The organism is Aminobacter sp. LjRoot7, from assembly GCF_964252895.1.
Classification (GTDB): domain Bacteria; phylum Pseudomonadota; class Alphaproteobacteria; order Rhizobiales; family Rhizobiaceae; genus Aminobacter; species Aminobacter aminovorans_B.
The window spans coordinates 165,304-217,661 of the sequence record NZ_CAXUPX020000005.1 but is presented as its reverse complement, the minus strand read 5'-3'; the positions used below and the strand labels follow the sequence as shown (position 1 = coordinate 217,661).

Here is a 52,358-nt window from a genome sequence, read left to right as displayed (position 1 = left end):
CCTCGCAGGCGAGCCGGGCATAGGTGGCGATCAGGTCGTCGGCCTCAAAACCCTCCATCTCGATGCAGGGCAGCTCGAACGCTTTGGTCGCCTGGCGGATCAGGCCGAATTGCGGGATCAGGTCTTCCGGCGGCGCCGAGCGGTTGGCCTTGTATTCTGGGTAGAGCTCGTTGCGGAAGGTCTTCGAGGAATAGTCGAAGATGACGGCGAAATGGGTCGGCACGACACCGGCGTCGGTGTTGCGCGCGTCGAGCATCAGCTTCCACAACATATTGCAGAAACCGGAGACCGCGCCGACCGGCAGGCCGTCCGACTTGCGCGTCAGCGGCGGCAGCGCGTGATAGGCGCGGAAGATGTAGCCGGAGCCGTCGACTAGGAAGAGATGATCGCCTTTTTTCATGGCGATACGGGTAACTTGGCACGGCGCGGCTGTCCATGGTCAAGCTGGCCTTGCCGCCGTCTACTGACAAGTCGTTTGACGCGTACCCGGCAGTCGCGGCGGCACCTGCCCTGTTCCGCAACGTATGGGCGGCCTAGTCGCCTGTCAGAGCGGCGCAAAACGTTTTGAAATGGTCTCGGCGCCTTCGTGATAGTCGGTAAAGCCGATGCCCCCGTAATACGCCTGGCCGCCGGTGTTTTCCTTGCGGATGGTTGCGTCAATGAAGCTGACGCCCGCCTTTTTTGCAGCTTCCACCGTGTTGGCGAACAAGGCCCGCCCGGCGCCTCGCTTGTGCGCATTAGGATCGACGAAGGTTGCGATGACGCCCCAGTCGGCGGGCAGCCGGTCGCCCGGCCAGTCCGGGTCGGACCAGTCGAGCGACTGGAACCCCAGCACCTGCTCGCCTTCGAGCGCCACAAAGCAGCTGATTCCGAGTTTCGGCGAGATGAAATAGTTGATGATGCGCTGCTCATCGAACTTTTCGCGGTGCGCAGTCGTCCCGCCGATGTCAATGATTTCATTGAGGATTCGGGCCATGGTACTAGCGTCTTGCGGCAGGGCGGCTCGGACATGCACGGGCATGGATTGGTCATTCCAGAATTGATTGGCTGATTTGCCCGAGACTATGCGGGCGGCATCATTGTGCAAAGGGGCTGGACCGCCTCAGCTGACATTGGCCGCCAACCGCGCTGCGCCGATGTCAGGCGGCCGGCATCGCCATGTCGCCGGTCTGGCCGTGGGCGGCCTGGCGCTGCTTGATCTTGTGACCGATCTCGACGATGGCCGCGATCGCCGGCTGGAACTCGGTGCCGAGGTCGGTCAGGCCGTACTCCACCGAGGGCGGCGACGTCGGCATTACCCGCCGCCATAAAACGCCCTTGGCCTCGAGGTCGCGCAGCCGCCCGGTCAGCACCTTTGCCGAAATCGCGGGGATGTCGTGGCGCAGCTCGCCGAAGCGGCGCGGGCCGGCGCTGAGATACCAGATGATGTTGGGCGTCCAGGCGCCGCCGAGCAGCGACATGCATTCGCTGAGCGGACAGGCCTCGGGCGGCTCGGGAGCGCGGTTTCTGCGGAGTTTCAGCGCCATGGCTCGAGCACCTCAGGCAATCTCGTTGGGTTACTGCGGCGAAACCGCCGTTACCGCCTGGATACCCGAAAGTGGAGATCACCTCAAGTTACCTGGTATCCAGAGGTAACGATGATCTGCTAGCCCTTCGCCTGCAAACATGACCTGCATATTTCAGGCGCAAGGAGACCTCACTTGAAGCTCTATTACACACCCGGCTTCTGCTCGCTTTCACCGCACATCGTGCTGCACGAGCTGGGCGGGCAGTTCGATGTCGAACGCGTCGACGTCGCGACCAAGACGACCGAAACCGGAGCGGATTTCCGCGCCATCAATCCCAAGGGCTACGTGCCGGCGCTTCGGCTCGGCGACGGCGAGGTGCTGACCGAGGGTGCGGCGATCGTGCAGTATCTCGCCGACAGCAACGGTGCGCGCCGCCTGGCGCCGGAACCGGGAACGCTTGCCCGTGCGCGACTGCAGGAGCAGCTCAACTTCATTGCCTCGGAACTGCACAAAGCGTTTGGACCGCTGTTTCACGGCGCCACCGGCGAGGCGAAAGATGCGGCTGTGGCGAATGTCGGCAATCGCCTCGACCATATGGAAACACAGTTTGCCGATGGCCGCGCCTACCTGCTCGGCGAAAACTTCTCGGTCGCCGATGCCTATCTCTTTGTCGTCGCGAGCTGGACCGGTGCTACGGGGATCGGCCTGGCAAAATGGCCGCGCCTGTCCGCCTTCGTCGAGCGCGTGCGCCAGCGCCCGTCGGTCGTTGCCGCGATGGCAGCCGAGGGCCTGGCATGAGCGCCGTCGCAGCCGACCACGCCATGGCCTATGCCGAGGTCGCCCATGCGCTCACGGACTATTTCGACGGGCTCTATTTCAGCGACACCAAGCGGCTGTCGAGAATCTTCCACCCGCAGGCGATCTACGCCTGCGCGACGGAAGGCGAGCTGCTACGGCTGACCATGGAGGAGTACTTCCCCATCGTCGACAAGCGGCCCTCGCCCGCCAGCCGGTCGGAGGCGCGCACCGATCGCATCGTTTCGATCGAGTTCGCCGGTCCGGTGACGGCCTTCGCCAAACTCAACTGCACCATCGGACCGAAGCATTTCACCGACTTCCTGACGTTGGTGAAGCTCGATGGCCGCTGGCAGATCATGGCGAAGGTTTTTCACTTCGACCTGCAGTCGAACTGAGCAGCCGGGAGCGGGAGCCGAAGAATGCCTTACGTCAATATCAAGATCACCCGCGAAGGCGTGACGCCGGAGCAGAAAGCCGCCCTGATCAAGGGCACCACCGATCTTCTCGTCGACGTCCTGGACAAGGATCCAGCAACGACATTCGTGGTTATAAATGAAGTCGATTTGGAGGATTGGGGCGTCGGTGGAATGCCGGTCGAACAGTACCGTCGCGCGCGTGGCAAGGGCTGAACAAGGCGGCGGGGCGATCACGCGCATGTTACAAAAGTGTAATCTTCGTGCCCTTGAATCGCCACGTTCAAAGGAACAAATGTAGGGCATCGGCAGTTTTTGCCGAAGTCCGGTCTCAGGCCCGTCCCCCGCCTATCCGGACCCTGCGGCAGCCTCATCCCCCTCTCCGGGCTGCCGCACCGTTTAAGAATGTGCCGCCGTGGCTCCCCCCTCCACCACGGCGGCACTTTTTTGTCCGCTTTCCTAAGAGCTTTCGCAGCGTCGGCCGCTGGCCCAATCCTGCCGCCTTTTCGTTTTCACATCGGCCCACTAGGTTGCGCGCCAGAAGAATCGAAAGGCACCCCAATGTCCGCTGTCGCACCCGTTCTCGATCGCCTCGACAAGAATCTCGACCAGTCCCTTGATCGCCTGTTCGAGTTGCTCCGCCTCAAGTCGATATCCACCGACCCGGCCTTTGCCGGCGACTGCCGCAAGGCCGCCGAATGGCTGGTCGCCGACCTCAAGACCATCGGCTTCGATGCCAGCGTGCGCGATACGCCCGGCCACCCGATGGTCGTCGCCCATCATGACGGCCCGGAAGGCTCGCCGCATGTGCTCTTCTACGGCCACTACGACGTGCAGCCGGTCGACCCGCTGAACCTCTGGGAAGACGATCCCTTCGATCCCAAGATCAAGGAGATCGCGGGCGGCATCAAGGTCATCACCGGCCGCGGCTCGTCCGATGACAAGGGCCAGCTGATGCTGTTCGTCGAGGCCTGCCGCGCCTGGAAGGAAGTGCATGGCGGCCTGCCATGCAAGATCACGCTGTTGTTCGAGGGCGAGGAGGAGTCTGGCTCGCCGTCGCTGAAGCCGTTCCTCGAGGCCAATGCCGAAGAACTGAAGGCCGATTTCGCCATGGTCTGCGACACCGGCATGTGGGACCGCCAGACGCCCGCCATCTGCGTCGGTCTGCGTGGCCTCGTCGGCGAGGAGGTGATCGTCAAGGCCGCCGACCGCGACCTGCATTCGGGCGAATATGGCGGTGCGGCCGCCAACCCGGTGCGCATCCTCGCCAAGGTGCTTGCCGCCATCCATGACGACAATGGCAGCGTCACCATCCCCGGCTTCTATGACGGCGTCGAAGAAACGCCCTCGCAGGTGCTGAAATCCTGGGAAACGCTCGGCGAGACCGCCGAAAACTTCCTCGGTGAGATCGGCCTGTCGATCCCCTCGGGCGAAAAGGGCCGCTCGATCCTCGAGCTGGTCTGGGCCCGCCCCACCGCCGAGTTCAACGGCATCACCGGCGGCTACACCGGCAAGGGTTTCAAGACGGTCATCGCGGCGGAAGCTTCGGCCAAGGTGTCGTTCCGTCTGGTGCACAAGCAGAACCCCGACAAGATCCGCGCCGCCTTCCGCGAATTCGTGCGTGCGCGCATCCCGGCCGACTGCAGCGTCGAGTTCCACGAGCATGGTGCCGGACCGGCGATTCAGCTGTCCTACGACTCGCCGTTCCTGGCCAAGGCCAAGGACGCGCTGTCGGACGAGTGGCCGAAGCCGGCCGTGATGCTCGCCATGGGAGGCTCGATCCCGATCGTCGGCGACTTTCAGAGCTTCCTCGGCATGGAGTCGCTGCTTGTCGGCTTTGCCTTGCCAGATGACCGCATCCACTCGCCGAACGAGAAATACGACCTGGCCTCGTTCCACAAGGGCCAGCGCTCCTGGGCGCGCATTCTCGAGGCGCTGACGCGCAAGTGAGCTAGAAACCGAGGTTTCTATTGATTTTTGCTCCGATCGCGGCAACTGAGTTTCCAAGCCGCGATCGGAGACACGCATGACCATCCGCTTTCACAAGCACGACCTTCCCGACCTCCAGCATTACGACGTCGATGCCGTCGCCATCGACACCGAGACGCTGGGCCTGAACCCGCATCGCGACCGGCTCTGTGTCGTCCAGATCTCGCCGGGCGACGGCACCGCCGACGTCATCCAGATCGCGCCCGGCCAGAAGAAGGCGCCGAACCTCACCGCGCTTCTGAAGAACCGCAAGGTGACGAAGCTGTTCCATTTCGGCCGCTTCGACATCGCCGTGCTCTACAACGCCTTCGGCGTGATGACCGAGCCGGTGTTCTGCACCAAGATCGCTTCGCGCCTGACCCGCACCTACACCGACCGCCACGGCCTCAAGGACATCTGCAACGAGCTTCTCGGCGTGTCGCTGTCGAAGCAGCAGCAGTCGTCCGACTGGGCCGCCGAGACGCTGTCGCCGGAGCAGCTCGAATACGCCGCCTCCGACGTGCTCCACCTGCACCGCCTGCGCGACGTGCTCGCCGCCAGGCTGGAGCGCGATGGCCGCACCAAGGAGGCCGAAGCCTGCTTCCGCTTTCTGCCGACCCGCGCCAAGCTCGACCTGATGGGCTGGGACGAAGAAGACATCTTCGCTCACAGCTGAGTTCTTAAACTCTTGATATCGTGAATGATCCAGCCCGGTGGCCGCTGCAGGCGGTCGGGCTGGAGCGCCAGCTGTGATGCTTGTCGAGGGAACAACAAGCCTGCCTGAACCGTTTGGGTGCGTACCAGATGAAAGGACGCATACGAATGGCTTCCACCCGTGAAGAAATCCAGGCCGACCTCGAAGAACAGGTTTCCCAGTTGACCAAGCAGGTCGCTTCGCTGACCAAGGCGATGTCCAAGCGCGGCTCCGCAGCCCTTGCCGACAGCCGCGAAAGCGCGTCCGAGCTTTACGAAGGTTTGTACGACCGCTTCACCGATGCCCTGCCGGCGATGCGCAAGCAGGCGCGCGTTGCGCAGAAAACCGCCCAGGACAATCCGATGACGACGGCGCTCGTCGGCGTCGCCATATTCGGTCTTCTCGCCGCCCTGCTCAGCCGCCGATGACTTTTGCCGCCGCGTGGCTTTACCGGGCCGCGCGGTCGTCTATCGTTGGCCAGCAGCATTTCGAGGGACCCACATGAGCGCCAAACTGCCGATCGCTTCCGCAGCCACCGATGGCTCGAAGGTCACGGTCTACTGGACCGACCGCGACGGCCAGGAAAATGAATCGGTCGCGCAGTACCGTTCGCTGGATCGCCTCAAGGCTGCGGGCGGGCAGTGGGACGACAGCGACGCCGGCTGGTGGGCCTATGTCGACAGCGACACCCAGAAACGCATCAGCCCGCACTCCTGGGCCAAATCTGGCGGCAGCGACGAAGACGACGAATAGGCGTATGATCGGGTCTGCCAGCCAGGGAGCTTAGCCATGGCCGAAAAATCCGATCAAAACGAACATCAGTTCATGGTGGCGGCCGTCGAGGCCGCCAAGGACGATACGCTCGACGGCGTCGCCGTGACGCTCGTCGATGCCCGCGGCGGCCGCGTTCGCCTGCATATGGCCACCGACATCGCCGAAATCCTACGCGAGCGGGTCTCTGCTGCGCTCAACAAAACCACCGGGCCGTAAAGCGGCAAGCTCACTCTCTTGCTGGTTCCAAGGCGTGGCAGACGGTTCCGCGCCGCGCGTCTTGAGCCGCTATTTAGGCGCTTGCCGCCTGGATTGCTGGCAGAATCCAGGGCAGCGCAAAAAATCTGAAATTTCCTTTGAACCATTTCTCCCCCTGCGACGACCCAGTCTCGTGAGGTGGGAAAATTCAATTCAAAGGAGAGAACCATGAGTGCATTCCGCAACATCATTCTGGCCGTCGTCGCCGCTTCGGCGGTGACCGCGTGTCAGTCGACCGAGATCCGCCGCTGTGAATGGAAGCCGAAGGATCCGCGCTATCTGCAGAGCAGCAACTGCTGCAACAAGAACGATCCGGCGAGCCCCTGCTACAAGAGCAGCGACAAGCCGGATCGCCCCGACAAGCCGAACGATCCGCGTCCCGATCCGATCCCGCAATAAGTTGACGAGGCTGCCACAAGCCGCCGCCCGCAAGGACGGCGGCTTTTGCCGTGTCGGTCGCAAAATCTGCCCGGCCGATCGTCGTGCTTTGCCCACAGGCCCACCGGACCGGATGTTTAACGCCCCCTTAAATCGCCGCATTTACTGTCCAACCGGAACGCCATTGGCATGGGGGCCGGACAAACAGGTATGGCGAACCGGAACGACAGACGCATCGAGCCTAGCTTCGATGGACCGCGCAATGATGCGGAGGACGACGTCTTTTCGGTGCGCGAGGAGGACCGCGTCGTGCCCAGCCGCCGCAAGGCCCCGGCCAAGCGTAAATCGTCCAAGGCGCGCGCGCCCGAACGCAGCCGCGGCCGTTCGCGCAAGCCCAAGCGCGGCCTGTTCGGCATCTTCGGCCGCCTGGTCTACTGGTGCTTCGTGCTTGCCATCTGGGGCGGCATCGCCGCAGCCGGCATCGTCGTCTATTACGGCGCCAAGATGCCCAGCGCCACGACCTGGGCCATTCCCGATCGCTCGCCCAACATCAAGATCGTCGGCGTCGACGGCCAGCTCGTTGCCAATCGCGGCATGACCGGTGGCGAGGCCGTCGGCCTGCACCAGATGTCGCCCTACATTCCGCAAGCCGTGATTGCGATCGAGGACAAGCGCTTCTATTCGCATTTCGGCTTCGACCCGATCGGCCTGGCGCGCGCCGTTTCGACGCGTTTCCTCAACGGCCGCTTCACCCAGGGCGGCTCGACGCTGACCCAGCAGCTGGCCAAGAACCTGTTCCTGAAGCCAGACCGTACGCTGGAGCGCAAGGTCCAGGAAGTGCTCTTGGCGATGTGGCTGGAGCAGAAGCACACCAAGGACCAAATCCTTGAAATGTATCTCAACCGGGTGTTTTTCGGCTCGGGCTCCTATGGCGTGGAAGCCGCCTCGCGGCGCTATTTCGGCAAGTCGTCGCGTGACGTGACGCTGGCCGAGGCCGCACTTTTGGCCGGCCTGCTCAAGGCGCCGTCGCGCCTGTCGCCGGCACGCGACCCCAAGGCCGCGGGCGACCGCGCCCAACTGGTACTGAGTGCGATGCGCGACCAGGGTATGATCGGCGACAAGGAACTGGCCAACGCCATGAATGCGCCGGCGACCCGTGTCGCCTCGTTCTGGACCGGCTCCGAAAACTATGTCGCCGACCGCGTCATGCAGGAGCTTCCCGAGCTCATCGGCGAGGTGCAGTCCGACATCGTGGTCGACACCACCGTCGACATGACACTGCAGGAGATTGCCGAAAAATCGATCCGGCGGCTTGTCGACGAGAACGGCCAGAAGCTCAACGTCAGCCAGGGCGCGCTGGTGTCGATCGACAATACGGGCGCCGTGCGCGCCATGGTCGGCGGCTACGACTACGCCACCAGCCAGTTCGACCGAGCCTCCGAGGCAAGGCGCCAGCCGGGCTCGGCGTTCAAGCCCTTTGTCTACATGGCGGCACTCGAGCAGGGCCGCACGCCCGACAGCATGCGCAACGATGCGCCGATCAAGATCGGCAAATGGACGCCGGAAAACTATAACGGCAAATATTATGGCCGGGTGACGCTGAAGACCGCGCTGGCGAAGTCGCTGAACTCGGTGGCGGCGCAGCTTGCCATGGAAGTGGGGCCCAACGCGGTCGTCGAGGCCGCCCACCGCATGGGCATCGAATCCGAGCTGCAGCCCAACGTCTCGATCTCGCTCGGCACATCGGAGGTGACGCCGCTCGAGCTGACCGCTGCCTACGTGCCTTTCGCCAATGGCGGTTACCGGCCCGAGGTGCACATCATCCGCCGCGTCACCACCACCGAGGGCAAGGTGCTCTACGAGAATACGGCTGGAGGCGGTCCGCGTGTCATCAGCCCCGAGGTCGTCGGCATGATGAACGCGATGATGACCGGCGCGGTTGAGGAGGGCACGGCCAAGAAGGCCGCCTTCGCCTGGCCGGCGGCCGGCAAGACCGGCACCAGCCAGAACTCGCGCGACGCCTGGTTTGTCGGCTTCACCGCGAACCTGACCACCGGCGTGTGGTTCGGCAATGACGACGGCAAGCCGATGAAGAAGGTCACCGGCGGCGCGCTGCCGGCGCTCGCCTGGCACGAATTCATGGTCGCTGCCCATGAAGGCGTGCCGATGGCGGCCTTGCCGGGCTCGTGGACGCCAGGAAGCGAGGCACCCGACGTCGCCGTCGACGACCAGCCGGCGCAGCAGGTGGACGAGAACACCTTCCCGCCAGCGCCGCAGCCGGTGCGGCAGCAAGTCGGTGCCGTAAACGCTAGGCAAGACCAGCCAACCGCGTCAATCGGCCGGCCCGTGCCCCCTGCGGATGTCGGCGGCGGTCGCCCGGTTCCGCCCGGCGAAGTCGGCGGTCCGACCCAGCGCCGCGAGACCTCCATCCTCGACGTGCTGCTGGGGAACTAGGCTAGCTCGTGTTACGGGCCGGGCTTGCTTGTACCCCATGCGCCTGCGACGGCAGCCATCTGAGCTGCCCGAAGTTCTTGCGTTAGCGATATGCAGCAGTCGCGTTCGAGACGTTAACGCAGATAACAGGTCCAATTTTGAAGTAGTGGATAGTCGTGATACTGACGAAGTCTTGCTTAAGACTGGCGGGGCTTTGGACGGTATGAGGCTATGTAAATTAGCTTGCTATAATGTTCGTGCAACGCTCGTGTGGCTGGCAATCTTGTTGCTGGCCGGCCTGTCCCAGGCCAACGCCGATGCCTGCAGTGCCCTTCGAGCCCAGCTTGGCGGCGGTAATGCGGCTCCCGCGCATCTGACCAGGCAACTCGCAGCGATCAAGGCGCTGGAGCGCCAGCGGCAGTGCAGCGGCCGCAGCAGCGGCGGGTTCTTCGATCCATGCCGCGACCTTGCCGGACGCCGTGCAGGCGTCGAGCGCGAAATTCAGGCTGCATCGGGCCGAGGCAACAGTGTTGCGATCAGGGCCCGCTTGTCGGCGTTGGGCTGCACCCAGATGGTGCGTGCCGACCGCCGTAAGTCGGACCGGCCCTTGTCTTACTCCGGGCAGGCGATGCTCTACTGCGTGCGGCTCAAGGACGGATATTATTTCCCGGCACCCAACGCCCAGTTCGTCAATGCCGGCTATTACGACAACACGCTCGATCGCTGCCGTTTCATCTGCAACGACAAGGCGATGGACGTCTATGAGCTCGACGACATCGGCCGGGAAACCGAGGAGATGGCTTCGGTGAAGACACGCCAGTCCTACAAGGACCTGCCCGCAGCTTTCGCCTACCGCGACAAGGCCGATTTCCAGGGCTGCGACCTGCCACGCTATTATCGCCGCGCCGACGAGATGCGGGCGCGGACGGTGACGCCGAAGAACATGGAAGCCGCAGTGATACCGCTGCCGCAGGCCAAACCCGAATTGCTCGATGGCACAGTCACTGCCTTCGTGCCGGAGGCGCCGAAAGGCCCTGTGGCGGCCTCTCGCAAGGTCCGCGTTGTCGGCGCACCGTTCCTGCCGGACTAATCCATCCCTCTCTCGATTGGCGCTGGTGCACAGCGCCTGCATCGCGACGCCGGTGTTGCGAGAATGTGTCAGTCCCGCCGAAACCAGCCAGGGTTGTGCCCGATTGCGAACCGAGACCTTTCCGTTAGGTAATTTAGCGATATGAGATGTTGCATCGCATTCTTGCTGAGGGGCTATCCATGAAGAAACTGCTCGCTGCCGCCGGGCTTGCCGTGCTCGCGACACCGGCCTTTGCCGCCGATCCGACGCAACCGGTCGAGGAAACTGTTCGCCAGGTCTCCGGCTACGGCCAGATCTATGGCGGCGGGCTGTGGATCAGCGAATTCTCCGACGACACGCTGTGGGCGGCCGGTGGCGCGGCGCGCATCAACGTGCCGTTTGCCGAGCGCTGGAACGCCCAGGGCGACTTCACCGTCGATGCCGTCGGCCGGGACGGCAACAGCCTGCACGGCGTTGGCGGCGCGGCGCACCTGTTCTGGCGCGACCCGGCTTCCTACGCCTTCGGCGGCTTCGTCCAGGCCAGCACCTACGGATTTTCAGGTGGATCGGATGTGGATCTCTGGAGCTGGAAGGTGGGCCCCGAGGCCCAAGCCTACTTCGGCAACGTGACGGTCTACGCGCAGGCCTACTATGGCGGCCTGGAAGCCGACTTCCTGCCTTATGACGTCGATCTCATGGGTATCCGCGGCGTGGTGCGCTACTTCGCCCAGGACAATCTGCGCTTCGACGGCGAGCTTGGCTTCCATCGCGCCAACCTGAGCGTCGGCAACCTGGAGGCTGATTTCGATACGATTGCGGCAGCCCTGCAGGCGACCTACCGTTTCGATGGCACGCCCTGGTCGGTGTTCGGCCGCTACCAGTACGAGAACATCTCGATCTCGCAAGGTTTCGGCGATGCCAGCTTCGATTCGCACAAGGTGATGGTTGGCCTGCGCGCCAGCTTCGGCAGCAGCACGCTGATCGACGAAGATCGCAACGGCGCGACGATGGACACCTATCAGCCCAATTTCGTGATGCCGTTCCCCTTCCTCTGAGGAAGGTTGCGGGCTGTGCCCGCTCGCCAATGAAAAAGGCCGCGCGATTGCGCGACCTTTTGCTTTAGTGGGCCTAGCTTCCGCCGGCTCAGGCAGCGGCCGGTGGCGCGTCGGGCTCCGGATCGTCGGCCGGCGGTTTGCCCGAACCTTCCAGGACCTGTTCGACGATGCCGCGGGCAATCTCGCGCTCGCCCATGATCACCTTGTCGGCGCCGAGCCCGGTCAGGTGCTCGACCTCGGCGTCGGAATGGGCGCGAGCGATGATCAGCATGCCGGGATTGGCGGCCTTGGCCTTGAGCACGATCTGGCCAGCCTCGAAGGCATTGGGGATGGCCAGGATCAGGCGCTTGGCGCCGGCGGCATTGGCCGCGCCGAACACCTCGCCCTTGACCGCGTTACCGGCGACAGTCTCGACGCCTTCGGCCAGCAGCCTGGCAATGGTCTTGTCAGAGTCCTCGATGACCAGGAAGGGCAGGCCGGCGTCCTTGAGCGACTGGCCGACCAGCGAACCGACGCGGCCATAGCCGATCAGGATGGTGTGGTCGGTGAGCTTGGTCGGCGGCGGAGTGTCGTCGTCGAGCTTGGCTGCCGCCACCGGGGTGGTGGTCGCGACCTCGCCGGGCTCGGTGGCCGGGCCGATCGGCACGGCTTCGACTGTTTCCGGCACCTTGCCCGAGCGCTTTTCCAGCCACGGCTTCAGCCGCGCGACGCCGGCGAAGACCACCGGATTGAGCACGATCGACAGGATGGCGCCGGCAAGGATCAGGTCGCGGCCCTTTTCGGGTAACAAGCCGAGCCCGACGCCGAGTTCGGCCAGGATGAACGAGAATTCGCCGATCTGCGCCAGGCTGGCTGAGATGATCAATGCGGTTGCCACCGGATAGCCGAAGGCGACGACGATCAGGAAGGCGGCGACCGACTTGCCGATGATGATGATGAACAGCGTGGCGAGGATCGGCCAGGTGTTGCTGAGCAGGCTGGTCGGGTCGAACAGCATGCCGACCGAGACGAAGAACAGCACCGAAAACGCGTCGCGCAGTGGCAAGGTTTCTTCCGCCGCCTGATGGCTGAGCTCGGACTCGCTCATGATCATGCCGGCGAAGAAGGCGCCCAGCGCCAGCGACACGCCGAACAGCTTGGCGGCACCGAAGGCAACGCCGAGCGCGATCGCCAGCACCGACAGGCGGAACAGTTCGCGCGAGCCGGTGTGGGCGACGTAGTGTAGCACCCAGGGAATGACCCGGCGGCCGACGACCATCATGACGACGACGAAGGCAGCGACCTTTGCCAGGGTGAGGCCGATGACGCCCCAGACGCCGAAATCGAAGCGCAAAGCGAGGATGTTGGGAGCTTCGGTCGTCTGCGCCTCGCCGCCGAGCACACCGGCAAGGGCGGGCAGCAGCACCAGCGCCAGCACCATCGCCAGGTCCTCGACGATCAGCCAGCCGACGGCGATGCGGCCGCGCTCTGTCTCGATCATGCGCCGCTCCTGCAGCGCGCGCAAAAGTACGACGGTGGAGGCGACCGAAAGCGCCAGGCCAAAGACGAGACCGGCGCCGAGCGACCAGCCGAGCATCCATGCGAGACCAGCGCCGAGGGCTGTGGCAAAGGCGATCTGGACGATCGCGCCCGGCACGGCGATGGCGCGGACGGAGAGAAGATCCTTGAGCGAGAAATGCAGGCCGACGCCGAACATCAGCAGGATGACGCCGATCTCGGCGAGTTCCAGCGCCAGCTCCTGGTCGGCGACGAAGCCGGGCGTGTTCGGCCCGACCAGCACGCCGGCGACCAGATAGCCTACGAGCGGCGGAACCTTGAAGCGATTGGCGAGCGCGCCGAAGATGAATGCCAGCCCCAGACCGGCGACGATGGTAGCGATGAGGGGCGTGTCATGCGGCATTGTCCCGGCGGCACCTTTCGAAAATGAGCATTGTGTTGGGGTGCGGCGGAGAAATCCGCTGCATTTCCAATATGGTGGACGCAGGCGCGCATGCGCAACCCTAAGCGGCCAAGAAACTTGGCAGATGTCGAAAAAAGTGCCGGCGATCACTGCCGGCACTCTGGGAATGGGGTCTCTGGAACAGCGGGCTGGATCAGGCCGCCATCAGGATCGTCTCGATGTCGCTAACGCTGTGATTGGTCAGGGTCTTGGCCATTTCGGCCGAAACGCGCTCGTCGACCTCCTTGTGCAGTTTCTTGCGCAACTCGCCGAGCACCAGTGGCGGCGCCACCAGGATGATCTCGCGGAAATCGCCGGCATGGGCGAACTTGTACAGCCGCGCCGCGATCTCGTCGGCGAAGCGCTCCTTGGCGACGCGGTGCCAGTCGGTGTCGTCGACAGCACTGCGGTGGATCGAGGGGCCGTCGCTGTAGCGACCGGGACGATCGCTGCCCTGTTCACGCGTCGGCGGGTTGTCCTGCTCCATCTCGCGCACGACTTCGAGGTTCGGATATTTGGTGTCGCCCTTGTTCTTTAGGAACAGCGCTTTCTCGCCATCTGCTACCAGCACCCAGATTCCGTGCTTCAGATTGATGTGCGTCATATCGTGCTCCTTATGCTGATGCCCCTTTGGGGAACGTCGGGCATCTCAAGATGTTCCGGCGAGCGGCAAACAAGGCTCCCAGCGCTTTCAGGCTTAATTCTACTAACTTAGTAGAAATTAGGATAAATGCGCCCGGGCAGCTTTGAGCTCCATTGTGGTTCGGCAGTGCAGCCGATGCATCGCAACTGTGGCAAACACCGATGATTTCAAGGGCTGCGGGTGGCAAGCCAGCACCTCATCGTCCTGGCTGCAGGCACAGCCCCGAAACGTGCTCGCCGGCCAGTCGTGGAATAATTTTCTCTTGGGGCATCGGGCCGGGCAAAAGCGATTGCCTCCCTTATCGGCGCGCGCGAGTGCATTTCTTCTGCAGCGCAGCAAGGGCGGCTAGAAATGGCTGGTATCCGGAACCCATCGCGTCATGACCCTAGCCGCCGCCAAGCTCAACGCATTCCCGATCTTCCTCAAGGTCGAAGGCGAAGCCGTAGTCATCGTCGGCGGTGGCGACGAGGCGCTGGCCAAGGCCCGCCTGCTGGCCCAGTCGAGCGCCGAAATCCGCATCATCGCCGATCATGTCGAGCCGCATCTGCGCGACTGGATCGCCGCCAACGGCGCTACCCGCATTCACGCTGCCTATGACGCGTCGCTGATCGAGCGCGCCGTGATGGTGTTCGCCGCGACCGGCGACGAGGCGCTCGACCGCCTGATATCGCAGGACGCGCGGGAGCTGGGCATCCCGGTCAATGCCGTCGACCGCCCCGAGCTCTGCGATTTCTTCACCCCCGCTTTGGTCAACCGTGCGCCGGTCGCCGTTGCCATCGGCACCGAAGGGGCAGGGCCTGTTCTGGCGCAGATGATCCGCGCCCGCGTCGACCGTATGCTGTCGCCGCAGCTTGGCGCACTCGCCACGCTGGGTGCCGGCTTCCGCGACGCCGTCGAACGCCTGCTGCCCAGGGGCAATGTCCGCCGCGGCTTCTGGCGCGAATTCTTCGAAGGCGCGCCGGCGCGTGCGCTCGACAACGGCCAGCTTGCCGAGGCGCATGACGCGGCGACCGAGCTTTTGCTGCAGAAAGGCTCGATCAAGGGCCACGTCGCGCTCGTCGGCGCCGGCCCCGGCGCCGAGGATTTGCTCACCCTGCGCGCCCATCGCCTTCTGATGGAAGCCGATGTCATCGTCCATGACGCGCTGGTCCCCGAGGCGGTGATTTCGATGGGCCGCCGCGATGCCGAGCGCCTGCCGGTCGGCAAGCGCAAGGGCTGCCATTCCAAGACCCAATCCGAAATCAACGACCTGCTCGTCGAACTGGCGCAGGCCGGCAAGCGCGTGGTGCGCCTCAAGTCGGGCGACCCACTGGTGTTCGGCCGCGCCGGCGAAGAAATGCAGGCGATGCGCGATGCCGGCGTGTCCTACGAGGTCGTGCCGGGCGTGACCTCCGCCTTCGCTGCCGCCGCCGATTTCGAGCTGCCGCTGACGCTGCGCGGCGTCACCTCCTCGATGGTGTTCACCACTGGCCACGATCTCAAAGGCGGCTCGCTGCCCGACTGGGCCAAGCTTGCCATCTCGGGTGCGACGGTCGCCGTCTACATGGGCCGCTCGGTCGCCGCCGATGTCGCCGGCCGCCTGATCGACGCCGGGCTGTCGCCCGACACGGCGGTGGCCGTGGTCGAGAACGCCAGCCTGAAGAACCGCCGCCGTTTCCACGGCACGCTCGCCGACCTGCCTTCGCTCGAAGCGCGCAGCGATCTCGACGGACCGGTCATGACCATCATCGGCGACGCGGTCGCCGGCGCCAATTTTGAACTTTCCGAGCCGCTCGCGGCACACAGGCACGAACAGGCCGCCCGCGCGGCGCTCGAAGGAAGCAGGGCATGAAGATCCTTACCGCCAACAGGCTGACCGACGGCGAGGCCGTGTGGTTCGCGGCCGACGGCAGCTGGGCCGAGACCATCGATGTCGCCGAGACCGTCGGCGACAAGGCCGGCGAAGCCCGCCTCGAGGCGATCGGAAAGGCTGCCTACGACAACAACGAAGTCGTTGACGTCAACCTCATCGACGTCAGCGTCGTCAACGGCGCGATCCAGCCGCTCAGGCTGCGCGAGGTCATCCGCGCCGCTGGTCCCAGCAATCGCCTCGACCTTGGCAAGCAAGCCCGGCCCGCCGCCGGCGCCGCCTGAACACAGACCGGAAGACGACCATGTACCGTTACGACGAGTTCGACCATGATTTCGTGAAGGCCCGCGTCGCCGATTTCAGCGACCAGGTCGAGCGTCGTCTTGCCGGCGAGATCACCGAGGACCAGTTCCGGCCGCTGCGCCTGATGAACGGCGTCTATCTCCAGCTGCACGCCTACATGCTGCGCATCGCGGTGCCCTACGGCACGCTCAGCTCGAAGCAGATGCGCATGCTCGGCCACATTGCCCGCAAATACGACAAGGGCTACGGCCACTTCACCACGCGCCAGAACATCCAGTTCAACTGGCCAGCACTGTCCGATATTCCGGCGATCCTCGCCGACCTCGCCTCTGTCGAGATGCACGCCATCCAGACCTCGGGCAACTGTATCCGCAACGTCACCGCCGATCACTTCGCCGGTGCCGCCGCCGACGAAGCCGCCGACCCGCGCCCCTATGCCGAGATCCTACGCCAGTGGTCGTCGGTGCATCCGGAGTTTTCGTATCTGCCGCGCAAGTTCAAGATCGCGGTGACGGGTGCCGAGCGCGACCGCGCCGCCATCCAGACCCACGACATCGGCCTGCACCTGAAGAAGAACGACAAGGGCGAGCTCGGCTTTGCCGTCTATATCGGCGGCGGCCAGGGCCGTACGCCGATGGTCGCCAAGAAGATCCGTGACTTCCTGCCCGAGCAGCACCTGCTGTCCTACGCCACCGCGATCCTGCGCGTGTACAACCTGCACGGCCGCCGCGACAACAAGTACAAGGCGCGCATCAAGATCCTGGTTCACGAGACCGGCGTCGACGAGATCATCCGCCAGGTCGAGCATGAGTGGCAGGCATTGAAGGACGGCGAGCTCAGGCTGCCCGAGGCCGACGTCGCCGCGATCCAGTCCTACTTCGCGCCGCCGGCGCTGACCGCGCGGCCCGAGGGCGACGAAACCGTCAAGCTTGCACGGCTCGATTCCAGGAGCTTTGGCGACTGGGTCGACCAGAACGTCTTCACCCATCGCAATCCCGACTATGCCGCGGTGACGATCTCGCTCAAGGGTATCGGCGAAGTGCCGGGCGACGCGACCGACAGCCAGATGGAAGCGGTGGCAGACATCGCCGAGAAGTACGGCTTTGACGAGATCCGCGTCAGCCACGAGCAGAACCTGATCCTGCCGCATGTCGCACGCGCCGACCTCAAGACGGTCTACGACGCGCTGGTGGCGATCGATCTCGCGACGGCGAACTCCAACCTGATCAGCGACATCATCGCCTGCCCGGGCCTCGATTATTGCGCGCTGGCCAACGCCCGCTCGATCCCGGTGGCGCAGGAAATCTCAAGGCGCTTTGCCTCGCTGGAGCGCCAGCGCGACATTGGCGAGCTGAAGCTCAAGATCTCCGGCTGCATCAATGCCTGCGGCCACCACCATGTCGGCCATATCGGGATCCTCGGTGTCGAGAAGAAGGGCGCGGAACTGTATCAGGTCACGCTTGGCGGCTCGGCCGACGAGCACACCTCGGTCGGCGAGATCATCGGCCGCGGCTTCGGCCCGGAAGAGATCACCGACGCCATCGAAACGATCGTCGAGACCTATCTCGGCATCCGGCTCGACCGTTCGGAGAAGTTTCTCGACGCCTATCGCCGCGTCGGCCCAGCGCCGTTCAAGGAGGCGCTCTATGCTAGCGAAGCCAAGGCAGCCTGAGGCCGGGATCGAAGCGCAGGTTCTTGCCGAGGCTGCGGCGCTCGACGCGCTCTACGGAAACCTGACGCCTGTCGAGATCATCGCGCGCGCAGCAACCGAACGCTTTGCTGGCGAGATCGCGGCCGTGTCGTCCTTCGGCGCGGACTCGGCCGTGCTGCTGCACATGATCGCCGAAGTCGACCGCAAGCTGCCGGTGATATTCCTAGACACCGGCAAGCATTTCGGCGAGACGCTCGACTACCGTGACGCGCTCGCCGCCGATTTCGGCCTGACCGACATTCGCGTCATCACGCCTGATGAGGCGGCACTCGCCCGCATCGACCCGACCGGCAATCTGCACCAGACAAGCACCGACGCCTGCTGCGACGTGCGCAAGGTCGAGCCGATGGCGCGCGGCGTCGAGCCGTTCCGGGCCTGGTTCACCGGCCGCAAGCGTTTCCAGGCCGCGACCCGCGCTGCACTGCCGGTGTTTGAGCAGGTCGGCCCGCGCTTCCGCATCAATCCGCTGGCGCGCTGGACCACCTCCGACCTTGCCGACTACATGCGCAAGCATGCGTTGCGCGAGAACCCGCTGGTCGCTTATGGTTACCTGTCGATCGGCTGCTTTCCCTGCACGCAGATCGTCAAGCCGGGCGAGGACGCGCGCAGCGGACGCTGGGCCGGACAGGCAAAGACCGAGTGCGGCATCCATCTTTCGGGTCTCGAACAGTCGCTGACCGACGCATCACTTTAGGAATTCTTCTTCATGACCGAAGCGACACCGGCGCCGCGCCTCTGGACACCAGAAGGCTTCAGGGACGATGGCTGGACCCATGCCGAGGATGCCAGCGCGCTGGCCGGCAACAGCCGGGTCATCCTGCCGCTTCAGGCTTTTCTCGAACTCTCGCCCGAACAGCGCGAAGCGGCCAAGGAGCGCCTCGGCGTGCTGCTCCAGCCCGGCGACCAGCTCGAGGAGATCGTCGACCATCTCGCCCAGCTTTCGCTTGTGGCGTTGGCCTTCCCCGCTTTCAACGATGGCCGCTCCTTCTCGAAGGCCGAACTGTTGCGCAGCCGCCACGGCTTCGAAGGTGCCGTGCGCGCGACTGGCCAGGTGCTGATCGACCAGCTGCCGCACATGCTGCGCGTCGGCTTCAACGAGTTCGAGGTATCGCATCCGGTGCTGTTGAAGCGGCTCGAAGCCGGCCAGGTCGGCGGCCTGTCGCTCTACTACCAGCCAACCGCCAAGCCGTCGGCAACACCGTCGGAAGGTGCGAAGTACTCCTGGCGCCGCAGCGCGACCTGAAAACAGCTGAAACCCTGGGCGGGAACGCCCGGCGCGCTAGCTTGTGCCAAGCATCTTGCGAAGCGGCTTGTCTTGCTCGGCTGCTTCAAGCTTGTCGAGCAGGCGGCACAGCTTCTTGGGCAGCTGTTTGTCGGCCTGGAAGGCCGGCAGCGCTTCCAGCACGCGCAGGTTGCTTTCGGAGGCAAGCTCTCGCCTGATGTTCGTCGCCACCTTGGCTGCTGTCTTGTTGATGCGTGTGCTGGACATGACTGAAACCTGTGTTCGCTGGCAAAACTCCCGCCAGATGCAAATGGTTCCCACATTGCTTGCCCGCCTCAGACATGGTCGGCCCGTATGGTAAAACTTGAATTAACATTGAATGGCTGGCGGCAGACGAGGGCGTCCAAAGGCGCGGCATCCCGTCCCGGCGGCCCTTGCCCCTTGATTTTTGGTACCCAAACCTCGATATCGGGCGCAACTTAGAACGTGTCCAAACAACGGGAAATGGCGATGAGCGACCAGGCAAAAGACGAACGCGCGCTTGACGAAGCCGCGACTGCCGAGGCCCAGGCCGACAAGATCGAAGGCAGCGTCGAAGGCGACTATGAAGCCCTCGTGCGGCTGCTGAAGGAAAACGAGGAGCTGAAGGACCGCGCCCTGCGCGCCGCAGCCGAGATGGAAAACCTGCGCCGCCGCACGGCGCGCGACGTCCAGGATGCCCGTACCTATTCGGCGGCGAATTTCGCCCGCGACATGCTCTCGGTCTCGGACAACCTGCGCCGGGCGATCGAGGCGGTCACCGACGAGGCCAAGACGGCAGGCGGTGCCGGCCTCGCCAGCCTGATCGAGGGTGTCGAGGTGACCGAGCGGTCGATGCTGTCGGCGCTCGAGCGCCACGGCGTGCGCAAGCTGGACCCGCTCGGCGAGAAGTTCGACCCGAACTTCCACCAGGCGATGTTCGAAGTGCCGAACCCCGACGTTGCCGCCAACACGGTCGTGCATGTCGCCCAGTCCGGCTACACCATTGGCGACCGCGTGCTGCGTCCGGCCATGGTCGGCATCGCCAAGGGCGGCCCCAAGCAGGTCGCCGATGCCCCGGCCGAGCCCGGCCCGGTCAACGAACAGGCCGAAAAAGACGCCTGAAAAGCGAATAGCGACGAAAAGTGAGTGGTGAATAGGGAGTAGTGAGTAGGGAATTCGCGAGTAATGTGTGCTCACTTGAGCATCAGGTCGCCTTTCTCCCTACTGACTATTCGCTACTCACTATTCGCTGGTCGTCCATGAACCCACTGCTCTACCTCGATTATGCCGGCGTGGCGGTGTTTGCTGCCACTGGTGCGCTTGCCGCCTCGCGCAAGGAGCTCGACGTCATCGGGTTCCTGTTCCTGGCGAGCTTCACCGGCATTGGCGGCGGCACCGTCCGTGACGTCATCCTTGGCCTGCCGGTGTTCTGGGTGGTCAATCCGGCCTATGTGCTGGTCTGCGCCGCGGTGGCCGTGGGGGTGTTCTTCACCGCCCACCTTGTCGAATCCCGCTACAAGCTGCTGCTCTGGCTCGATGCGCTCGGCATGGCCGCCTATGCCGCCATCGGTGCGGCCAAGGGCCTGGAGGCCACGGGATCGCCCACCGTCGCCATCATCATGGGCATGCTGACCGCCACCTTCGGCGGCATCCTGCGTGATCTGCTTGCCGGCGAGCCCTCGGTGCTGCTCAAGCCTGAGATCTATGTCTCGGCGGCGATGGTGGGGGCAGCCATCTACACGCTCGCCGAACTGGCGGAACTGCCGCCTCAGGTGTCGGCTTTCGTCGCCTTCGTCACCGCCTTCATGGTGCGTGGCGGCGCGCTGAAGTTCGGCTGGACCTTTCCAGCCTATCGCAGCCGTCCGGGCCGCCGTCCCGAAGATATTCCCTGAGATATCAGGCTCTATACCTGTCCACAAAGCTGGTTCTACTATGCGCTGAGGAAGCAGAGGACAGATTCGATGCAGCATCGCGTGGTGGTCGTAGGCGCCGGCTTTGGCGGGCTGGAAGTCGTCAAGGGACTGGCGGGTGCTGCGGTCAGCATCACCTTCATCGACAGGCGCAACCATCATTTGTTCCAGCCGCTGCTCTACCAGGTGGCGACGGCTTCGCTGGCCACCTCCGAGATCGCCTGGCCGATCCGCTCTCTTGTCTCGAACAGGCCGGAAGTGACGACCATCCTGGCCAGCGTCACCGGCGTCGATGCCGAACGGCGCCAGGTCCTGCTCGAAGGCGGCGAGACGGTGCCTTATGACAGCCTGGTGCTGGCGACCGGTGCGCGGCACGCCTATTTTGGCCATGACGAGTGGGAGCAGTTCGCGCTTGGCCTGAAGACGCTCGAGGACGCAACGACGATCCGCCGCCGCATCCTAGTGGCGTTCGAGTGCGCCGAGCGCGAGACCGACCCGGAAAAGCAGGCGGCACTTCTGACCTTCGTCATCGTCGGCGCCGGCCCTACGGGCGTGGAAATGGCCGGAACGATCGCCGAACTGGCGCGGGATACGTTGCCGCGCGATTTCCGCAACATCGACACCGGCAGGGCGCGGGTGGTGTTGATCGAGGCCGGGCCGCGCGTCCTTGGCGGTTTCCCCGACGACCTGTCCGAATATGCGCTGCGCTCGCTGCGCAAGCTCGGCATCGAGGTCGAGCTCGGCCGCGCGGTCTCCGACTGTAACGCCGGTAGCGTCACCTATGGCGACGTTCGCCTCGCGACGAAGACGATCATCTGGGCCGCCGGCGTGCGCGCATCGCCCGCCGCCGAGTGGCTTGGTGCCCCGGCAGACAGGGCAGGCCGGCTCCAGGTCATGCCCGACCTGACGGTGCCCGGTCACGCCGATATTTTCGCCATTGGCGACACGGTGACGGTGAACGGGCCGGACGGCAAACCTGCCCCCGGTATCGCGCCTGCCGCCAAGCAGCAGGGCCAGCACGTCGCCGCCACCATCAAGGCGCGGTTGCGTGGCGATGCCGGACCGCGGCCGTTCCGCTATCGCCATCAGGGCAGCCTGGCGCAGATCGGCAAGCGCCGCGCCGTCATCGATTTCGGCTGGATCAAGCTGAAAGGCGCACTTGCCTGGTGGTTGTGGGGCATCGCCCACATCTATTTCCTCATCGGCTCGCGGGCGCGGCTCAGCGTGGCCATCAACTGGCTGTGGATTCACGCCCGCAACCAGCGCGGCGCCCGGCTGATCACCCAGGGCGAGGCGCAGATCGACGCGGGCGGGGTTGCTGCCGACGACGAGGCAGCAACTGCCGATGCCGTGCGTACGCCGCCTGCGGCAGGCGCCATGCAAGCGTCGTCCGCGCCTCAATGACGAACGCGTTCGCCGGGGCATGACCGAGTTGAAACAGCGGCGCAGCCTTGCAGCCATCCTTGGCTATGCCGCGCTTGTTGTCGCACTGCCCGTCGTCTTTCTCGGGCTGATGCCGGCGAATGAGTACAAGGCCTGGGGCGGGTCCGGCATCGATTGCGACGGTCCGGGCCCTGTGCTGTTCTTCGGTATTCTCGGACTTGCCATCTATGGTGCGGGAGCGGTGCTGAACGGCAGGCATTTCAGGAAGCCGTTTCGGCTGCTGGCGGCCGGCACCTGCGTGCTGATCTGCCTGGCACTGATACCCAACGTCGCCGACGCCGTCAGGGAACAGCGGCTGAACGAGCTCGCCTCCGAAACCTGCGGCTGATCCAGGCGCCGGACCCTGCAGGACCGGTGCTCAGGTTTCGACGAAGGCGGCGAGGTTTTCGAGTGACGAGGCGATGCCCTTCTGATGGTCGTCCTCGCTGATGCCAGCAGGCACGTCTTCGCAGCTGACGGTGACCCTTGTGCCGCCGTCGACCGGCTCCAGCGTTGTCACGATCCGCATTGACCCGGCAAAGGCAGGATCGTCCGATTCGAACTCGACAAGCTCGGCGACGCGCTTGCCAGGCACCAGTTCGGCGAACCGGCCCTCGAAGACATCGGCATTGTCGGTGGTCTTGCCGTGCCCGCCATCGTCTTCATAGATGAAGGCCATGCGGAAGGTGCCGCCCTCGCGCGAGTCGAAGGCCAGGACCTCACCGCGCATGCCCTGCGGCGGACGCCAGCTTGCCACGGCTTCGGGCTCGATCAGTGCCTGGTAGATGACGTCGGGCGCGGCCTTGATGAGCCGCGATCCGGCGTCTGTCCGTCTCGTTTCACCGCCGCCTGCCATGTGTCTCCTCGCGCCGGGCCGCCCGTCCCATCAGCCGGCTGCTTGCCGCGCCTTGATCAGGGTCTTCGGCGCCTGCATCAGCCAGGCGCGTTCGAGCCGTGTCCGCAACTGATCGATGGGGATGTCGTGGATGCGCACCAGGATCACTGGCCAGTCCTTGTAGTGGGCGGTCTCGAAATAGAGATGCGGATCGGCTTCCATCAGCATCTCCTTTTCCTCAAGTGGACACATCACCGCCACCGTGTCGGCATCCTTGACGCGACAGAGGAATTTCTTGCGGACATGAAGCGATGGCGTACCGTAGGAGGTGCCTTCAACCACCTCCGCCAGTCCTTCGGCCGCAGCCAGCAGCTTGTCGAAAGCAGGCTGGAGGTCGTCGCTCACGGCACTAGGCGGCAAAGCGCTGGGTTTCACCGCCGTAATAGTTGATGTAGCGGGCGCCGATTTCCTTCACCGGCATGACGATGAAGACGTCGGTCGTGCCGAAGTCGTGGTCGATGACGCAGCCGTCGCCGATCTTGGCGCCGACGCGCAGGTAACCCTTGATCAGCGGCGGCATCGCGGCGATCGCCGACTTGGCGTTGACCGCTTCGATCGGCATCAGGTCCATGGCGCAATAGCGCCCGGCCACCGCCCGCACGTCCCAATCCGCGCTGGTGCGGCAGTTATGGGCGAGATAGGTCAGAGCCTCGGCATGCGCTGCCGGCACCGTGCCATGGAACGACGCGCAGCCGGTCATGACGTCGATGTCGTAGCGGTTCAGATAGGCCCAGATGCCTTGCCACAGCGCCTCGATGGTGCGCTTGGAGCGGTATTCGGGCAGCACGCAGGAGCGGCCGAGCTCGAGGAAGCGCTGGCCGGGATGGCGGGCGATGAGCTTGTTCAGCTCGAATTCGTCGTCGGAGTAGAAGCCGCCGGCCTCCGTCGCGCGCTCCTGGCGCAGCAGGCGGTAGGTGCCGACGATGCGGCGATGCTCGGGACCATTGATCGAGGTGTCGAAGACCAGCAGGTGGTCGCAGATGTTGTCGAACCGGTCGGCGTCGCGACGTTCGATCGAGTGCAGCGCCTGCTTTCTGGCACCGAGTTCGTCGAAGAACACGCGGTAGCGCACTTCCTGGGCGGCGGCGATTTCCGCCTCGTCCCGGGCGAGGCGAACCTCGAGTGTCCCGATCCGTCCGAGCGGTGTCCCTGGCAGTAAAGGTTTGGAAGGCACTGTCACCTTGGCGCCGTTGGCTTTCTGAGTGTCACTGTCCGGCAAGGCTGTATGCACGGGTGATTCTCCTTCGAGCCATCCCTCCTGGCGCGGGGATACGGTGTCGGTGCTACAGGATTGTGACAGTATCGTGATCAACCTGTCGCGGCAAGTCTGGGCCAGCAAGCAACGTCGGGTAGCCGGCTAGGAAAATCGCACCGATTTAGTTCAGGCGGCGGCGCGCTGTTCGACGAGATTGATCAGCACATCGGGGTCAAGCGGCTTGGTGACGAAGCCGCTGGCACCATGGGCGAGCACCGCGTGGCGGGTCTTTTCCTGGCTGTCGGCGGACAGCACCATGATCGGCACGGCAGCCATGCCATGCTGCTCTTCGTGCCGGCGGATGGCCGAAATGGCGTCCAATCCGTCCATTACGGGCATGTGCATGTCCATCAACACGACATCGTAGCCCCGCTTGCGGCTGGCTCCGGTGACCGCCTCGACGGCGGCCTTGCCGTTGTTGACGACGTCGACCCGGTGCCCTGCCTTCACCAGAACGGCGCGGGCGAGCATGGCGTTGATGTCGTTGTCCTCGGCGATCAGCACCGACAGTCCGCGCAGCTGCGAATGATTCGCGGGCTTGGCAGCAGTGCGCCGGCTCGTGAGCTGCGGCTTGCCCGGTACGACGCCCTGATTCGCCAGCAGAATTCGCAGCAGGGTCTCGCCGCGCACTGGCCGGGCGAGGAAGGTCGCATAGCCGCTGGCACGCAGTTCGCCGAGCAGCCCGCGGTCGGTGGGCGCAATCAGCGTGACCGCCTCGCTGGCGGCAAAGCCGTTTTCGCGCAGCTGCTTGAGCATGCGGCCGTCATTGTCCTCGAGTGCGGCGTCGACCAGCAGCGCATTGCAGCCTTCGGCGAAGGCGGCGGCCTGTTCGGGGGTGACCGCAATGTCGGCGCGGCCGCCATGCGCGCGAATGGTCTCGGCCAGCGCTTCCGCTTCGGTGGCGTTTTTCGACAGGATGACGGCGCGTCGGCCGGCCAGCGCATCGGCGTTGGTCTGGGGCGTGTCGGTGGCGCCAAAGGCCGGCAGCTCGAAGGCGAATTCCGAGCCTTCGCCGAGCTGGCTGGTGACGGTGATCGTGCCGCCCATGGCGGTGACCAGGCGTTTGGAGATGGCGAGCCCCAGTCCGGCGCCGCCATGCGATCGCGTCGACGTGCCGTCGGCCTGCTCGAATTCCTCGAAGATACGTTCCACGTCCTCGGCGCGCAGGCCGGGGCCGGTATCGGTCACGGTGAAGCGGATCTTGCCGGGATGATCGTCGCCGGTCCGCTCGACATTGAGCCTTACGCCGCCGGCGTCCGTGAACTTGATGGCATTGCCGATCAGGTTGAGCAGCACCTGGCGTACGCGGCCGGGGTCGGCGGTGATCATCTGCGGCACGTTGGGCGCGACATGGCAGCCGAGCCCGATGCCCTTGCCAAACGCGCGCGACGCCAAAAGCTCGACGACATTGTCGGCGATTTCGCGCGGTGACATCGGTTGTGGCTCGGGATCGAAGCGACCAGCCTCGATCTTGGAATAGTCGAGCAGGTCCTCGATGAGCGCCAAGAGCGCGCTGGCCGAGGTCGAGACGGCGCCGACATAGGTGCGCTGCTCCGGCGACAGCTCGGTGTCGTGCAGGAGCTTGGCCATGCCCATGATGCCGTTCATCGGCGTGCGTATTTCGTGGCTTACGGTTGCCAGGAAGCGCGACTTTGCCTGGCTGGCATATTCGGCGCGCTCGCGGGCGCCGATCAAGGCGGCTTCGGCACGTTTGCGGGCGGTGATGTCGCGGGCGATCGCCCGGTGGGACACCGCATTGCTGGCCTTGTCGCGTACCGAAAGCTCGATCCAGGAGAACCAGCGCACGACGCCATTGGAGCGGATGCCGACATCGGTGGAGCTCAGGCATTCGCCGTCGGAGAAGGCGGCATCCGGCACCACGCCGACATCGACGCCGAGCTCGGCCAGCGTGCGGCCGGCGAGGTCGCGCGCATCCTGGCCGATGAGTTCGGCGAACACCTTGTTGGCGTAGACGATGCGGCCGTCGCGGTCGCGGTGGACGACGAGGTCGCCAAGTGCGTCGATGAGGCCGCGGAAGCGCTCTTCGCTTTCCTGCAGCTCCCACATCCGGTCGGCGAGGGTCTCAATCTCGGCGCGGTTGCGCGAGGCGTTCTCGGTGATCGCCTCGGCGGCGCGCGCGCGCTCGCCCAGGCTGCGCGACAAAAGCACCATGCCGGCGAGGCCGATGGCAAACAGGCTTGCGCTGATGAAGATCGGCGCGCCGGTCAGATGCGCAAGACCCGACAGCACCAGGACCGAGACGAGGATCGTGAAGTAGAGGCCGCGCGGCGGCTCCTTCGGCAAAGCCGGTGCAAGCGAAGGCGGGGTGATGATGCGGCGATGCGACTGCGTGTCGGTGTCGGCAATGGCCGCACCTTGCGTCGTCTTTTCTCCCGTTGTGCCGGATTCCGTCATCATGGCGGAAGCCTAACACCGAGAGCTTAGGGAAGATTTCGGCAGATAGTTCGAATTTTAGCGGTCGTGCGTTTTAGCCGTGCGACGGCCGAGAAAATACTACGATTACTGGATGTAGCTCTTGTAAACGTAGCCGCGCTTGCCGTTGAAAACGATTTCGCACCATTGGGTGCAGGAAACCAGTTCGACTGACGTCTTGGCCGGAATGACACCAAGCACCTCGCCGCCTTTTTGCGGTTTGGCGCGCATGTTGACCGAGCGCTTGATGACGGCAGCCTTGCCACCCTCGCTGGCCTCGGCGGGCTTGGCTTCGGCTTCGATCGCCTTGACCGCGGCGGTTTCAGCCGGGTCGGTCTTGGCATTGGTGTCGGTAAGCGCCAGTGCCGCCGTTTCGGTCGGGTCCTTGGCGATGACCTTTTCGGCACCGGGAATGGCTGGCATCGCTTCGAGAGGCTGCGTTGCGCCAGCCTTCACCACCTGCGCCCAGCGCGGGTCGGCGGCCAGCGGCATGTCGGACGCTTCTTCGGCAACGGCGTCAGAAACGATGATCGAGCTGGCAGCAGAAGCGACGCGGCTCTTGCGGCCGGTCGGTTCGGCAATGATGGTAGTGATCTTTTCCTTGGACGGCTCGGCCTCGGCCTGCCTGGCTTCCTGCACGGTGTCGGCGGAGCTCTGGCCCATATGCGGTACGATGAAGAGGGCGGACACGGCGGTGACGCTCATCAGGGCGGTCATTGCCAATACGCCGCAGACCAGGCCGCGGTTCGGCGCGTTCTCGCGCCAGGAAGCCGGCTCGGCTTTCATGAACATCATCGCGGAGCGCGGCTGATTCGCTGCGCCCAACCCGAAGGGCATTTTCACTAGCAACTCTCCACTCAGGCCCCAAAGCGCTCGGAATAGCGAGCTCCCCCACCTGTCGTTTCGACCCGCAAATCTACGCCGCGTCGCCGCAAAACAGGTTCAGTCGGTACCTTTCGGCCCGTCCACCGAACGCACCATGATGAGCGATTGTGGCAGACCTTGGACCCGATTGCGACCTTAGTGAAAAAAATCTTAACCGCTTAGTCAAGTCTGTGGGTAAGCTGAGGATGACCTCACGGCTTTGTCACATATTGTATTGTGACTTGATCGATGCTGCCGGGCCTATTCGTCGGCGGCCTTGGGCTCGCTGCGGCCGCGCCGCCAGGCCAGGAATTCGTCCAGCACGACCAGGGCGGCACCCACGGAAATGAAGGCGTCGGCGAGGTTGAAGATGGCAAACGACCACACTGGCGTGTGGAACAGGATGTAGTCGATGACGTGACCGTAGACGGTGCGGTCGATGAGGTTGCCCAGCGCACCGCCGACGATCAGCGCGAAGCCGAAGCGCGAGATGACCTGCGCCGGCGTCGTCTTGATGGCGAGAAAGGTGACGAAGGCGACGACCACCGTCGTCAGCACGATCAGCCCGGTATCACCGACATTGGAAAACATCGAAAAGGCGATGCCGGTGTTGTAGGTGCGGTAGAGTGCCAGGAACGGCAGCAGGTCGACCTTCTCGTGCATGACGAGATTGGCCTCGACCAGCACCTTGATCCATTGGTCGAGCGCCACGGCGAGAGCTGCGACGATCCCGTAGACTGCGACTGGCTTCAACAGCGGCTCCTAAAGCTTCAGCGCGCCGCGCCGGATTTCAAACAGCATGACGCCGGTGGCGACCGCGAGGTTGAGCGAATCGGCTCGGCCCGCCTGCGGGATGCGCAGGAGCTTGTCGCAGGCATCAGCGAGATTGTCGGGCAGGCCCTGCTGCTCGTTGCCCATCATCAACAGCACCGGGCGGTTGCCGAAATCGACTGAGCGGTAGTCGACAGCGCCCTTGAGATGCGTGCCGGCGACAGTGCCGGCAAAATCCTTGCGCCAGGCAAGGAATGCTTCCGGGTTTGTCTTGGCGACCGGCACGGCAAAGATCGAGCCCATCGTTGCCCGCACGGTTTCGAGCGAGAACGGATCGGTGGTCTCGCCGACGAGGATCACGCCCTTGGCGCCGACCGCATCGACGGTGCGGATGACGGTGCCGAGATTGCCGGGGTCACGCACCCGGTCGAGCGCCACCCAGACGTCATTGCCCTTTGGGCGAATGTCCTTGAGCGGCACGAAACGCTGGCTGAACACGCCGACGACCGCCTGCGGATTGTCGCGGCGGGTGATCGCCGTCAGCACCTTTTCGGAGACTTCGAGCACGTCGCCGCCGGCAGCGACAGTGCGTGCCGCGACCTTCTCGACCGCCTGGTTGCCGAGCGCCGACTTGGCGAAGATCAGGGTCTTGATCGTCCAGCCGAGATCGAGCGCGTCGATGACGAGCTTCAGCCCTTCGGCCATGAAGGCGTTCTGCTGGTCGCGGAATTTCTTCAGCGCCAGCGCCTTGATGTCCTTGACCAGCGGGTTGGCGAGGCTGGTCACTTCCTTGACGCGGCCAGGGGCTCCGGTGCGGTGTTCGCTCATTTGGCCACCCAGCGTGAGAAAAGCGATGTCGAAAGCGCGCGTCCTGCCGACTTCTCGCGGATGACGAGCTCGCCCGACTCGATGGTGCCGCCCATGCCGGCGAAGGTATCGCGCATCAGGGCGTGGATGGCGAAGAACGAGGCGCGGATCGAATAGGCGGTGAGCACCACGGCCAGCGGCTTCGGCGTCAGGATCGAGCGGCAGATGTCGGTCATGGCGGGCAGGCTCTCGAACAGCTGCCACACCTCGCCCTTGGGGCCTCGGCCATAGGCCGGCGGATCGAACAGGATGATGTCGTAGCGGCTGCCGCGGCGCTCCTCGCGCTCGACGAACTTCATCGCGTCCTCGCAGATCCAGCGGATCGGCTTGTTGGCGAGGCCGGCCATCTCCTGGTTTTCGCGAGCCCAGCCGATCGCCTTCTTCGAGGCATCGACATGGGTCACCTCGGCGCCGGCGCGGGCGGCGACCAGCGAGGCAAGGCCGGTGTAACCGAACAAATTGAGCACCTTGACCGGGCGCTTGGCGTCCACGATCAGCCGGGCCATGTGATCCCAGTGCGTCGCCTGTTCGGGAAACACGCCGACATGGCGGAACGAGGTGAAGCGGCCCTGATAATGCAGGCCGTCATGGCGCATCGGCCAGGTTTCGCCGAGCGGTTCCTTGGGGAAACGCCAGCGGCCCATGCCTTCTTCGTCGGTGTCGCCGGTAAAGACGGCGTCGGCGCGCTCCCATTCCCTGGCCGGCAGCGCGCGCTGCCAGATCGCCTGGCCCTCGGGTCGGACGATGCGGTAGGGGCCGTATTGTTCGAGCTTCTGGCCGTCGCCGCTGTCAATCAGGGCGTAGTCGTCATTTGGCGCGACCTCGAGGATCAGCGGCAGGCGCTCGGCAGGAAATGCACCTTCGCGACGCGTCAGCTTGCGCGGCTCCGACTTCGACTCTGCCTGATGCTTCGGTTCTGGCTGACGGTCCTGGCGCGGGGCAGGGCGCTGCTCCGGCTTGCGCTCCGGCTGCCGCTCGGTGCGGTCGTGCATCTGCGCAGGGGCGGCACCGCCCTTGCGGGGCGGTTGCGGACGGCTGTCGCGGCGTTTGTCGCGCGGATGCTTCAAGGAACGGCGTCTCCGGATGGTTGGCCGCTTTTGACACAGGCCACGATACACCGCAACCGGACGGGCGGTCGCGGGGGAGGCCGTGGCTCCTCCAACACCCTATGGTGAGCCTGTCGAACCATGAGGGTGTTGGAGCCATGCGCATATCGCGCCCGGCGCCCTCGTGGTTCGACAGGCTCACCACAAGGGCTACTGAAGGGCTTTCGCCACTCCACGCCTTCCGGCGATGCACACCCCGGCCTATCGTAGCCGCCAAACCCGTCCGAGAATCATGTCGCGCTCAGAACGCCTGCTCGACCTTATCCAGATCCTGCGTCGCCACCGCCGTCCGGTGAGCGGCTTGACGCTTGCCGGCGAGCTGGATGTGTCGATCCGCACGCTCTATCGCGACATCGCCACCTTGCAGGGGCAGGGCGCACCGATCGAAGGCGAGCCGGGGCTGGGTTATGTGCTGAAACCCGGCTTCATGCTGCCGCCGCTGATGTTCACCGACGAGGAGATCGAGGCGATCGTGCTCGGCTCGCGATGGGTGGCGAAGCAGCCCGACACCAGGCTGTCGGCCGCGGCCACCGATGCCCTCGCCAAGATCGCCGCCGTGCTGCCCGACGACCTCCGCGAGGAACTCGACGCCACGGCCCTCCTGGTCGGCCCGAGTGCCGAGGCGACACGCGAGGGCGCCGACCTTGGCATCATCCGCAAGGCGATCCGCGCCGAGCGTAAGCTGGAGATGACCTATCAGGACGCTTCGGGAGCGGGCTCGCGGCGTATCGTCTGGCCATTCGCGCTCGGCTTCTTCGACAAGGTCCGCGTCATGGTGGCGTGGTGCGAGATGCGTGAGGACTTCAGGCACTTCCGCGCCGACCGCATTTCCGATCTCGCCGCCACCGACACGCGTTATCCCCGCCGCCGCGCGGCCATGCTGAAGGAGTGGCGGGCGACGCTCGAAACGTCCAGGAAGCGTTGATCACCACTGCCAGAATCTGACAGTGGCGCCAGCTATGGTTCTCCTCGTCCCAACAAGGAGAACAGAGATGCGCACGCCCAACTTCATAATCCTCTACGTCGACCGCCCTGAAGCCAGCGGTGCCTTCTATACCAAGCTGCTCGGCCGCCAGCCGGTGGAGACGTCACCGACCTTCGTCATGTTCGTGCTCGACAACGGCTTCAAGCTCGGACTGTGGTCGCGGCATTCCGCCAAGCCGGCGGCAACTTCATCAGGCGGCGGCGCGGAACTGGTTCTGGCCGTGGAAACGCCTGGCGCGGTCGATGCCACCCATGCCGAATGGGCCGGACGCGGGCTCAACATCCTGCAGGCGCCGGCAGACATGGATTTCGGCCGCACCTTCGTTGCGCTCGATCCCGACAACCATCGCCTGCGCGTCTATTGCCTCGACGAAGCAGCGGCGACGCAGTCATGAACCCGGGCTCGGGCCATTGGCTCGCCGTCGCTTCGGCCGAGCATGTCCGGCGCGGCCGGGCCAGCGGCTTCATGCAGGTCTGCCACGGCAAGGCAGGCCCGCTGCGCCGGATCGGTGCGGGTGACGGCGTCGTCTATTATTCGCCGGCGACCGTCATGGGCGGTAAGGACGGGCTCAAATCCTTCACCGCAATTGGCAAGGTGCGCGCGGGCGAGCCCTATCGTTTCGACGGAGGCGGCGGCTTCCAGCCGTTCCGGCGCGATGTCGATTGGGCAACGTCTCGCGAGACTCCGGTCGCGATGCTGCTCGGCCAGCTCGACTTCACTGCCGGCCGCAACTGGGGCTACCAGCTGCGTCTTGGCCTTTGTCCGCTAAGCGAGCACGACTTCCGCTTGATCGCGGAAGCCATGGAGGCGGACTTCATGGAAGAGGGGCTCAGGCTTTCGGCTTGAGCGTCTTGTAGACAGCGATGCCGGCGGCGAGGTCCTCGAGTGCCGCGCCCACCGACTTGAACAGCGTGATCTCGTCCGCCGACTGGCGGGCGGGCTTCTGGTCGCGGGCGAGCTCGTGCAGGTCGGCGACGATGTCGTCGGCCTTGAGCACGCCTGCCGCGATCGGCTGGACGATGTCGCCGGCTTCCTTGGTGGCGCCGGCGCGGGTGTCGACATAGACGCGCGCCTTGCGGATCGCGTCGTCGTCGGCCTCACGCATGCCGGGCGTGAAGCCGCCGACGAGGTCGACGTGACAGCCGGGCTTCAGCCTGGCGCCCTTGACCAGCGGGGTGGTCGAGATGGTGCCGGCGGTGATGATGTCGGCCCAGCTCAGCTCGGCATCGAGATCGGAGACGGCGGTTGCCTCGAAGCCCTCGCTACGCAACGAGGCAGCGAGCGTTTCGGCGTTGGCGAGCGTCCGGTTCCAGACGCGGATCTCTTTGATCGGTCGCACCGCAGCATGCGCCCGAGCGAGGAACTTGCACTGCGCGCCGGCGCCGATCACCAGCAGTTTCGAGGCATCCTCGCGTGCCAGGTAGGAGGCGGCGAGTGCCGAGGCGCAAGCCGTGCGCCATTGCGTCAGGCGCGGACCGTCCATCAGCGCCTGCGGTTCGCCGGTGACGCCGTCGAGCAACAGGTAGAGCCCGACGACCGCCGGCTTGGCGATGTCGTTGTTGTCGGGTGAGACGGTGACGATCTTGACACCGATATGCCCGTCGGCGCCGGCGCCTGCGGCCTTGAAGTCGGTCCAGGCCGGCATCAGGAGCAGGGTCGAATCGGTGCCCTTGGCGCGCTCGACGGTATGGTGATGGCGCACCGGCTGCACCGCGCCCTCGCGGAAGGCCGTGCGCAACGTCTCGACCAATCCCGGAAAGGTCAACGCGCGGTCGATGTCATCGGCCGAAAAGTGCAGCATGAAGTTCTCCCTGAAAGTATGTCGCGCCGGAGCGGATCAGTTGGGGCGCGGCAGGGCCGGGCCCTGGGCGACCGGCGGCCGCTGGGCCGCTGCCTGGCGCAGGCTGTCGGCCTCGAGGCCGCGCTGGCGGGCGATCTTGCGAAAGCGGCCCTGCTTGAACCAGGTCACGGCGCCACCGAGAATCACCCCCAGCGCCAGCGCCACGAACAGCAGCACGAACAGCGGCGCCTGGATGGTCAGAGCTGGATTGCCGGGATTGAACGGGTCGAGCGTGAATGCGGTGGGCGCGCGGTTGGCGACGGCGAGTGCGATCAGCACGATCGCCACCGGTACGAACACAACGATGAGCATGAAGCGGTTGAACATGGATATTCCCGTTTAAAGCCCCGCCGCCGCAGCCGCCTGGCGGCCTATTTCGCCGAGTTCAGCCGCTCGCGCAGCTCCTTGCCGGTCTTGAAGAACGGCACCCACTTTTCCTCGACCTCGACGGATTCGCCGGTGCGCGGGTTGCGGCCGGTGCGGGCAGGGCGGTTCTTGACCGAAAACGCGCCGAAGCCGCGCAGCTCGACGCGATTGCCATCGGCAAGGGCATCGGTGATTTCGTCGAAAATGGCGCTGACGATGTTCTCGACATCCCGCAGGAACAGATGCGGATTGCGTGTGGCAATGATTTGCACCAGTTCAGACTTGATCATGTGCTCGGTCCCCGTCGAGATGGTGATGATTTTATTTGTTTTTCAGCCGCCTGACACAGCTTTTTCAGCCTGCCAGAGCGACAGCATACCGTCAAGGAACAAGCGGTCGGCGCCCATTTCCTTGATCAGTTCCGACGAGAAGTCGCCGACGCCGAGCGCCCGGCCGACGGCCTGGGCGACGGAGCTGGGCAGGAAGAAGCTGCCTGTGCGGGCCGGCTTCCACTCAATCACTTCGAGCTTGGCATCGACGCCCTTGGTGCCGAGCCAGGCGATGGCCTGGTCTTCGCCGCCGACCTCGTCGATCAGCTTGTTGGCAAGCGCCTGGCGCCCGGTCCACACCGAACCGTCGGCAAGGGCGGTGGCTTCGGCCTTCGACATCGAGCGGCGTTCGGCAACGATGCCGACGAACCAGTCGTAGCTGTCGAGTATCATGTTGCGCATCATGGCGCGTTCTTCGTCGGTCGTCGGATTGAACGGATTGGGCTCGGCCTTCAGCGGCGACGACTTGATCTCCTCGAGCTTGACGCCGAGCTTGTCCATCAGTCCGGTCAGGTCGGGAAACTGCACCAGCACGCCGATCGAGCCGACGATCGACGACTTGCGTGCCACGATGTGGTCGGACGCCGAGGCGATCATGTAGCCTGCGGATGCCGCCAGCGTACCGACCTGGGCGACGACGGGCTTCTCAGCCGCGAGCTTGCGCACCGCGTCGTAGATCGCCTCGCCGCCAGCGGTGGTACCGCCGGGCGAATCGATCGACAGGATCACGCCCTTGACCGAGGCCGACTTGCGGACCTCGTCGATGCGGCGCAGCAGGTCCTCGTCTTCGGTGATCGTGCCTTCGATCCTGAGCTTGGCGATGTGGCTGGCGGTCACACCGGGAATGCGTTCGCCTGCAAGCCATGTCGACATTCCGACGACGGCCAAGGCGGCGATGAGAAAGGCTACGATGCGCCAGAAGGTCAGCTTGCGCCGCAAGCGGCGTCGGTCGATCAGATCGTCGGCTTTCATGGACATTGCGTGCCTCGCATGCTGTGCAGGCTAGCGCTTTTAAAGCAACGCTTTGGCGAGAGCCACAGCTTTCCTGCCGCAGCTGACGTTGCGGGACTTGGGATTTGTAAGCTAAATAGCCATATCGGGGTTTGCATTAGGCAGCCGGACGCGGGGCAGCAGTGCGTTCGGTCGCAACTCTTTGACCTTATGGTCATATTTTCGTGGCTTTCATCCGCTTCACCGTGCCGGCCTGAACGGCGGCTTGGACAGTTCGAAGAAGGACATTTCAGTTGGCGCGACCAATCGAGACGAGTGGCGGCGGTGGCGGCGTTGCGGTTGACACCGCGATTGCGCTCGCGACTTCGCGCGCCGATGCGTTCGACCTCGCCGCGCGCCATTCGCGGCGCGTCCGCTTCCTCAAGCGCGCCTTGCCGCTGGCGGCGCTCGCGCTGGCCGCGCTGTTCGGCGGCTATACCTATCTTGCCGCGCCGCCGTCGCTGAAGGTCAAGGCGGAAGGTGCCGCCTTCTCCGAAGGCAAGCTGGTGATGGCCAAACCCCAGCTCAGCGGCTTTACCCGCGACAACCTGCCTTATTCGATGACGGCTGACCGTGCCGTGCAGGATCCGGCCAACCAGGGCGTCGTCGAATTGCTCGGCATTGACGCCAACCTGCCGATCTCCGCCGACAACATTGCCAAGGTCGATGCTGTCCGCGGCGTCTACGACCGCGAAGGCAATACCCTCAATCTGACCGAGCAAGTAATCGTAAAGACGAGCGACGGTATGGTCGCCAAGCTCAAATCGGCGTATCTCGACATGGGCAGTGGCGCGATGAAGTCTGACGAACCGGTCGAAATAAGCCTTGACGGTTCGAAGATCACGTCCGATTCGATGTCCATGCTCGAAAACGGCAAGGTTGTCGTGTTCGAGAAAAAGGTACGCGTGGACATCGATCCCGCGCGGATGAAGGCGGCGCAGAATGGCAGCGGAGGCGGGAGTGCGGCAAATTAGGTCTTGGCGGTCATTGGCCGCGTTAACATGCGCGGGCGTGATGCTGTGCACCGCCGGCGCTCTTGCGCAGGACAGCCAGAGCCGGCTTTCCGGCCTCAAGCTCTCCGGCGACCAGCCGATCCAGATCGAGAGCGACAAGCTCGAGGTCCGCGAATCGGAGAATCTCGCGATCTTCACCGGCAATGTCAGCGTCACCCAGGGCCCGACCGTCATGAAGTCGGGCAAGATGACTGTCTATTACGCCAAGGATGGCGGTTCGGCCGCAACCGGCTCGGCCAACATCGACAGGCTCGAAGTCGATGACAAGGTCTATGTGAAGTCCGACAAGCAGGTGGCCACCGGCGACCGCGGCACCTTTGACATGAAGACCGAGGTGCTGGTGATGTCCGGCAAGGAAGTCGTGCTTTCCGAAGGCGACAACGTCCTGGTCGGCTGCAAGCTCACCGTGCAGATGAAGACCGGCCTTGCCCAGGTCGACGGCTGCAACAAGGGGACCAAGGGCAATGGTCGCGTCATGATGTCGATCACACCGGGTTCGCAGAAGAAATAAATGACTGAGGCATCCTCGCTGTTGTCGCGTCTGAAGCCTGGCTCGGCGCAAAAACTTGCCGCGCCCGCGACAACAGGCAGCGCCAAGAACGGTAAGTTCAAGGGCACGCTGATCGCCAAGGGACTGACCAAGAGCTACAAGGGCCGGCAGGTGGTCTCGGGCGTGACGCTCGGTGTCCGCGCCGGCGAGGCCGTCGGCCTGCTCGGCCCCAACGGCGCGGGCAAGACGACCTGTTTCTACATGGTGACGGGGCTCGTCCCCGTCGACCAGGGCACCATCGAGATCGACGGCTTCGACGTTACGGCGATGCCGATGTACCGCCGCGCCCGTCTCGGCATCGGCTACCTGCCGCAGGAAGCCTCGATCTTCCGGGGCCTGTCGGTCGAAAACAACATCCGCGCCATTCTCGAAGTGGTCGAAAAGAGCCGCAAGGAGCGCGAGAAGTCGCTTGATGCGCTGCTCGAGGAATTCCACATCAGCCATCTCCGTAAGTCGCCGGCGATCGCCCTTTCGGGTGGCGAGCGCCGTCGCCTTGAGATTGCGCGTGCGCTTGCCAGCCGTCCCAACTACATGCTGCTCGACGAGCCCTTCGCTGGTATCGACCCAATCGCCGTCGCCGACATCCAGCAGCTCGTCCGGCACCTGACCAAGCGCGGCATCGGCGTTCTGATCACCGACCACAATGTCCGCGAGACGCTGGGCCTGATCGACCGCGCCTACATCATCCATGCCGGCGAGGTGCTGACGCATGGCCGCGCCGACGAGGTTGTCGCCAATCCCGACGTTCGCCGCCTCTATCTCGGCGAGGGCTTCACGCTCTAGGCTGCCGCCGGCACGCAACGTGCCGGCGAAATGCGCAGTCTTCATTCGCGATTGCCGGGCAATGCGTCGCCAATCGCAATGCCAAACCCCCAATCTGCTTGACATGCAAAAGCCGGGCCAGTTTTATCGCGGCTGGCGAGCGCGCCGATTTTCGGCCGCGCCTGATCGGGATTGGACCTCTTTAAGCAATGGCGCTGTCGGCGAAACTACAGCTACGGCAGTCGCAATCGTTGGTGATGACGCCACAGCTGATGCAGTCGATCAGGCTGCTGCAGTTCACCCACACCGAGCTTGAACGTTTCATCGACGACGAGATCGAGCGCAATCCGCTGCTCGAACGGGCGGAAGTGCCTGATGACGCGCCCGCCGACCAATTCCCCAAGATCGAGACCCAGGGCGAGGCGAACGCTTCTGCCGGCGAGGACTGGTTCGAAGGCGAGGCCGGCTGGAGCTCCGAAGCCATCTCCGAGAAGCTCGATACTTCGCTCGAAAACCTGTTTCCCGACGATCCCGGTGCTGTCGAGCGCATGGGCCCCGACCTTGCCATGCAATGGAAGTCGTCCTCCCCGGGCTCAAGCTCAGGCGGTGCGTCCGAAGGCTTCGACATGGAGGACATGGCGGCGGCCGCAATCACCCTGCGTGACCATGTCGGTGAGCAGATATCCTTCGCCTTCATCGAACCTGCGGAGCGGCTGGTTGCCTCCGAATTGACCGACTGGCTCGACGAAGCTGGCTATTTCCGTGGCGAAGCCGACGAGATCGCGGCGCGCTTCGGCGTTGACGAGGCTTTCGTGCTGAGGGTGCTCGGCGGCTGCCAGGGTTTCGACCCGGCCGGCCTGTTTGCCCGCGACCTCGCCGAATGCCTGCGCATCCAGCTCATTCGTCGTGACAGGCTCGACCCGGCGATGGCGGCGCTGATCGACAACCTCGACCTTCTGGCAAAGCGCGATTTCCAGAGCCTCAAGCGCATCTGTGGCGTCGACGAGGAGGATCTGCTCGCCATGCTGGCCGAGATCCGCGCGCTCGACCCCAGGCCCGGCGGGGCCTTTGCCGGCGGTTCCGCCGATACCATCGTGCCTGACGTCGAAGTGCGCCAAGCGGCCGACGGCAGCTGGGCGGTGGAGCTCAATCCCGAGACGCTGCCACGCGTGCTGGTCGACCAGGTCTATTTTGCCCAGGTCACCGGCCGCACCAAGGATCCGGCCGAGCGCAACTTCCTCAGTGAGTGCCTGCAGAACGCCAACTGGCTGACCCGCAGCCTCGACCAGCGCGCCAAGACCATCCTCAAGGTCGCCTCCGAGATCGTGCGCCAGCAGGATGCGTTCCTGGTTCACGGTGTGCGCCACCTCAGGCCGCTCAACCTGCGCACCGTGGCTGATGCCATCGGCATGCACGAATCGACTGTCAGCCGCGTCACCGCCAACAAATACATGCTGACGACGCGCGGCGTGTTCGAACTGCGCTACTTCTTCACCGCCTCGATCGCCTCGGCCGAGGGTGGCGACGCGCATTCGTCCGAGGCCGTGCGCGATCGAATCCGCCAGATGATCGAGGAAGAGCAGGCTTCCGACGTGCTGTCCGACGATGCCATTGTGGATATCCTGAAGAAAAGTGGCGTCGACATCGCCCGGCGCACTGTCGCCAAGTACCGGGAAGGCATGAACATCGCCTCGTCGGTCCAGCGCCGGCGCGAAAAACGCGCTATAGCGGGCACCGCCGGCTAGCCCAAAAGGCGCGGATTTCCGGTCATTTCAGCGCTTGATTGACAATCCTTAATGAAGTGTCTAGAAGCCCGCCCGCATGAAGAGGGCTAAGCCCACCGAGGAAAGATGCGGCACAGGATGGCTTGCGACACGAGCCAGCGGCTGCCGGTGGGTGGCCCAAGATCAGCCGACAAGTTCGGACTTAAAATTGGTGCGACAAGCGAGCCAACGCTTGTTTGCATCTGCCACGGGTATAAACTCGGACCGGTTTGAAGTCTGAACAGAAAAGGTCAGTTTTCAGATGAGCCTGCGTATTTCGGGAAAACACATGGACGTCGGCGATGCGTTTCGTACGCGCATTGAGGGACGTATCGGCGAAGCGATCGGCAAATACTTCGATCGCGGCTTCTCCGGGCACGTCAACGTCGTGAAGTCTGGCTCGCGCTACACCGCCGATTGCGTGGTACGGCTCGATTCGGGCATGTCGTTGCAAGCGACCGGTGACGCCCAAGAACCGACTGCCGCATTCGACGCGGCGGCCGACAAGCTCGAAACTCGCCTGAGGCGCTACAAGCGTCGGCTGAAGTCGCACAATCTGGGCGCCGGCAACGGTGAATTGACCGATGTCGCTTATTCGGTGGTCGCAGCACTCGTCGACGACGACGAGGATGTGCCGGAAGATTTCGCGCCCGCCATCGTTGCCGAGTCGACGATGGTTCTGAAGACGATGTCGGTAGCATCAGCCGTCATCGAACTCGACACCAAGGATAGCCCTGTTGTGGTCTTCCGCAATGCTGGCAACGAGCACCTCAACATCGTCTACCGCCGGTCTGATGGAAACATCGGCTGGATAGATCCCTCGACCGCAAAGGTCGCCCAGGGATAGTAGCCGCCACCGCATGTGGGGTTTTGGGGCAATGCGGCGGTGAGCACAGCAAGGGAATTTCAGCATGGATCTGAGTGATCTGATCGAGGCTCCGGCAATCATGCCGGCCTTGAAGGCGAATTCGAAGAAGCAGCTTCTGCAACTTCTCGCCGAAAGGGCCGCATCGATTTCCGGTATCCCCGAGCGGGAGGTGTTCGACACCATCCTTCAGCGCGAGCGTCTTGGCTCGACGGGTGTCGGCAATGGCATCGCCATCCCGCATGGAAAGCTCGCAGGCGTTAAGCGTATCACCGGCGTCTTTGCGCGCCTGGAAACGCCCGTCGACTTCGAAGCACTTGACGACCAGCCGGTCGATCTCGTCTTCCTGCTCCTGGCCCCCGAAGGGGCCGGGGCCGACCATCTCAAGGCACTGTCGCGCATCGCACGCGTGCTGCGCGACGCCGACACGGTAGCCAAGATTCGCGGCACGCGCGATGCGTCGGCGATCCACGCCCTGCTGTCGGAAACGCCGGCGTCGCACGCCGCCTGATTTCGATTTTGGGAAAAGTTTGGGAAGGGCCGCATCTTGCGGCCCTTTGCCGTTTAGCCATCCTGTCGCCGGCAGGGGGGCCGGCGCTGAAGGTCAGTGGATGGCTACGGTCGTCAGATCGTTTTCCATCGCACCCGCAAGGGCGCGGTCACGGGCATCGGACAACAGGATCGGTTCGCCGGTCGCGGCAAACAGCGCCCAAAGCTCGAGGCCGGGATCGATCTCGGTCAGGCCGGGGAAACGGCCGCGCAGATCGTCGCTGGATACCTTCCTGAGATAGGCGACGGAGCCTTCACCGAGATGGGCGAGTTCGCCCGTGGTCATCGTGTGTCTCTGGGCAGTATTGGGCATTGTAGCCTCCTTCTAGCCAGGATGCCGTCACGGCCATCCCGCATGAGAGCCATCGGCAGTGCTTAGTCTGCTACCGATATGTTTATTTTCCGTACCAGTCGTTCGGCTTCCGGCCGGTCGAGATCGACCGAGAGCAGACCATTCTTCAGATCGGCCGCGATCACCCGCATGCCGTCGGCCAGCACGAAGCAGCGTTGGAACTGCCGTGAGGCGATGCCGCGATGCAGGAACTCTCGCTCCTTGTCGTCGCTCTGTCGGCCACGCACGATGAGCTGGTTCTCCTCGACGGTGACTTCGAGATCGTTTTCGGCGAAACCGGCCACCGCAAGCGTGATCCGCAGCCTTTCGCCCCGTTCGTCGGCATCCCTGATGCGTTCGATGTTGTAGGGCGGGTAGCTGTCGCCCGACTTGGCAAGGCGCTCCAGCGTCTTTTCCATCGTGTCGAAGCCCAGGAGAAGCGGGCTCGAGAAGGGCGTCATACGGCTCATGTTACAGCTTGTCCTCCGAGAGCGACATAATGCGGAAAAACCCGGATGGCATTTTCCCGTCTGTTGTTGATATGGTCCGCGCCGTCGGCAACTTCAAGACTGCAAAAAACTGCCCAACAAGGAAAGAAAATGCCCGTACCGCGCAAGATAATCATCGACACTGACCCCGGTCAGGACGATGCCGTCGCCATTCTGCTGGCGCTGGGGAGCTCCGAGCTCGACATTCTGGGAATTACCGCTGTCGCCGGCAACGTGCCGCTCAAGCTGACTGAAAACAATGCCCGCAAGATCTGCGAGCTGGCAGGCCGTCCCGACATCAAGGTCTATTCCGGCGCCATCCGCCCGCTGATCCGCGAACTGGTCACTGCCGAGGAAGTGCACGGCAAGACCGGCCTGAACGGCCCCGATTTGCCCGAACCCACCATGAAGCTGCAGGAGCAGCACGCCGTCGACTATCTCGTCGAGACGCTGATGCGCGAGGAAGCCGGCACCATCACGCTGTGCCCGCTCGGCCCGCTGACCAACGTCGCGCTCGCCCTCATCCGCGAACCCAGGATCGCCCCGCGCATCAAGGAAATCGTCCTGATGGGCGGCGGCTTCTTCGAAGGCGGCAACATCACGCCGGCGGCCGAGTTCAACATCTATGTCGACCCACATGCGGCCGACGTGGTGTTCCGCTCGGGCGTGCCGATCGTCATGATGCCGCTCGACGTGACCCACAAGGCGCTGACCACCACCAAGCGCATCGATGCTTTCCGCAAGCTCGGCACCAAGGTCGGCCTGGCCACGGCCCAGATGCTGGAATTCTTCGAGCGCTATGACGAAGGCAAGTACGGCACCGACGGTGGCCCACTGCACGATCCGTGCGTCATCGCTTACCTTCTCAAGCCGGAGCTGTTCCAGGGCCGCCACTGCAACGTGACCGTGGAAACCTCCTCGGAGCTGACCATGGGCATGACCGTCATCGACTGGTGGGGCGTCACCAAGCGTCCGAAGAACGCCATTGTCATGCGCGACATCGACCATGACGGCTTCTTCGTGCTGCTGGTCGAGCGTTTGGGCCGACTCTAAAGGCTTTCTCCGACTCCCCGTTCGCGGGGAGGCGGTCGCCGTCGGCGTGCGTCAGTTCAGTTGGTAGTCAGCCTTCCCATTCTCATAGTTTATACGCCGAAGCACGATGGCCGAGCCTCGCATACGAATTCGCCAGTCCTGCAGGAAAACGAGCCTGTCTCCGACTCTCACACCGTAGCGGTAGCTGATCCCATGGACGCCTCGACCGGAGCTTGTTGAGACAACTTCGATCGCTCCGACTACGGAATCTATAGACACAACCGGACTCGGCTTCCAAAGCTGCAAGATGGGTTGGAAGGCAAAAGCCACGCACATCAAGGCCAAAACAGCCGCCGCGATGTACTTCGCAGCAGCCACCAAATATGCCTTCAGCATCGCGCGTAACCCCACATGGAGTTACATGGGAACAGGCGCGCGATACTTCAACGATCAGACAGTGCGGTACAGTGGCTTACTTCGCCCTTGAGAACGCCAGCCAGACGCCGCCGCCAACGAGGAACGTGCCCGATATGCGGGTCATCAGCTTGAGGCGCTTTGCCGACAGGAACTTGCCGGCGCGGCCGGCGGCAATCGCGTAAGCCGAGTCCGACATGGCGGCGAACACCATTGCGGTGACGCCCATGATGACGATCTGCTGGGCGTAGTTGGCCGTCGGATCGATGAACTGCGGGATGAAGGCGCCGAAGAAGATCAGCGTCTTGGGGTTGCTGATCGCAACAAGGAAGCCCTGCAGGAAAAAGCCGCCGCGCGGCCGCCTGGGCGTGCCGTCGGCTGCAAGCTCGCCGCCCGAGCGGAACATCTGGATGCCGAGCCAGATCAGATAGGCGGCGCCTAGCAGCCGGACCCATTCGAACCAGTGGCCCATCGCCTCGATCATCTGGTTGAGGCCGATGCCGACGATGGCGATCATCATGGCAACGCCGATCTGCGTGCCGGCGGCATTGGCGAGGCCAGCGCGCGTGCCGTGCCTGATGCTGGAGGCGATGATCAGCGTGACGGTCGGCCCCGGGATCAGCACGATGACGATACAGGCGACGACATAGGCGGCGTAGAGCTCGAGCGACATTTTCCGTTCCTCCGGCGGTCGCCCAACACTAAGCACGCGGAGTTTCCGGCTGTCCAGATGAAGCGGGGGCAACCGTGGGATGCGCATCGCTGTGCCGTCAGGGTTGCTTGCTGGAGTTATAGCCTCGCCTAAAAGCGACGGCGAAATCCCTGCGGCCTCATTGCGCGGCGGCGGCAATCATGAAAAACATGACTTACCGAGACAAGATTATCGCCGGGGAAAAGACGTGAGCGCAGTTCTGAAATCAATCGCCCTTGCTCTGGTGCTCTTGGCCAGTGGCTGCGCCGTAAGAACCGCCCATGTCAGTATTACCACCGACAATAGTGGTAAGATGAGCTCGGTCACTATCAGCAAGACATCAGGTGATCCTGCTTTTGACACAAAGGCGATCGGGCTTGCGAAGCGTAAGTTCCAGAAGTTCCCTAATCCTCTCAAGAACCACAAATATCTGCAGCCGGTAGAACTGATGAACTAGCCGTTGCCCGCTCGACAGGCTGCAGCTGCAGGATCAGAGTGTCGCGTCCACCTCGCTAGCCAGCGGGATCGCCGGCTGGGCGCCCGGCTTCAGGCAGGCGAGCGATCCGGCGGCGGCGGCGCGGCGGAGCGCGTCCTCGAGGTCGAGGCCTGCCGACAGGCTGGCGGCGAGATAACCGCAGAAGGTGTCGCCGGCGCCGACAGTGTCGACCGGGACGATCTTGAGCGCATCGACATGGACGAGCTCGTCGCCCCTGGCGGCCAGCACGCCGTCGCCGCCAAGCGTGACGATGACGGTGGCGCCGGTGCTGCGGGCGAACTCGCCCATCCGCACAGGCCGTTCGCCGGCGGGCAGCGAAAGCGCCTCGGCGTAGAGGTCGAATTCGGTTTCGTTGGCGACGACATAGTCGGCCTTGCCGACGAAGCTGGCGGCCTCGGCGCGGAAGGGAGCGGTGTTCAGCATGGTCACGGCACCGGCCTTGCGTGCGGCCTCGATCGCCGCATCGACAGTCGCAAGCGGAATCTCATGCTGCAGAAGCACGATGTCGCCCTTCTTGAACTGGGCCTTGGCAAGGTCGCCAGGCACCACGGAGCCGTTGGCGCCAGGCACCACCGCGATCATGTTCTCGCCGTCGCCGCCGACCAGGATCAACGCGATGCCGGTGGCTGCCTGGATCTCGGCCACGCCGGAAAGGTCGACGCCGCCGTCCTTGAGATAGGCGACGGCCTCACCGGCGAAGGCATCCTTGCCGACGGCACCGACCATGCGCACCTGAGCGCCGGCGCGTGCCGCGGCGAGCGCCTGGTTGGCGCCTTTGCCGCCGGGCGCCGACTTGAAGTCGCCGCCGGGCACGGTTTCGCCCGGGCCGGGGAGGCGGCCGACGGTTGCGATGAGGTCGAGGTTGATGGATCCGACAACAGTGATCACGGCAGTCTCCTGAAAAGTTAGGCGGAAACTACAGTGTGTCGCGATCGCTTGCCAGATGGCCGCCCGGTCATTCGCAGCGGAAAACGACCTGGGCCTGGTAGGTGCCGGCCGGGAAGATGCCGGTCGACTTGGTCGCCGTCAGGTTGACCGGGATGATCCTGGTGCCGTTCGACACCCGCGTGATGGTACTACCGCCATAAGTCACGCTATCCACCGTGTAGGTGGAGGCGAAGGTTACGTTGGTGTCGGCTCCACTTGGCCCCGACAGGAAGTTGACGGGTGCAGGTGCCGACAGACCGTAGCAGTCGAGCAGGTTGAGAAGCGAGCACAGCAGCGAACTGGTGGTCACGCTGACTGAGGCGGCCGAGCCGCCGGCTTGGGTCGAGCCGAAGACGTTGATCGTCGGATTGGGCGACAGCGTGCCTGATGTCTGGACGTTGATGGTACAGGTGCCGATGATGGCCGCCTGCGCGGGAGCAGCGGCCAGCCAGAGGCTCACGAGCCCTAGGGCTGAAGCGCCGACGCGCATGGTCACTGCCCCGTCTGTTTTGGCGGCGGAGTCTTGCCGTCGGTCCAGCCGCTGTCCGCCCAGCCGGCCTTGGAATGCTGGACCGAGCCGGTGACGTCGCCGCTGCCTTGTCCGCTCAGTCCCATCTTGAGCAGCTTCAGCTCCATCTGCAGCCGTGCCACTTCGAGCTCATAAAGCTTGGAGCAGTCGAGCCGCTTGGGTGTGCGGCCAATCGGGATGACGACGCGGCCATAGGTGGCGAGGTCATTGTTCTCGCGGTTGTTGCCTTGGATCACACCGACATCGAGATAGGCACCGCTGCCCGAGACCGCCGAACGGCAGGTCGTGCCATCCGCGGCGCGCACCTCGTCCTGGCCCTGCGGCAACGTCACGCCCGGCAAGGAGAAGCCACTCTGGTTCTGGTTGAGATTGTAGACGTCCTCGGCCCAGGAGGCGCAAGGCGCCAGCGCAGCGAGACTCGTGAGCGTCAGAAGCGCCGCGTTCCGAGAAATTTTCCGCATATCTGAGCCTTGATCTGCGTCTGTTCATTTGGAAATGGCACACTTTCCGTACAGATACGCACTTTACGCTCATTGTTGCCGTCGAACGGCACGACGACGAGAACCGGTCGTGACGCCTCGGCGCCCAGCATGAAACTGTCGGGCGCTATCCTGGCGTCGACCGGCTGGAAATTCTGGTCATAGACCCTGATATCGATCCGGATCTTCTTGTTGTAGGGATTGGACGGAAACACCCTGACAGCGAAGGCGTCGGTGAAACTCGTCACCTCGCCGCGCATCGGCGACATCGACTGGCCGTGCGCCGCGGTGGCCGCCAGCGCCAATCCGAAGAACGGAATTGCAAGACTTCGTAACATCAAGCTCCCCCTGTCGTTCTTGTCTGCGAAGCTGCTACTGGCAGGTGACGGTGACGGTGGCCGAATAGTTGCCGGCAGCGAAGATGTCGGAGCCGGTCTTGGTGCCGGTGAGGTGGACGGTGACCGTGTCGACGCCGGGCGTCGACAGGTTGGAAGAGGCGCCGGTTTCTGCAACCGTATGGGCGCCTGCCACCGAATAGGTCGGCGCCCAGGTGATCGGGGTGACATCGGCCGGCGGGATGGTGATCGCAGTCGGCGCGCCAATGCTGATCGCGACATTGCCGGTTGTGGTGGCAGTGATGGTGCCGGCCACGCCGCCGGCATTGTGCGAGCTCAGCGACTGCAGGCCTGGGCTTACCGTCATAGTGCCGCTGCCATTGGTGACCACCAGCGTGCAGATGGCCGCGACAGTGCCGTTGAAGGTGACGTTGCCGGTGGCCGCGAGCGCCGGCTGCGCAATCGAGCAGGCCGCGATGGCAAGCCCTGTGGTGAGAATGCAGTATTTCATTCTGCTCTCCGGGACCGCGTAAATGCATCTGTCCTGGAGGCGACGGTGATCCGTTATGGTTAATTTGGTATTAACGTCAAACTCAACTCAAAAGTTCGTTTGTGTGCATATAATTTATTCTACGTGATTTCGAGATTTTTGACACAGTGTCAATATTGTTTGCTACGTCAAAGAAAAGTATAGATCAATTATTATTGTATGGAGGCAAATGAATTGCTTGAAATATGTGGCCGGGCTCTCAAGTATCTGCGCCTGATGGTTGATCCAGATGCGTAACTAGCTTGATCCGCGGTCGCAAGAATATGCACGTCGACTAAGCATATCAGGATTGTGCCGCAGTCTCTTTCAAACAAATATGACCGATGGCTGATATAATCTCGCCCGGCTCGTGCGGAACAGGCATACGAGCTTGGGCAGCGTCAGACCTGTGATCGAACCGGCTGCAGCGCGCGCTTATGAACACGCTGACTAGCACCAAGCTTGAGCAAAAGATGAAGCTTACCGGTTCAACTCAGTAGATGGAGCTTGTCCGACAATAGGCCGGGTCAGGACACCATAATGCGTAGCGCTACTGCTTTGAGCTGCCAGTGGGCTGCTTTGACGCTTCGATCAGGTCCGCCTGGCGAACAAGGCCTTCCGCAATTTTTCGTGCCTGGTGGGGCTTTATCAGAAGCTCCACACTATCAGCCGTAGTCTCTCCACGACGAACCTGCTCGATGTGCTCCTGAGAGGTCACGTACTCCAGGCGAACAATAAGGTTCCCCGGCTCCAGCGCGTTGATGTGTACGTTGATCAGGTTCGGCGTGTTGGTCGTGTTCTCGAATTTTGCAGGCATGGGCGTCCCTTCCGAATCTGCGGATCATGCCGCTCCACCAACCAATAGTCCATCAAACGCCTCAAGGTATTCCTGCCAACGAGCACGACCAACCAAGGTCAGAGCTGAAGCCCTGAGGTTGGCCTTTCCCTCCACGCCATCATCGTATAGGATAAAAAGTCAATGAATTCAAATATTTGATCGATAGCGTCAGGAAAATTGAACCATGCGCCCGCGCCATCTGCTGCTCGCCTTGAGCATCGTTCTGATCTGGGGCGTCAACTTCGCCATCATCAAGATCGGCCTCAAGCAGGTGTCGCCGCTGGCGCTCGGTGTCGCGCGCTTCTTTCTCGCCGCCTTTCCGTGGGTGTTCTTCATCAAGCGACCCAACGTGCCGCTGTCGATGATCGCCACCTATGGCTTGCTGATCTTTGCGCTGCAGTTCGGCTTCCTGTTCACCGGCATGAAGATCGGCATGAGTGCGGGGCTGTCGTCGTTGATCCTGCAGCTGCAGGTGTTCTTCACCATCGGCCTGTCGATGATCCTGCTCGGCGAGCGGCCGACACCCTGGCAGCTGGCCGGTGCGGCACTGGCTTTCAGCGGCGTTGGCCTGGTGGGGCTGCATGTCGGAGGTGACGTGACCATGGCGGGGTTGCTGCTGCTGATCGCGGCGGCTGCCGCCTGGGGTGGCGGCAACGTCGTGTCGAAGCAGATCTCGCAGCGTGCGGCGGCAGCGCCCAACGTGCTCGGCCTCGTCGTCTGGGGCAGCCTGTTTGCCCTGCCGCCACTGCTGGCCGTGGCGCTGGTCCTCGATCCCGAGCATTTCGTCAGCAGCTTCACCGGGCTTGACTGGGCATCCGTCGGTTCGATCGCCTACATCGTCTATCTCTCGACGCTGTTCGGCTTTGCCGCCTGGAGTGGGCTGCTTGCCCGTTATCCGGTTTCGACGGTTGCGCCCTTCACCTTGCTGGTGCCGGTATTCGGCTTTCTTGGCTCAGCGGTGCTGCTTGGCGAGCCGCTGCAAGACTGGAAGCTCGTCGCTTCCAGTCTTGTCATTGCGGGCCTGTGCATCAACCTGTTCGGGCCACGGCTGTTTTCGCGTCCGCAGCGGTCAGCTGTCCCGCCTCCCAGCCCAGAATAGCCCGCTTGCGCGTCAGGCCCCAGTGATAGCCGGTCAGCGCGCCTGACTTTCCAAGCGCCCGGTGGCAGGGAACGACGAACGACAGCGGGTTGGCGCCGACCGCAGCACCCACGGCCCGGCTGGCCTTGGGCGAGCCGACTTCCGAGGCGATGGCCGAGTAGCTGCAGGCGCGGCCCATCGGGATCTTGAGTAGCGCTTCCCACACCCGCACCTGGAAGTCGGAGCCGATCATCACCACGCGCAAGGGCTGGTCCTGGCGCCAGCGGGTCGGGTCGAAGATGTGCGCGGCATAAGGCGCCGTCGCACTCATGTCCTCGACATAGGTGGCGTTCGGCCAGCGGCCGGACATGTCGGCGAAGGCCGCGCGCTCTTCGCCGGCGTCGTTGAAGGACAGGCCGGCGAGGCCGCGATCGGTGACCATGACGAGGGCGACGCCAAAGGGCGAGATGTGGAAGCCGTAGCGAATGGTGAGGCCTGCGCCACGCGTCTTGTAGTCGCCCGGCGACATCGCCTCATGGGTGACGAACAGGTCGTGCAACCTGCCCGGTCCGGACATGCCGACCTCAAACGAGGTTTCGAGCAGCGGCAGGCCGTCGTCGAGCAGCTTGCGGGCGTGGTCGAGCGTCACTGCCTGCAGGAAGGCTTTCGGCGACAGGCCGGCCCAGCGGCTGAACAGCTTCTGCAGGCTGGTCGGCGTTTCGCCGACTTCGGCCGCCAAGGTCTCGAGCGACGGCTGGTCGCGATAGTCGATGCTGATCTTCTCGATCACCCGGCGCACTGTCTCATATTCCGAGCCGGTGGGCGTGATGTCGTGCTGCAGCGTGGCTACGGGCTTCATTTGCGTCTGGGCGTTCATGGCTTGATCTCCTTGGACGCCAATATCGCGTTGGCTGTGGGTATTTCCCACCCGATTCCTGCTCATCTGCTCCTTGCGGTTGCAAGAGCCCTGGAAAAAGCCGTGGCAAAGCTCTCACGGTCGTCGGGATTGAGGAAACTGCCGATCGCAACACTTTTTTCGCGCGTCTCGACGGCCATGCCGGTGATTCCGATCTCCTCGTGGCGCGAAATCGCGAATCGCGCCCAGAACGGGTTGAAGTGATATTGCTCCGACTTGCCCGACGGGGCGGTCTTCAGGATGTCGAGGCTGGTGCGGGAGACGCTGACCTCCTCGCGGGCGCGCGCGGCGCGATAGTTGAGCCGGAAGGCGACATAAAGGGCGACGACATCGAGGCCGAGGAAACCGAAGATCGGCCAGGCGCCATGGCTCAGGAAGATGGCGCCGGTGACCATGCAGCCGAATGTCAGCGTACCCATCAGGATCATGAAGCCGGTGCGGCCGAGCGAGCGGTGCGGCAGAAGCAACGCTTTGAAGAATGGCTCGTCGGCGGCAAAAGTGGCGTTTGTCTCGCTCATGCCTGACAATTATAGAGGGGCTATGAAAAACCCCAAGCCCAAAGATAAGGCCAAGGCCCTGCCGAAAGGCCGCACGTCGGGTGCCGCAGCCAAGCCGCGCGCCACGCGCCGTCGTTCGCTCTATTCGGCCGCGGAGGTGCGCGAGATCTTCCGTCGCTTTTCGGTCCAGCGGCCGGAGCCGAAGGGCGAGCTCGAACACGTCAACGCGTTTACGCTTTTGGTGGCGGTGGTGCTGTCGGCGCAGGCGACTGACGCCGGCGTGAACAAGGCGACACGCGCGCTGTTTGCCATCGCCGACACGCCTCAGAAGATGCTGGCGCTTGGCGAGGAGACCGTCGGCCAGCACATCCGCACCATCGGCCTGTGGCGCAACAAGGCCAAGAACGTGATTGCCCTGTCCGAGGCGCTGATCCGCGACCATGGCGGCGAGGTGCCCGACGACCGCGACCAGCTCGTCGAGCTGCCCGGCGTTGGCCGCAAGACCGCGAATGTCGTGCTCAACATGGCTTTCGGCCAGCACACCATGGCCGTCGACACGCATATCTTGCGTATAGGCAACCGCATCGGCCTCGCGCCGGGCAAGACGCCCGAGCAGGTCGAAGATATCCTGGTCAAGATCATCCCCGACGAGTTCATGCGCCATGCCCATCACTGGCTGATCCTACATGGCCGCTATGTCTGCAAGGCGCGCAAGCCTGACTGCTGGCGCTGCGTCATCGCCGACATCTGCAAGTCGCCGGAAAAGTCGACGAGCGAACCGGCGCCGCTGGTGCCTCTCGACGACATCGATCCGATCGAGGTTGCGGAAGCGGAAGTCGCGGCTCAGTAGCCGCGGGCCATCGCCGCAGCGAAGATCGGGATCAGCGCGAAGACGGCGACTTCCGCCTTGAGGAAGCTGCGCACCCTGGCGATCTCGGCGTCCGGAACGACGTAAGCCTCGCCACCGCCGGCACCGCGCCAGCGTGCGATCCGGATCGTCGGCCCGATCGACAACAGCCCGACTGCCGTGAAAGCCACCATCTTGGCCCAGAAGGTCGGGTTGTAGACGTAGAACTCCCAGCCCTTCAGCCCGAAGTAGACACGTGACGCGCCGATGAGCACCAGCAGTGCGGCGAGCCCGCCATAGACCGCGTCGATGCGTCCGAGCAAAGCGAGATTGCGCCGGCCGAGCCCGGGGCGAACCAGTATCACCTCGGCTGCGAGCACGCCCGCCAGCGCGAATGCCAGAAGGTGGTGAATGATGGTGAGGATAAGGTCAGTCATCAGTGCCTCGTGATGCGACTCGACCGCGGCACCTTAGCAACGGACCTAGGGCATGCATATGACGAGGCAGATGTCAGCATATGTCAGCTGTCTGTCACTTGTCGAATTGACGAATAGACTGAGGAAATACACGTATCGACCATGGCGCTGACACGACAAATCAACCCGATGCCTGACTGGATCCGCAGCGAGCTCGTCTCGCGCGGCCTGGTCGGCACCTATGAGGCGCGTCCCGACTACCAGCGCAACGACTATCTCGGCTGGATCGATCGCGCCAAGCTGGAGACAACCCGCCGCAAGCGGCTCGACCAGATGCTGGATGAGCTCGAGCGCGGCAGCGTTTACATGCGCATGGCTTGGCACGGCTAGAGCACGTCCCGAAAAATGGGGTCGTTTTCTGGATAAGATCATGCTCCGAAAGGAAGCCGGCCTGCTCCATTTCTCGGACTGGAACGGGCAGGGCACTGGCGGACAGCGTCACTGTCTTCTGGCCTGCTGCCATGTCGGCCATCTGTGCTAGACCCGCTGCCATTGTTCATGGAGATCGACGATGGCCGCCTTTTCCCTTGCCGACATTCCCGTCATCGAGACCGAGCGAACGGTGCTGCGGCCGCATCGACTTGAAGATTTCGAGGCCTATGCCGGGATGTGGGCCGATCCTGTCGTCACCCGCTTCATCGCCAAGCCGCGCACGCGTGAGGAAAGTTGGCAGCGTTTCCTGCGTCATGCCGGATCGTGGTCGCTGATCGGCTACGGTTTCTGGGCGATCGAGGAAAAGGCGACGGGCCGCTTCATCGGCGAGGGCGGCTTCCACGATCTCAAGCGTGACATCACACCTTCGATAGAAGGCATCCCTGAGGCCGGCTGGGGTTTTGTCGCCGACATGCATGGCAAGGGCATCGGCAGCGAGGCGGTGGCTGCGTTCG

The 52,358-nt window shown here is 63.9% G+C and carries 66 protein-coding genes (2 of these 66 only partly in view); 36 read left to right on the top strand and 30 right to left on the bottom strand.

The window, feature by feature from the left end; all coding sequences use genetic code 11:
• From polA to ACSQ3E_RS16570, 3 genes are all read right to left on the bottom strand, one after another.
• A protein-coding gene (gene polA / locus ACSQ3E_RS16580) for a DNA polymerase I (protein WP_436123545.1) crosses the window boundary here: on the bottom strand, positions 1-400 show its start. It extends 2,582 nt beyond the left edge of the window; the window shows 400 of its 2,982 coding nt (coding positions 1-400); it begins with the start codon at positions 398-400; its stop codon lies beyond the left edge, outside the window.
• 144 nt (positions 401-544) lie between these two features.
• Positions 545-976 (bottom strand): N-acetyltransferase family protein, encoded by a 432-nt coding sequence (locus ACSQ3E_RS16575; protein ID WP_436123544.1) that lies wholly within the window; start codon positions 974-976, stop codon positions 545-547.
• 163 nt (positions 977-1,139) lie between these two features.
• Positions 1,140-1,526 carry a winged helix-turn-helix transcriptional regulator gene (locus tag ACSQ3E_RS16570; protein ID WP_436123543.1) on the bottom strand — a complete coding sequence of 129 codons (387 nt, stop codon included), beginning with the start codon at positions 1,524-1,526 and terminating at the stop codon, positions 1,140-1,142.
• A 174-nt stretch (positions 1,527-1,700) separates the two neighbouring features.
• Here ACSQ3E_RS16570 and gstA point away from each other — a divergent pair, with 174 nt between their 5' ends.
• From gstA to ACSQ3E_RS16510, 12 genes are all read left to right on the top strand, one after another.
• Positions 1,701-2,306 (top strand): glutathione transferase GstA, encoded by a 606-nt coding sequence (gene gstA, locus ACSQ3E_RS16565; RefSeq protein ID WP_436123542.1) that lies wholly within the window; start codon positions 1,701-1,703, stop codon positions 2,304-2,306.
• Positions 2,303-2,701: a nuclear transport factor 2 family protein gene (locus ACSQ3E_RS16560; protein WP_436123541.1), complete on the top strand. Its 399-nt coding sequence runs from the start codon at positions 2,303-2,305 to the stop codon at positions 2,699-2,701. Before gstA ends, ACSQ3E_RS16560 begins: the two co-directional genes overlap by 4 nt.
• A gap of 24 nt (positions 2,702-2,725) precedes the next feature.
• Positions 2,726-2,935, top strand: coding sequence for a tautomerase family protein (locus ACSQ3E_RS16555; protein ID WP_310320207.1), 210 nt, complete (start codon positions 2,726-2,728; stop codon positions 2,933-2,935).
• Positions 2,936-3,280: 345 nt separating this feature from the next.
• Positions 3,281-4,669: a M20/M25/M40 family metallo-hydrolase gene (locus ACSQ3E_RS16550; RefSeq protein WP_436123540.1), complete on the top strand. Its 1,389-nt coding sequence runs from the start codon at positions 3,281-3,283 to the stop codon at positions 4,667-4,669.
• 76 nt (positions 4,670-4,745) lie between these two features.
• A complete protein-coding gene (locus ACSQ3E_RS16545) occupies positions 4,746-5,363 on the top strand; it encodes a ribonuclease D (RefSeq protein ID WP_436123539.1) in 618 nt (205 codons plus the stop codon).
• A 146-nt stretch (positions 5,364-5,509) separates the two neighbouring features.
• Complete coding sequence (locus tag ACSQ3E_RS16540) at positions 5,510-5,809, top strand: hypothetical protein (protein ID WP_436123538.1); 300 nt, start codon at positions 5,510-5,512, stop codon at positions 5,807-5,809.
• Between the two features lie 73 nt (positions 5,810-5,882).
• Complete coding sequence (locus ACSQ3E_RS16535; protein ID WP_436123537.1) at positions 5,883-6,134, top strand: hypothetical protein; 252 nt, start codon at positions 5,883-5,885, stop codon at positions 6,132-6,134.
• A gap of 36 nt (positions 6,135-6,170) precedes the next feature.
• Positions 6,171-6,371 carry a hypothetical protein gene (locus tag ACSQ3E_RS16530; RefSeq protein WP_436123536.1) on the top strand — a complete coding sequence of 67 codons (201 nt, stop codon included), beginning with the start codon at positions 6,171-6,173 and terminating at the stop codon, positions 6,369-6,371.
• Between the two features lie 207 nt (positions 6,372-6,578).
• Positions 6,579-6,809, top strand: a complete 231-nt coding sequence (locus ACSQ3E_RS16525; protein ID WP_436123535.1) for a hypothetical protein — start codon at positions 6,579-6,581, stop codon at positions 6,807-6,809.
• Between the two features lie 189 nt (positions 6,810-6,998).
• Positions 6,999-9,242, top strand: a complete 2,244-nt coding sequence (locus ACSQ3E_RS16520; protein ID WP_436123534.1) for a transglycosylase domain-containing protein — start codon at positions 6,999-7,001, stop codon at positions 9,240-9,242.
• A 247-nt stretch (positions 9,243-9,489) separates the two neighbouring features.
• Entirely contained in the window at positions 9,490-10,311 is an 822-nt protein-coding gene (locus tag ACSQ3E_RS16515) for a DUF2865 domain-containing protein (RefSeq protein ID WP_436123533.1), read from the top strand.
• 179 nt (positions 10,312-10,490) lie between these two features.
• Complete coding sequence (locus tag ACSQ3E_RS16510; protein ID WP_310320190.1) at positions 10,491-11,345, top strand: hypothetical protein; 855 nt, start codon at positions 10,491-10,493, stop codon at positions 11,343-11,345.
• Between the two features lie 88 nt (positions 11,346-11,433).
• Here ACSQ3E_RS16510 and ybaL read toward each other — a convergent pair whose 3' ends face one another.
• Both ybaL and ACSQ3E_RS16500 read right to left on the bottom strand, forming a co-directional pair.
• Positions 11,434-13,245, bottom strand: a complete 1,812-nt coding sequence (gene ybaL / locus ACSQ3E_RS16505) for a YbaL family putative K(+) efflux transporter (RefSeq protein ID WP_436123532.1) — start codon at positions 13,243-13,245, stop codon at positions 11,434-11,436.
• 193 nt (positions 13,246-13,438) lie between these two features.
• On the bottom strand, positions 13,439-13,888 hold the full coding sequence (locus ACSQ3E_RS16500) for a baeRF12 domain-containing protein (RefSeq protein WP_436123531.1): 450 nt from the start codon (positions 13,886-13,888) through the stop codon (positions 13,439-13,441).
• A 418-nt stretch (positions 13,889-14,306) separates the two neighbouring features.
• Between ACSQ3E_RS16500 and cysG the strand changes: the two genes are divergently transcribed.
• The 5 genes from cysG to ACSQ3E_RS16475 are packed head-to-tail and all read left to right on the top strand — an operon-like array spanning position 14,307 to position 19,033.
• Complete coding sequence (cysG, locus tag ACSQ3E_RS16495) at positions 14,307-15,758, top strand: siroheme synthase CysG (protein ID WP_436123530.1); 1,452 nt, start codon at positions 14,307-14,309, stop codon at positions 15,756-15,758.
• Entirely contained in the window at positions 15,755-16,060 is a 306-nt protein-coding gene (locus tag ACSQ3E_RS16490; RefSeq protein WP_214392030.1) for a DUF2849 domain-containing protein, read from the top strand. The genes cysG and ACSQ3E_RS16490 overlap by 4 nt, the downstream gene beginning before the upstream one ends.
• 20 nt (positions 16,061-16,080) lie before the next feature.
• The gene (locus ACSQ3E_RS16485) at positions 16,081-17,751 is read left to right on the top strand and encodes a nitrite/sulfite reductase (RefSeq protein WP_436123529.1); all 1,671 of its coding nucleotides are present in this window, start codon (positions 16,081-16,083) and stop codon (positions 17,749-17,751) included.
• A complete protein-coding gene (locus tag ACSQ3E_RS16480; RefSeq protein WP_436123528.1) occupies positions 17,726-18,484 on the top strand; it encodes a phosphoadenylyl-sulfate reductase in 759 nt (252 codons plus the stop codon). Before ACSQ3E_RS16485 ends, ACSQ3E_RS16480 begins: the two co-directional genes overlap by 26 nt.
• A 12-nt stretch (positions 18,485-18,496) precedes the next feature.
• On the top strand, positions 18,497-19,033 hold the full coding sequence (locus ACSQ3E_RS16475; protein ID WP_436123527.1) for a DUF934 domain-containing protein: 537 nt from the start codon (positions 18,497-18,499) through the stop codon (positions 19,031-19,033).
• A 36-nt stretch (positions 19,034-19,069) separates the two neighbouring features.
• Here ACSQ3E_RS16475 and ACSQ3E_RS16470 read toward each other — a convergent pair whose 3' ends face one another.
• The gene (locus tag ACSQ3E_RS16470) at positions 19,070-19,279 is read right to left on the bottom strand and encodes a hypothetical protein (RefSeq protein ID WP_436123526.1); all 210 of its coding nucleotides are present in this window, start codon (positions 19,277-19,279) and stop codon (positions 19,070-19,072) included.
• Between the two features lie 243 nt (positions 19,280-19,522).
• Here ACSQ3E_RS16470 and grpE point away from each other — a divergent pair, with 243 nt between their 5' ends.
• From grpE to ACSQ3E_RS16450, 4 genes are all read left to right on the top strand, one after another.
• Complete coding sequence (grpE, locus tag ACSQ3E_RS16465) at positions 19,523-20,155, top strand: nucleotide exchange factor GrpE (RefSeq protein WP_310320174.1); 633 nt, start codon at positions 19,523-19,525, stop codon at positions 20,153-20,155.
• 137 nt (positions 20,156-20,292) lie between these two features.
• Positions 20,293-20,925, top strand: coding sequence for a trimeric intracellular cation channel family protein (locus tag ACSQ3E_RS16460; protein ID WP_310320172.1), 633 nt, complete (start codon positions 20,293-20,295; stop codon positions 20,923-20,925).
• A 69-nt stretch (positions 20,926-20,994) separates the two neighbouring features.
• Complete coding sequence (locus tag ACSQ3E_RS16455) at positions 20,995-22,347, top strand: NAD(P)/FAD-dependent oxidoreductase (protein WP_436123525.1); 1,353 nt, start codon at positions 20,995-20,997, stop codon at positions 22,345-22,347.
• A gap of 19 nt (positions 22,348-22,366) precedes the next feature.
• Positions 22,367-22,714: a hypothetical protein gene (locus tag ACSQ3E_RS16450; protein WP_436123524.1), complete on the top strand. Its 348-nt coding sequence runs from the start codon at positions 22,367-22,369 to the stop codon at positions 22,712-22,714.
• 30 nt (positions 22,715-22,744) lie between these two features.
• On the opposite strand, the gene ACSQ3E_RS16445 is transcribed toward ACSQ3E_RS16450, so the two are convergent.
• The 8 genes from ACSQ3E_RS16445 to ACSQ3E_RS16410 all read right to left on the bottom strand — a co-directional run bounded on the left by ACSQ3E_RS16445 (position 22,745) and on the right by ACSQ3E_RS16410 (position 30,517).
• A complete protein-coding gene (locus tag ACSQ3E_RS16445) occupies positions 22,745-23,221 on the bottom strand; it encodes an SRPBCC domain-containing protein (RefSeq protein ID WP_436123523.1) in 477 nt (158 codons plus the stop codon).
• Positions 23,222-23,251: 30 nt separating this feature from the next.
• Positions 23,252-23,605 (bottom strand): MmcQ/YjbR family DNA-binding protein, encoded by a 354-nt coding sequence (locus ACSQ3E_RS16440; RefSeq protein ID WP_436123522.1) that lies wholly within the window; start codon positions 23,603-23,605, stop codon positions 23,252-23,254.
• A 4-nt stretch (positions 23,606-23,609) separates the two neighbouring features.
• Entirely contained in the window at positions 23,610-24,440 is an 831-nt protein-coding gene (locus ACSQ3E_RS16435) for a GNAT family N-acetyltransferase (protein ID WP_436123653.1), read from the bottom strand.
• A 201-nt stretch (positions 24,441-24,641) separates the two neighbouring features.
• Entirely contained in the window at positions 24,642-26,933 is a 2,292-nt protein-coding gene (locus tag ACSQ3E_RS16430; RefSeq protein WP_436123521.1) for an ATP-binding protein, read from the bottom strand.
• A 102-nt stretch (positions 26,934-27,035) separates the two neighbouring features.
• Positions 27,036-27,743 carry an SH3 domain-containing protein gene (locus tag ACSQ3E_RS16425; protein WP_436123520.1) on the bottom strand — a complete coding sequence of 236 codons (708 nt, stop codon included), beginning with the start codon at positions 27,741-27,743 and terminating at the stop codon, positions 27,036-27,038.
• A 330-nt stretch (positions 27,744-28,073) separates the two neighbouring features.
• The gene (gene lspA, locus ACSQ3E_RS16420; protein WP_310320158.1) at positions 28,074-28,565 is read right to left on the bottom strand and encodes a signal peptidase II; all 492 of its coding nucleotides are present in this window, start codon (positions 28,563-28,565) and stop codon (positions 28,074-28,076) included.
• Positions 28,566-28,574: 9 nt separating this feature from the next.
• Positions 28,575-29,411: a TrmH family RNA methyltransferase gene (locus tag ACSQ3E_RS16415; protein WP_310320156.1), complete on the bottom strand. Its 837-nt coding sequence runs from the start codon at positions 29,409-29,411 to the stop codon at positions 28,575-28,577.
• The gene (locus ACSQ3E_RS16410; RefSeq protein ID WP_436123519.1) at positions 29,408-30,517 is read right to left on the bottom strand and encodes a class I SAM-dependent methyltransferase; all 1,110 of its coding nucleotides are present in this window, start codon (positions 30,515-30,517) and stop codon (positions 29,408-29,410) included. The genes ACSQ3E_RS16415 and ACSQ3E_RS16410 overlap by 4 nt, the downstream gene beginning before the upstream one ends.
• Before the next feature lie 271 nt (positions 30,518-30,788).
• On the opposite strand from ACSQ3E_RS16410, the gene ACSQ3E_RS16405 reads away from it, so the two are divergent.
• From ACSQ3E_RS16405 to ACSQ3E_RS16395, 3 genes are all read left to right on the top strand, one after another.
• Entirely contained in the window at positions 30,789-31,481 is a 693-nt protein-coding gene (locus ACSQ3E_RS16405; protein WP_436123518.1) for a helix-turn-helix transcriptional regulator, read from the top strand.
• A gap of 67 nt (positions 31,482-31,548) precedes the next feature.
• The gene (locus tag ACSQ3E_RS16400) at positions 31,549-31,935 is read left to right on the top strand and encodes a VOC family protein (protein WP_436123517.1); all 387 of its coding nucleotides are present in this window, start codon (positions 31,549-31,551) and stop codon (positions 31,933-31,935) included.
• Entirely contained in the window at positions 31,932-32,387 is a 456-nt protein-coding gene (locus ACSQ3E_RS16395; RefSeq protein ID WP_436123516.1) for an EVE domain-containing protein, read from the top strand. Before ACSQ3E_RS16400 ends, ACSQ3E_RS16395 begins: the two co-directional genes overlap by 4 nt.
• Here ACSQ3E_RS16395 and ACSQ3E_RS16390 read toward each other — a convergent pair.
• The 4 genes from ACSQ3E_RS16390 to sppA are packed head-to-tail and all read right to left on the bottom strand — an operon-like array spanning position 32,371 to position 35,054.
• On the bottom strand, positions 32,371-33,342 hold the full coding sequence (locus ACSQ3E_RS16390) for an ornithine cyclodeaminase family protein (protein ID WP_436123515.1): 972 nt from the start codon (positions 33,340-33,342) through the stop codon (positions 32,371-32,373). The two genes, ACSQ3E_RS16395 and ACSQ3E_RS16390, sit on opposite strands and share 17 nt — an antisense overlap.
• 36 nt (positions 33,343-33,378) lie before the next feature.
• Positions 33,379-33,708: a LapA family protein gene (locus ACSQ3E_RS16385; protein ID WP_310320146.1), complete on the bottom strand. Its 330-nt coding sequence runs from the start codon at positions 33,706-33,708 to the stop codon at positions 33,379-33,381.
• Between the two features lie 44 nt (positions 33,709-33,752).
• The gene (locus tag ACSQ3E_RS16380) at positions 33,753-34,037 is read right to left on the bottom strand and encodes an integration host factor subunit beta (protein WP_055981346.1); all 285 of its coding nucleotides are present in this window, start codon (positions 34,035-34,037) and stop codon (positions 33,753-33,755) included.
• A 42-nt stretch (positions 34,038-34,079) separates the two neighbouring features.
• Entirely contained in the window at positions 34,080-35,054 is a 975-nt protein-coding gene (gene sppA / locus ACSQ3E_RS16375; RefSeq protein WP_436123514.1) for a signal peptide peptidase SppA, read from the bottom strand.
• A 266-nt stretch (positions 35,055-35,320) separates the two neighbouring features.
• Between sppA and lptC the strand changes: the two genes are divergently transcribed.
• The 6 genes from lptC (at position 35,321) to ptsN (ending at position 40,530) form a co-directional block, all read left to right on the top strand.
• Positions 35,321-36,040, top strand: a complete 720-nt coding sequence (gene lptC, locus ACSQ3E_RS16370) for an LPS export ABC transporter periplasmic protein LptC (RefSeq protein ID WP_310320140.1) — start codon at positions 35,321-35,323, stop codon at positions 36,038-36,040.
• Between the two features lie 40 nt (positions 36,041-36,080).
• Complete coding sequence (locus ACSQ3E_RS16365) at positions 36,081-36,590, top strand: LptA/OstA family protein (RefSeq protein WP_436123513.1); 510 nt, start codon at positions 36,081-36,083, stop codon at positions 36,588-36,590.
• Complete coding sequence (gene lptB / locus ACSQ3E_RS16360) at positions 36,591-37,412, top strand: LPS export ABC transporter ATP-binding protein (protein WP_115729608.1); 822 nt, start codon at positions 36,591-36,593, stop codon at positions 37,410-37,412.
• Between the two features lie 188 nt (positions 37,413-37,600).
• A complete protein-coding gene (rpoN, locus tag ACSQ3E_RS16355; RefSeq protein ID WP_436123512.1) occupies positions 37,601-39,136 on the top strand; it encodes an RNA polymerase factor sigma-54 in 1,536 nt (511 codons plus the stop codon).
• A 280-nt stretch (positions 39,137-39,416) separates the two neighbouring features.
• Positions 39,417-40,001, top strand: a complete 585-nt coding sequence (gene hpf / locus ACSQ3E_RS16350) for a ribosome hibernation-promoting factor, HPF/YfiA family (protein ID WP_310320134.1) — start codon at positions 39,417-39,419, stop codon at positions 39,999-40,001.
• 64 nt (positions 40,002-40,065) lie between these two features.
• On the top strand, positions 40,066-40,530 hold the full coding sequence (gene ptsN, locus ACSQ3E_RS16345; RefSeq protein ID WP_115729605.1) for a PTS IIA-like nitrogen regulatory protein PtsN: 465 nt from the start codon (positions 40,066-40,068) through the stop codon (positions 40,528-40,530).
• A 93-nt stretch (positions 40,531-40,623) separates the two neighbouring features.
• Here ptsN and ACSQ3E_RS16340 read toward each other — a convergent pair whose 3' ends face one another.
• Both ACSQ3E_RS16340 and ACSQ3E_RS16335 read right to left on the bottom strand, forming a co-directional pair.
• Positions 40,624-40,881, bottom strand: coding sequence for a DUF1150 family protein (locus ACSQ3E_RS16340; protein ID WP_067954857.1), 258 nt, complete (start codon positions 40,879-40,881; stop codon positions 40,624-40,626).
• A gap of 62 nt (positions 40,882-40,943) precedes the next feature.
• Positions 40,944-41,369, bottom strand: coding sequence for an Hsp20 family protein (locus ACSQ3E_RS16335; protein WP_109575873.1), 426 nt, complete (start codon positions 41,367-41,369; stop codon positions 40,944-40,946).
• A 129-nt stretch (positions 41,370-41,498) separates the two neighbouring features.
• Between ACSQ3E_RS16335 and ACSQ3E_RS16330 the strand changes: the two genes are divergently transcribed.
• Positions 41,499-42,440: a nucleoside hydrolase gene (locus tag ACSQ3E_RS16330; RefSeq protein WP_436123511.1), complete on the top strand. Its 942-nt coding sequence runs from the start codon at positions 41,499-41,501 to the stop codon at positions 42,438-42,440.
• A 451-nt stretch (positions 42,441-42,891) separates the two neighbouring features.
• On the opposite strand, the gene ACSQ3E_RS16325 is transcribed toward ACSQ3E_RS16330, so the two are convergent.
• The gene (locus ACSQ3E_RS16325; protein ID WP_436123510.1) at positions 42,892-43,506 is read right to left on the bottom strand and encodes a LysE family translocator; all 615 of its coding nucleotides are present in this window, start codon (positions 43,504-43,506) and stop codon (positions 42,892-42,894) included.
• A 79-nt stretch (positions 43,507-43,585) separates the two neighbouring features.
• Between ACSQ3E_RS16325 and ACSQ3E_RS16320 the strand changes: the two genes are divergently transcribed.
• Positions 43,586-43,981: an energy transducer TonB family protein gene (locus tag ACSQ3E_RS16320; RefSeq protein WP_436123509.1), complete on the top strand. Its 396-nt coding sequence runs from the start codon at positions 43,586-43,588 to the stop codon at positions 43,979-43,981.
• 33 nt (positions 43,982-44,014) lie between these two features.
• On the opposite strand, the gene ACSQ3E_RS16315 is transcribed toward ACSQ3E_RS16320, so the two are convergent.
• From ACSQ3E_RS16315 to ACSQ3E_RS16290, 6 genes are all read right to left on the bottom strand, one after another.
• On the bottom strand, positions 44,015-44,908 hold the full coding sequence (locus tag ACSQ3E_RS16315; protein ID WP_436123508.1) for a ribokinase: 894 nt from the start codon (positions 44,906-44,908) through the stop codon (positions 44,015-44,017).
• Between the two features lie 67 nt (positions 44,909-44,975).
• Positions 44,976-45,437, bottom strand: a complete 462-nt coding sequence (locus ACSQ3E_RS16310) for a hypothetical protein (RefSeq protein WP_310320490.1) — start codon at positions 45,435-45,437, stop codon at positions 44,976-44,978.
• A 2-nt stretch (positions 45,438-45,439) separates the two neighbouring features.
• The gene (locus ACSQ3E_RS16305) at positions 45,440-45,937 is read right to left on the bottom strand and encodes a hypothetical protein (protein ID WP_436123507.1); all 498 of its coding nucleotides are present in this window, start codon (positions 45,935-45,937) and stop codon (positions 45,440-45,442) included.
• Positions 45,904-46,293 (bottom strand): hypothetical protein, encoded by a 390-nt coding sequence (locus tag ACSQ3E_RS16300; RefSeq protein ID WP_310320120.1) that lies wholly within the window; start codon positions 46,291-46,293, stop codon positions 45,904-45,906. Before ACSQ3E_RS16300 ends, ACSQ3E_RS16305 begins: the two co-directional genes overlap by 34 nt.
• Before the next feature lie 34 nt (positions 46,294-46,327).
• Positions 46,328-46,801, bottom strand: coding sequence for a hypothetical protein (locus ACSQ3E_RS16295; protein ID WP_436123506.1), 474 nt, complete (start codon positions 46,799-46,801; stop codon positions 46,328-46,330).
• A 568-nt stretch (positions 46,802-47,369) separates the two neighbouring features.
• Entirely contained in the window at positions 47,370-47,636 is a 267-nt protein-coding gene (locus ACSQ3E_RS16290) for a hypothetical protein (protein ID WP_310320116.1), read from the bottom strand.
• Between the two features lie 205 nt (positions 47,637-47,841).
• Between ACSQ3E_RS16290 and ACSQ3E_RS16285 the strand changes: the two genes are divergently transcribed.
• Positions 47,842-48,756 carry an EamA family transporter gene (locus tag ACSQ3E_RS16285; protein ID WP_310320114.1) on the top strand — a complete coding sequence of 305 codons (915 nt, stop codon included), beginning with the start codon at positions 47,842-47,844 and terminating at the stop codon, positions 48,754-48,756.
• Here ACSQ3E_RS16285 and ACSQ3E_RS16280 read toward each other — a convergent pair.
• Complete coding sequence (locus ACSQ3E_RS16280; protein ID WP_436123505.1) at positions 48,686-49,612, bottom strand: methylated-DNA--[protein]-cysteine S-methyltransferase; 927 nt, start codon at positions 49,610-49,612, stop codon at positions 48,686-48,688. The genes ACSQ3E_RS16285 and ACSQ3E_RS16280 overlap by 71 nt on opposite strands.
• A gap of 62 nt (positions 49,613-49,674) precedes the next feature.
• The gene (locus ACSQ3E_RS16275; protein WP_436123504.1) at positions 49,675-50,169 is read right to left on the bottom strand and encodes a DUF2244 domain-containing protein; all 495 of its coding nucleotides are present in this window, start codon (positions 50,167-50,169) and stop codon (positions 49,675-49,677) included.
• 22 nt (positions 50,170-50,191) lie between these two features.
• On the opposite strand from ACSQ3E_RS16275, the gene nth reads away from it, so the two are divergent.
• Positions 50,192-50,998 (top strand): endonuclease III, encoded by an 807-nt coding sequence (gene nth, locus ACSQ3E_RS16270; protein ID WP_436123503.1) that lies wholly within the window; start codon positions 50,192-50,194, stop codon positions 50,996-50,998.
• Here the strand turns inward: nth and ACSQ3E_RS16265 are convergent.
• Positions 50,992-51,432, bottom strand: a complete 441-nt coding sequence (locus tag ACSQ3E_RS16265) for a DUF2214 family protein (protein ID WP_436123502.1) — start codon at positions 51,430-51,432, stop codon at positions 50,992-50,994. The two genes, nth and ACSQ3E_RS16265, sit on opposite strands and share 7 nt — an antisense overlap.
• Before the next feature lie 141 nt (positions 51,433-51,573).
• Here ACSQ3E_RS16265 and ACSQ3E_RS16260 point away from each other — a divergent pair, with 141 nt between their 5' ends.
• Positions 51,574-51,801, top strand: coding sequence for a YdeI/OmpD-associated family protein (locus tag ACSQ3E_RS16260; RefSeq protein WP_436123501.1), 228 nt, complete (start codon positions 51,574-51,576; stop codon positions 51,799-51,801).
• Between the two features lie 181 nt (positions 51,802-51,982).
• Positions 51,983-52,358 carry the 5' portion of a GNAT family N-acetyltransferase gene (locus ACSQ3E_RS16255; RefSeq protein WP_436123500.1) on the top strand. The gene runs 182 nt beyond the window's last position, so 376 of the gene's 558 nt are visible here — the first part of the coding sequence; its start codon is at positions 51,983-51,985; its stop codon lies beyond the right edge, outside the window.

What these genes read in the sequence shown, in the direction of transcription:
- ACSQ3E_RS16475 (WP_436123527.1), top strand. Translation starts at nt 18,497, where the DNA reads ATGACCGAAGCGACACCGGCGCCGCGCCTCTGGACACCAGAAGGCTTC.
- ACSQ3E_RS16275 (WP_436123504.1), bottom strand. Translation starts at nt 50,169, where the DNA reads ATGAGCGAGACAAACGCCACTTTTGCCGCCGACGAGCCATTCTTCAAA.
- ACSQ3E_RS16530 (WP_436123536.1), top strand. Translation starts at nt 6,171, where the DNA reads ATGGCCGAAAAATCCGATCAAAACGAACATCAGTTCATGGTGGCGGCC.
- cysG (WP_436123530.1), top strand. Translation starts at nt 14,307, where the DNA reads ATGACCCTAGCCGCCGCCAAGCTCAACGCATTCCCGATCTTCCTCAAG.
- ACSQ3E_RS16570 (WP_436123543.1), bottom strand. Translation starts at nt 1,526, where the DNA reads ATGGCGCTGAAACTCCGCAGAAACCGCGCTCCCGAGCCGCCCGAGGCC.
- ACSQ3E_RS16560 (WP_436123541.1), top strand. Translation starts at nt 2,303, where the DNA reads ATGAGCGCCGTCGCAGCCGACCACGCCATGGCCTATGCCGAGGTCGCC.
- ACSQ3E_RS16575 (WP_436123544.1), bottom strand. Translation starts at nt 976, where the DNA reads ATGGCCCGAATCCTCAATGAAATCATTGACATCGGCGGGACGACTGCG.
- ACSQ3E_RS16395 (WP_436123516.1), top strand. Translation starts at nt 31,932, where the DNA reads ATGAACCCGGGCTCGGGCCATTGGCTCGCCGTCGCTTCGGCCGAGCAT.
- sppA (WP_436123514.1), bottom strand. Translation starts at nt 35,054, where the DNA reads ATGTCCATGAAAGCCGACGATCTGATCGACCGACGCCGCTTGCGGCGC.
- ACSQ3E_RS16295 (WP_436123506.1), bottom strand. Translation starts at nt 46,801, where the DNA reads ATGAAATACTGCATTCTCACCACAGGGCTTGCCATCGCGGCCTGCTCG.
- ACSQ3E_RS16445 (WP_436123523.1), bottom strand. Translation starts at nt 23,221, where the DNA reads ATGGCAGGCGGCGGTGAAACGAGACGGACAGACGCCGGATCGCGGCTC.
- ACSQ3E_RS16460 (WP_310320172.1), top strand. Translation starts at nt 20,293, where the DNA reads ATGAACCCACTGCTCTACCTCGATTATGCCGGCGTGGCGGTGTTTGCT.
- ACSQ3E_RS16450 (WP_436123524.1), top strand. Translation starts at nt 22,367, where the DNA reads ATGACCGAGTTGAAACAGCGGCGCAGCCTTGCAGCCATCCTTGGCTAT.
- ptsN (WP_115729605.1), top strand. Translation starts at nt 40,066, where the DNA reads ATGGATCTGAGTGATCTGATCGAGGCTCCGGCAATCATGCCGGCCTTG.
- ACSQ3E_RS16340 (WP_067954857.1), bottom strand. Translation starts at nt 40,881, where the DNA reads ATGCCCAATACTGCCCAGAGACACACGATGACCACGGGCGAACTCGCC.
- ACSQ3E_RS16390 (WP_436123515.1), bottom strand. Translation starts at nt 33,342, where the DNA reads ATGCTGCACTTTTCGGCCGATGACATCGACCGCGCGTTGACCTTTCCG.
- ACSQ3E_RS16550 (WP_436123540.1), top strand. Translation starts at nt 3,281, where the DNA reads ATGTCCGCTGTCGCACCCGTTCTCGATCGCCTCGACAAGAATCTCGAC.
- ACSQ3E_RS16470 (WP_436123526.1), bottom strand. Translation starts at nt 19,279, where the DNA reads ATGTCCAGCACACGCATCAACAAGACAGCAGCCAAGGTGGCGACGAAC.
- ACSQ3E_RS16540 (WP_436123538.1), top strand. Translation starts at nt 5,510, where the DNA reads ATGGCTTCCACCCGTGAAGAAATCCAGGCCGACCTCGAAGAACAGGTT.
- ACSQ3E_RS16335 (WP_109575873.1), bottom strand. Translation starts at nt 41,369, where the DNA reads ATGAGCCGTATGACGCCCTTCTCGAGCCCGCTTCTCCTGGGCTTCGAC.
- ACSQ3E_RS16330 (WP_436123511.1), top strand. Translation starts at nt 41,499, where the DNA reads ATGCCCGTACCGCGCAAGATAATCATCGACACTGACCCCGGTCAGGAC.
- ACSQ3E_RS16300 (WP_310320120.1), bottom strand. Translation starts at nt 46,293, where the DNA reads ATGTTACGAAGTCTTGCAATTCCGTTCTTCGGATTGGCGCTGGCGGCC.
- ACSQ3E_RS16260 (WP_436123501.1), top strand. Translation starts at nt 51,574, where the DNA reads ATGGCGCTGACACGACAAATCAACCCGATGCCTGACTGGATCCGCAGC.
- ACSQ3E_RS16320 (WP_436123509.1), top strand. Translation starts at nt 43,586, where the DNA reads ATGCGCATCGCTGTGCCGTCAGGGTTGCTTGCTGGAGTTATAGCCTCG.
- ACSQ3E_RS16290 (WP_310320116.1), bottom strand. Translation starts at nt 47,636, where the DNA reads ATGCCTGCAAAATTCGAGAACACGACCAACACGCCGAACCTGATCAAC.
- ACSQ3E_RS16365 (WP_436123513.1), top strand. Translation starts at nt 36,081, where the DNA reads ATGCTGTGCACCGCCGGCGCTCTTGCGCAGGACAGCCAGAGCCGGCTT.
- rpoN (WP_436123512.1), top strand. Translation starts at nt 37,601, where the DNA reads ATGGCGCTGTCGGCGAAACTACAGCTACGGCAGTCGCAATCGTTGGTG.
- ACSQ3E_RS16425 (WP_436123520.1), bottom strand. Translation starts at nt 27,743, where the DNA reads ATGATGTTCATGAAAGCCGAGCCGGCTTCCTGGCGCGAGAACGCGCCG.
- ACSQ3E_RS16400 (WP_436123517.1), top strand. Translation starts at nt 31,549, where the DNA reads ATGCGCACGCCCAACTTCATAATCCTCTACGTCGACCGCCCTGAAGCC.
- ACSQ3E_RS16510 (WP_310320190.1), top strand. Translation starts at nt 10,491, where the DNA reads ATGAAGAAACTGCTCGCTGCCGCCGGGCTTGCCGTGCTCGCGACACCG.
- ACSQ3E_RS16545 (WP_436123539.1), top strand. Translation starts at nt 4,746, where the DNA reads ATGACCATCCGCTTTCACAAGCACGACCTTCCCGACCTCCAGCATTAC.
- ACSQ3E_RS16310 (WP_310320490.1), bottom strand. Translation starts at nt 45,437, where the DNA reads ATGCGCGTCGGCGCTTCAGCCCTAGGGCTCGTGAGCCTCTGGCTGGCC.
- ACSQ3E_RS16265 (WP_436123502.1), bottom strand. Translation starts at nt 51,432, where the DNA reads ATGACTGACCTTATCCTCACCATCATTCACCACCTTCTGGCATTCGCG.
- grpE (WP_310320174.1), top strand. Translation starts at nt 19,523, where the DNA reads ATGAGCGACCAGGCAAAAGACGAACGCGCGCTTGACGAAGCCGCGACT.
- hpf (WP_310320134.1), top strand. Translation starts at nt 39,417, where the DNA reads ATGAGCCTGCGTATTTCGGGAAAACACATGGACGTCGGCGATGCGTTT.
- ACSQ3E_RS16380 (WP_055981346.1), bottom strand. Translation starts at nt 34,037, where the DNA reads ATGATCAAGTCTGAACTGGTGCAAATCATTGCCACACGCAATCCGCAT.
- ACSQ3E_RS16325 (WP_436123510.1), bottom strand. Translation starts at nt 43,506, where the DNA reads ATGTCGCTCGAGCTCTACGCCGCCTATGTCGTCGCCTGTATCGTCATC.
- ACSQ3E_RS16405 (WP_436123518.1), top strand. Translation starts at nt 30,789, where the DNA reads ATGTCGCGCTCAGAACGCCTGCTCGACCTTATCCAGATCCTGCGTCGC.
- ACSQ3E_RS16305 (WP_436123507.1), bottom strand. Translation starts at nt 45,937, where the DNA reads ATGCGGAAAATTTCTCGGAACGCGGCGCTTCTGACGCTCACGAGTCTC.
- ACSQ3E_RS16455 (WP_436123525.1), top strand. Translation starts at nt 20,995, where the DNA reads ATGCAGCATCGCGTGGTGGTCGTAGGCGCCGGCTTTGGCGGGCTGGAA.
- ACSQ3E_RS16525 (WP_436123535.1), top strand. Translation starts at nt 6,579, where the DNA reads ATGAGTGCATTCCGCAACATCATTCTGGCCGTCGTCGCCGCTTCGGCG.
- ACSQ3E_RS16385 (WP_310320146.1), bottom strand. Translation starts at nt 33,708, where the DNA reads ATGTTCAACCGCTTCATGCTCATCGTTGTGTTCGTACCGGTGGCGATC.
- ACSQ3E_RS16500 (WP_436123531.1), bottom strand. Translation starts at nt 13,888, where the DNA reads ATGACGCACATCAATCTGAAGCACGGAATCTGGGTGCTGGTAGCAGAT.
- nth (WP_436123503.1), top strand. Translation starts at nt 50,192, where the DNA reads ATGAAAAACCCCAAGCCCAAAGATAAGGCCAAGGCCCTGCCGAAAGGC.
- ACSQ3E_RS16430 (WP_436123521.1), bottom strand. Translation starts at nt 26,933, where the DNA reads ATGATGACGGAATCCGGCACAACGGGAGAAAAGACGACGCAAGGTGCG.
- ACSQ3E_RS16555 (WP_310320207.1), top strand. Translation starts at nt 2,726, where the DNA reads ATGCCTTACGTCAATATCAAGATCACCCGCGAAGGCGTGACGCCGGAG.
- ACSQ3E_RS16480 (WP_436123528.1), top strand. Translation starts at nt 17,726, where the DNA reads ATGCTAGCGAAGCCAAGGCAGCCTGAGGCCGGGATCGAAGCGCAGGTT.
- lptB (WP_115729608.1), top strand. Translation starts at nt 36,591, where the DNA reads ATGACTGAGGCATCCTCGCTGTTGTCGCGTCTGAAGCCTGGCTCGGCG.
- ACSQ3E_RS16285 (WP_310320114.1), top strand. Translation starts at nt 47,842, where the DNA reads ATGCGCCCGCGCCATCTGCTGCTCGCCTTGAGCATCGTTCTGATCTGG.
- ACSQ3E_RS16415 (WP_310320156.1), bottom strand. Translation starts at nt 29,411, where the DNA reads ATGAGCGAACACCGCACCGGAGCCCCTGGCCGCGTCAAGGAAGTGACC.
- ACSQ3E_RS16490 (WP_214392030.1), top strand. Translation starts at nt 15,755, where the DNA reads ATGAAGATCCTTACCGCCAACAGGCTGACCGACGGCGAGGCCGTGTGG.
- ACSQ3E_RS16535 (WP_436123537.1), top strand. Translation starts at nt 5,883, where the DNA reads ATGAGCGCCAAACTGCCGATCGCTTCCGCAGCCACCGATGGCTCGAAG.
- ACSQ3E_RS16520 (WP_436123534.1), top strand. Translation starts at nt 6,999, where the DNA reads ATGGCGAACCGGAACGACAGACGCATCGAGCCTAGCTTCGATGGACCG.
- ACSQ3E_RS16280 (WP_436123505.1), bottom strand. Translation starts at nt 49,612, where the DNA reads ATGAACGCCCAGACGCAAATGAAGCCCGTAGCCACGCTGCAGCACGAC.
- ybaL (WP_436123532.1), bottom strand. Translation starts at nt 13,245, where the DNA reads ATGCCGCATGACACGCCCCTCATCGCTACCATCGTCGCCGGTCTGGGG.
- ACSQ3E_RS16485 (WP_436123529.1), top strand. Translation starts at nt 16,081, where the DNA reads ATGTACCGTTACGACGAGTTCGACCATGATTTCGTGAAGGCCCGCGTC.